Source organism: Agrobacterium sp. 10MFCol1.1, from assembly GCF_000381165.1.
Classification (GTDB): Bacteria; Pseudomonadota; Alphaproteobacteria; order Rhizobiales; family Rhizobiaceae; genus Agrobacterium; species Agrobacterium tumefaciens.
The window spans coordinates 230,686-286,082 of the sequence record NZ_KB906079.1; the positions used below are offsets into that span (position 1 = coordinate 230,686).

The window sequence follows — 55,397 nt, forward strand, 5'->3', positions numbered from 1 at the left end:
TAGGTACACTATTATGAAGGCTAAACATTCTCGTCGCCAGATCCTGAAACTCAGCATTGCCGGGGCTCTCGCAGCACCCTTTGCCACGGGCAGCGCGCTGGCCCAGAGCTCACAGGAGTTTCCTGCTGAGCTGAAGCTGGATTGGGGATTTTACTCCTCACACACGCTGCTGATAAAGAACAAGGGCTGGCTTGAGGAAGCGTTCAAGGATGTCGGCACCAAGATCACCTGGGTACAATCCCGCGGAAGCAACAATTCGCTCGAATTCCTGAAGGTCGGCTCGACGGATTTTGCCGGTTCGGCAGCACTTTCCGCGTTTCTGGCCCGCGCCAATGGTGTGCCGCTGAAGGTGATCTATGTGGCAAGCTGGGGCGGTTCTTCCATCATACAGGTTCGCCCGGATTCGCCGGTCAAGACCGTCGCCGATCTCAAGGGCAAAACCATTGCGGTCACCAAGGGTACCGCGCCCTATTTCACCCTCCTGCGCGCCCTTGCCCAAAACAAGCTTTCGATCGATGACCTCAAGGTCGTGAACCTGCAGCATCCGGAAGGATTCAACGCGCTTCAGCAGGGACAGGTTGATGCATGGGTCGGCATCGATCCACACACATCCCAGGCAGAACTTGCCGGTGACAGGGCGATTTTCGATGAGCGTAGCTGGCGCGACGGCAGCGTCTTCAGCGTTTCCGAGGAGTTTCTGGCGAAACACCCGAAAGCGGTCGAACGCCTCCTCGGTGTCTGGGTCGAGACACAAAGATGGATCCGTGAAAACAACGGCGAATTCATCGATTTCGTCACGAAGGTCACCGGCAACGATCCCCAGATCACCAAGCTGACGATCGAAAAGCGCGACTGGAAGGATCCTGTTCCAGGCGAGGAACTGCTGAACTCGATTCGTATCGTGACCCCGTTGCTTGGCGACGATGTGCTGCGTCCTGGCGTCAATGTCGACAGCGTCCTTTCGTCGCTGATCGATCCGGCACCGGCGAAAAAGGCGCTGGGAGCATGAATTCTCATCCGCGCGAATTTCAGCGCGTGAAGCAGACTACGAAACAACTCCCCTCCCGACTGCCGTTCGTGCAAAGAGTGGGAAATTTCTTTGGGCGGTTCGACCTGCGCGGCGCGATCGTGCCGGTCGGCTCATTGTTGCTGCTGGAATTCTTTGTGCGCGTGGGCTGGGTAAGCCCCTACGTGCTGCCGCCGCCCTCCGAGCTTTATGACACGTTTCTAAGGCTCGCCGAGGGTCCTTTGTGGACGAATGTCGCAGCCAGTACCGCCCGTGTCTTTGTCGGCTTCGTCATTGGCTCCCTTCTTGCAATCCTCGTCGGTTCGCTGGTCGGGCTGGTCGTTGCCGCCGAGCGTTACCTTGAACCGACGTTTCAGGCGCTACGCGCGGTTCCGAGCCTCGCCTGGGTGCCGCTGCTGATGATCTGGTTCGGCATTGGCGAAACCTCGAAAATCGTACTGATCGCCAAAAGCGCGTTTTTCCCTGTTTATCTCAACCTCTTCTCCGGCATCAGGAATGTCGACCGCAAGTTGGTGGAAGTGGGCGAGATGTATCGCCAGCCGCTGCCAGTGCTGGTTTGGCGGATTTTCATTCCCGCTTCTTTGCCACATCTGTTCACGGGCTTGCGTTACGGCCTGTCGCTGGCCTGGCTGAGCGTTGTCGCCGCGGAACTTCTGGCGGCTTCCGAGGGCATCGGCTACATGCTATCCGATGGGCGGGAACTCTCCCGACCCGATCTGGTGATGATAGCGATTATCTGCCTTGCCGTCCTCGGCAAGATTTCCGACAGCCTCTTCAAGATAGTCGAGGAACGTTGCCTCAGATGGCGCGACACTTACCCCCTTCAGCAAGGAGGGCGCCTGCGATGAGTTTGCTCAATGTCGATGTTCGCGAAAAAGCCTTCGGAGACACGGTTGTCCTTCAGGATATTCACCTGACGCTCGGCGATGGTGAAGCGGCGGTTCTTCTCGGACCAAGTGGGTGCGGGAAAAGCACCTTGCTGCGCATCGCCGCCGGCCTCGACCGGCATTTCTCAGGCGCTGTGAAGGTTCAGCAGGCAAAGGAAGTTCAGGCATCGGACTCACCGCCCATCGCCTTTGTCTTTCAGGAACCCCGCCTGATGCCGTGGCTGACAGTTGCCGAAAACATCGGTTATGCGGCCGGCAAGAAATATGATGTCGAGCGGGTAGAAGGACTGATCAACGATGTGGGCTTGAGCGGCCATGGCGACGCGCTACCGAAAGCCCTTTCAGGCGGCATGGCGCAGCGTGTCGCCATAGCAAGAGCGCTCTATACCCGGCCGCGCATCTTGCTGCTCGACGAACCCTTCAGCGCGGTCGATGCTTTCACGCGGATGAAATTGCAGGACCTTGTCCTGAAACTCGTCGAACAGCGCGGCATTTCCTTCCTGCTCGTCACCCACGATATTGACGAGGCGCTTTATCTCGGTGACCGCATTTACATGATGGGTGCCCATGACGGCCGTATCCAGCAGCGGATAGAAGTGGACGAGCCGCGCCCGCGCGACAGAAGGTCGCCGCAACTCGCCACCCTCAAGAACGAGGTGCTGACTGCCCTGCACAACGCCCACGTCATCTGACTGGCACCGGCATCTTTCTCCGCCCTCACCCTTTCACGCCGGACGAAATCATGATGGCTTCCGTCACGCGCCGCTGGAAGATGACGTAGGCGACGATGACCGGCAGAGCCGCCAGCATGGCAATCGCCATCAGGCGTGCATAAACGATGCCGAAGGTGTCGTTGACCTGCGTGATGCCGACGGGGATCGTCATCATGTTTTCGGACGTGATGACGAGGAAAGGCCAGAAGAAGGCGTTCCACACCGTAATGAAGGTCACGATCGCCATGGCGGTCGTAATGCCCCAGTTCAGCGGCAGAAACACCTTGAACAGGATCGTGTATTCGCCGCCACCATCCAGAACCACCGCCTCCCGCATCTCCTTGGGCACGCTGTCGAAGAACTGCTTGTAGACGATGATGACGATTGGCGTGATCAGCTGCGGCAGGATGATGCCCGCCCAGGTATTGATGAGGTTGAGGTTCTTCATCAGGATGAACTGTGTCACGACAAGCGTCTGCGCGGGCACCATGAAACTCGCGAGCACGATGCCATAGAGCAGTCGCCGTCCCGGAAAGCGGATCTGCGACAGCGCATAGGCGCATAACATCGAAATGATGAGCACAGAGACCGTGACGATCGCGGCGGTGCCAATGGAATTCACGTACCAGGTCAACAGCCGCGTATTGAAGATGGCATTCACATAGGCACCAAGCTGGAACTCATCAGGCAGTAGCGACGTGTTGCCCGCAACATTCTCGTCCGAGCGCAACGACGTCACGAACCCCCAGTAAAGCGGGAAAATCCATACCAGTGCTGCCGAAAATGTCAGCAGGGTCAGGATGACGTTCTCAAGTCTTTTGGTCAGGCTCATGAATTCCTCCGGATGCGTAGCAACTGGAACTGGAGAACGGATACGATGACGATCAACAGGAAAAGCACGGTCGCCACGGCCGATGCATAACCGCCATTGTTCATCTGGAAGGCTTCCCGGTAGACCTTAAGGAGAAGCACGAAACTGGAATTGAAGGGTCCGCCGCCGCTCAAGAGGTAGATCTGGTCGAATATCTTCAGTTGCAGGATCAATTGCAGCGTCAGGATCAGCGCGGTCACCGGCCACAGAAGCGGCCATGTGACGCGCCGGAACTTTTGCCATGTCGTTGCGCCATCAAGAGCTGCGGCCTCATAAAGCTCGGTCGGAATGTTTCGCAAGCCGGCAATGAAGAGCAGAACGTTAAAACCGTTCGTCCACCAGATGGTGACGACAGCGACCATCGGCATGACCCAATTGGGGTTCTTGAAAACCGCGACCGGTTTGCCCGCCAGCAACGAAATGACCGGTTGGAGAATGCCGAACTGCAGGTCGAGCATCCAGGCCCAGATTTCGGTGACGACCGAAACCGGCAGGACATAAGGCAGGAAAAACAGGCTCATGGCGATTGTCTGCTTGATGCCGGACAATCGGCTGACCGCAAGCGCAATCAACAGGGCGATGACCGTTGTTGGCACCACCGTCAGCAGCACGAAATAGCCGTTATTCTTGAGCGAGGTGACGAACAGGCGGTCGCTCAGCAATTTTATGTAGTTCTGCAGGCCGACCCAGTTGCCATCGCCGATCAGCGGCGCATCCGTGAAGCTGATGCGTATCATCTCGATCAGGGGGTAAAGAAAGAACGTGGCGAAGACCACGATGAATGGCGTCACCATCGACAGTGCGATCAGCGACTTCTTGCGCCGGTTTTCAATCATAGCCATGGAATGCCTCCGGGACCTCCCGCATTGCACGCTGCCCTCCGGCTGACAGCCAGAGGGCAGTCTCGGATTACTTGAGCTTGCCCTGAAGCTCGGACTTGATCTGCTCGACCGCATCCGCGCCGCTCATGTAGCCCTGGATGGCCGGAGCGATGATATTAAGCGCCGCATCGTAAGCGGGTGAGGCAACTCCGGTAATCGTGGTCTTCGGATCGAACACTGCCGCCTCCGCCAGCGAGGCATATGTGGCATTCGGCTGCATCGCCTTGTATTCACTGCTTTCGGTGATCGATTTATAGGCCGGAATATGCCCCGCATCGGCCCAGCTGATGGCGTGTTTTTCCATCCAGCCAATAACCGTCATGACAGCGGCGCGTTTCTCGCCGGAAACGGTCTTGTCACCCTGGTTGGGGATCGCAAAGGCGTGCGAATCCGCCCAGGTGGCGCGCTTGCCCATGAAAGGCGGAACTTCCACAGCGCTCCATTTGAAGCCGAGCTTGCCGTTCTTTTCCAGATCCTTGTAGGTCGGAACTTCCCAGACGCCATTAAGCTGGAAGGCGGATTTGCCAGCGGAGAAGAGTGCAACGGACGCAGGATATTCCGCCTGCTCGGGCGCCCATCCGTTTTCCCGCCATTTCGACATGGTATCGATCGCTTTGGCAGCCTTTTCGGCATTGTCGCCGGCAAGCACCTCGTTATTGGTGACCAGCTCGCCGCCCTGTTGTGAGAACAGTGTATAAAAGACACGCCAGACACCGGCTTCGCCACCCGACTGATAGGTAACCGGCGTCTGAACGCCCTTGTCCTTCGCCCAGGCCAGCGCCTTTTCGAAATCCTCCATCGTCTTGATACCGGTCAACTTCCCCTCGGCATCGAGATAGGGAGACCCTTTCAGAAGATCGGCGTTGTAATAGAGAATAAGGGCATGGATATCGAACGGCACCGCATAAAGCTTGCCGTCGTGGGTTGCCGCTTCGACGGGTGCGCTGAAAAAGTCGCTGGTCTTCAACCCGCCATCATCAAGGTCTTTTGTGGTAATTTCGCTCAATACTTTTTCATCAAGGCCGAGCGGCGCGCGCGACAGGTGATAGGTCATGACATCAGGCCCCTCACCCACGGCGGACGCCGTGCGTACCTTGGTATAGAACGGAACGCCCCACTCTAGCGTCGTTCCCTTGATCTGAATGTCAGGGTGCTCCTTGTTGAAGGCAGCAATCAGGGCTTTCATGCGCACGCCGTCGCCGCCCGACAGAAAGTCCCACCAGACGATATCCTGCTTCGCCAGTGCCGGCAGGGCGCTCAGGCCCAGAACCGTACCAACAAGCAATGTCTTGATCAGTCGCATCGTTCACTCCTCCCGTTTGTTGGAAACACCCCGTTCAAGGGGCGGTCTGCTACTGCATCGAAAGGCGCCTCCTCGCGCCTATCGCAACCTTTTGCCGTCGCTGCCGAAAACCATGATGTGATCGGGCGAAGCACTCAGTGAGACGGACCGGCCATCCAGCCGCTCGCGCGAGCCCTGCCGCTGCACGACAAGTTCTTTCCCGGCACGCGTTCGGGTATAGAGATAGGAAAGGTCTCCAAGCTCCTCCGCCACCTCGACATTGACAGGCAAAGCACCCTCTTGCGTGATCGCCAGATGCTCGGGCCTTATGCCGATTTCGACCCGCTGACCGGGGGAAACCGGATGCGAAAGCCGGGCTTCGAGGTGCTTTTCACCACCTTCAGGCGCAAGCATAACGATGCCGTCCCGCTGCCCGACGATGTCGGCAGCAAGGAAATTCATCGCGGGCGATCCGATGAAGCCAGCGACGAAACGATTGTCCGGATCGTCGTAAAGGGTGAGCGGCGCACCGGCCTGTTGCACGATGCCGCCCTTCAGCACGAAAATCTTGTCCGCAAGCGTCATGGCCTCTACCTGGTCATGCGTGACGTAGATCATCGTGGCGCCGAGCTTGCGGTGAAGCCGGGTCAGTTCCAGCCGCATCTGCACGCGCAGTTCCGCATCCAGGTTCGACAGGGGTTCATCGAAGAGAAACACCTTCGGCTGTCGCACGATCGCGCGGCCTATGGCCACGCGCTGCCTCTGGCCGCCGGAAAGCTGTGATGGCTTCTTGTGCAGATTGTCCTCGAGCTGGAGGATGCGGGCAGCTTCCCCCACTCTCTCATTCACCTCCGCTTTCGGCCGGCGGGCGAGACGCAGGCTGAAAGCCATGTTCTCGAACACCGTCAGATGCGGGTAAAGCGCATAATTCTGGAAGACCATGGCAACGCCGCGATCCGCCGGCTCGACAGCGGTGACGTCGCGCTCGTCGATGGCGATGTGACCGCCGCTGGTTTCCTCAAGACCGGCGATCATGCGCAACAGGGTGGATTTTCCGCAACCGGATGGCCCCACGAAAACCGCGAAGCTGCCCGTCGGAATCTCCATCGAAACGTCCCGGATGGCTGCAAAGGAGCCGAAGGACTTGGCGATATTGCTGAGACGGACACCCATCACCGCCTCACTGAACCTTCACGCGCAGAACATGATAGGACAGCGCCGGCACGGAGCCTTTGAGCGCCCCATCCTCGACACCAATGCCGCTGCCCGGCACCGGCACGACGCGGTCAGGTTGATCCGGACCGTTGCCGATCCTCAGATCATATCCCGCCATGGAAAGATGCAGGCTGAGTGACACAGGCGAAAAGCCGGTGAGACCGACATTGAGCTCTGCTGCTTCGGTCAGATGACGATTGAGGACAAACAGCGTCACCACGCCCTCGTCCTCATCAAACACGCCGGCGACATCGAGATATTTGACGTCATCGGCCGCGTTGCAGTCGTAGGTCGGGCAATCGACGGCAATGTTCAGTGCAACGCCGCGACCATAAAGCGAGGCGAACTGATAGGGATAATAGATGGTCTGGCGCCATGCCGGTCCGTTCTTTTCAGCGCGGATGGGGGCGATGACATTGACGAGCTGGGCAATGCAGGCGATGCGCACCCTGTCCGAGCGACGGATGAACTCGTTGAGCAACCCGGCCACGAAGAGAGCATCCTCGAAATTGTAGGTCTCCTCCAGAAGTGCAGGCGCTTCCGGCCAGTCCCAGCTCTTGATGCGTTTACCGTCGTCTTCGCGGATATGGTACCAAACATTCCACTCGTCGAAGCAGATGGAGACATCGTTCTTGGCGCGCTTCTTGGCTTTCACGTAATCGATGACACCGGCGATAGTCTGAATGTAGCGCCCTGTTTCTTCGATCTTGCCGAAGTAATTCAGCGTGTCGCGGCTGTTATTGCCGAAATATTTATGCAGTGAGATGTGGTCCACATTCTCGTAGCATTCTTCCAGCACCTCGCGCTCCCATTCGGGATAGGTCGGCATGCCGTCGTTGGAACTTCCGCAAACGATTGCCTCGATGGTGGGGTCGAAACCCTTGAAGGCTTTCGCGGTTTCGTTTGCCAGCCGGCCATACTCCACCGCCGTCTTGTGGCCAATCTGCCAGGGGCCGTCCATCTCGTTGCCGAGGCACCACATCTTCACGCCATGCGGCTTTTCGGCGCCGTGGCTGCGGCGAAGGTCGCTAAGCTCGGTGCCGCCGGGAAAATTCACGTATTCGAGAAAGTTGCGGGCATCATCCAGACCACGGGAACCGAGGTTGACGGCGAGCATCATCTCGATGCCTGCCATCGACGCCCAGTCTGCGAACTCATTGACGCCGATCTGGTTGGTTTCCTTGGAGCGCCATGCAAGATCAAGCCGCACGGGCCGTTTGTCACGGGGGCCGATGCCGTCTTCCCAGCGATAGGCCGAAACGAAGTTGCCGCCGGGATAACGGATCGCCGGAATCTTTAGATCCTGCACGAATTTCAGCACATCCTTGCGAAAACCGTTTTCATCCGCCTGCGGATGGCCGGGCTCGTAAATCCCGCCATAGATCGCCCGCCCCATATGTTCGATGAAGGCGGAATATAGGCGATCGTCGATACGCCCAATCCGGAAGTCCCGGTGGACTGAAACCCGCGCTTTCATAGGCTCTCCTCCCATGCGCATTTATATCTTAAAATATGATATAAACCATATTTCATAATATAGTTGCCAATGGAAGCCGCGCCTGTCAACCGCGAAAATCATACTTTATGAAATTGGCCCGATCAGTCTGCGGTGCGCAGACGCAATACGATGTCCTGATCGTAATTCCCAAAGCCCCGGCCGAAGATGTTGAGCCCGCCCGGATGCTTTGCATCCGCCTTTACCTCGATCCGCAGACGGATTGAGCGGTGGCTGGACAGATCTATATCCGCAAGCGTCACATCGGAAATGCGCGTACCATCGACATAGGTTCCCTGGGCAGTAATGCGCCAGGTTTTAAGCATTCCATACTGCGAGCCGGACAGTTTCCACCAGTCGGGCGTAAACGTACCGCGCTTGTCGCCGAAATCCCCGGGCGAGGTCCAGACCCCGATCTCCTTGCCGTTGACGGAGAGGGTAATGTCTGACGGCCAGTTGCTGTGCGTTCCTGGCACCTCGGAACTGACCTCCATCGAAAACTCGACTTCCTCGACGTTTCGCCCCTGTATCTTGGCATTATTGGGGAATTGGTACTCAACATGACCCGATGTGAACCACAAAAGTGCAGTCTTCATGCGGTCGGGATCCATGAAGGTATCAGGGACATCCAGAAGTCCGATAATGCCCTCCGGCGAACAGATGCCGCAAGGCGCGGTCACCGAACTCTGCGTATAGAGGCCGAGCGGCATGGCGACGGCAATGTAGTTGGATACAGCCGGCGTCTCGGGGCTTCGAAACGAAACGATAAGCTCGTCGCAGGTCGCAAAACAGATTTTCTGGCTGCCCTTGCGCGCCTTGCGCGTTTCGGTTCGCAGCAGCCCCGCCTCTTCAAGAACGGTCACACCGGCCGACACGGTGGACTGGGGAAGGTCCAGCCTCTGCGCGATCTCGTTGACATTGAGACCGTTGGCCTCGTGCAGCAGCTTCAATATCTGCACACGGATCAGCGACGCCGCCGCCTTCAAAACATCGAATTCTTTTTCAGCGTCAATAAGTAGGAAATTGGGAGCCATTGTCTAATCTTCAGATTTATCGATCTAGATCAGAATTTCTGGCTTAAATATTTTATGCTGTCCAGCATTGTTTGTCGTGTCGATATATTCAAAGTCAGACACGCAAGGAAGGATTGCGAATGGAGGCAGCGCAGGCGGTTTCGATACCGCATGCGCTGCCTCTTTTTCCTTACCCGCGCTTGCGCAACGTGCGGGTGCCGGTATCGACAAGATTCTGCGCTGCCTCATCCACAGTGGCGCGGCCAAAGGCGAGTGAGTCGGCAATCGGACGCATTACCCCACGGTCGAACTCATTGGCGCCGATGGGGGCAGGCTCCGGATAGGTGTCGAGCTTGCCGGACAGGCTCTCGATGTAATCCACCGTCTTGCGTTCGGTCTCGTTGAGGCTTGGCAACACAGCTTCGCGCACCTTCTTCGCCGGCGGCACGCCGCGTTCGACGCCAAGAACCTTGCCCGCTTCCAGATCGTTGACAAAGAAGTTGATGAACTTCGCCGCAGCTTCCGGAGTGGTGGAGGTGGACGAAATGCACCAGATAAGCCCCGGCCGGTAATAATGCCCGGTCGGTTTTCCCGGTCCCTCACCCGGCAGCATGCCAATGGACAGCGTCTTCTTGTTGAGCGCCTGGTAACCGACAAGCTGGTTGGAATAGGCAAAGCCGATTGCGGAATTGCCAAGGGTCAGCGCGTTGGATTCGATGGTATTGTCATCGCGCGTCTGGATATCGGCAGAGACGCAAAGCTTGTTCTCGCGCAGATCCTCCCAATAGGCGAACCATTCCTTGGCATCTTCCTTGTTGAAACCGATGGTGCCGTCCTGGAACAGGAGCTTGCCGCGCTGGCGCAGCCAGACATCGAAGACGTAGTGATAACGGGCACCATAGGGCACCGCCCAATAATTGCGCCGCGCCGGAGCGTTCTTCTTGAAATCGCGCGCCAGTTCCGCCAGCCCCTTCCAGGTGATCTGCTCCTTCGGCACGGAGACGCCGGCCTCCTTCAGCGTCTCTGCATCATACATCATGCAGAACGAATTCAGCCCGAGACCGACGCCGTAAAGCTTGCCGTCGATGCGGCAAAGATCCACTTCGCTTTTGCCGAAATTGGAAAGATCAAGCGACGAGCCGACAAACTGGTCAAGTTCCATGCAGGCCCCACGGCCGGAATAATCGGCAATGGTGGAAGGCTCGAGCTGAAAGATATCGGCGACGTTACGTCCCGCCATGGACGTCGCAAGCTTGGTCCAATAGTCGGAACCGGCGATCATCTCGCCGCTGATGACCGTTTGTGGATCTGCCTTCTGGTAGAGGGCAATCACATCATTGGTGCGCTTGTTGCGGTCAGCCGAACCCCACCATACGCAACGAAGCCGGGTTTCGGCCGCCATCGCGCGGAAACCGCCCGCCGCCGCGCCAAGACCTGCCAGTGCCGCCGTCACCAAAAATCCACGTCTATCGATAGTTTGCATCTGCTCCTCCCGCGTTTTGCAAATTTCTCACTTATCACTTAAATTCTTGCAAATTTTCATTATTTGCAATATTTGCATCATAATAGAATTTTTTGCAAGCGCAGGAGACGACATGAACGATACGCCCGACATAAGCCGCCCGCGCCAGTCGGATATCGCCCAGCGTGCAGGGGTTTCCATCAGCACGGTCTCACGGGTTCTCGCCGGGGAAAAAGGCATCAGCGCATCGATCCAGACCAAGGTTCTGGGTGTGGCGGCGGAACTTGGTTATCCGCTGCGGCCAGTCACCAGCCAGACCGGTGGCATCTCGCTGGAGGGCAAGAAAATCCTCGCCCTCATGTCCGCCGAACGAGCGACCGGCGATATCGGCGCCTTTTATCACGATATTTTCGACATGCTGCGCAGCCTTGCGCAGACAGAGGGTTTCGAACTAGATATCCGGCTGCTGCACCAGAGGCAGATCGACGACGCCCTTACACAGCGGGTCTGCGAGGTCGATGGCCTTCTCGCCATTGGTCTTGACCCCGAAGAGGAGATCATCCACCGCATCACGCAGGGTGTGCTGCAACCGGTTCTCGTCAATAGCGCCGATCCCTCGATGATGCTGGATTGCGTCTCGCCCTCCAATTTTTACGGCGGGGCGATGGCCGCGCGGCGGCTGCTGGAACTGGGGCACCGCAAGGTCGCCTATATCGGTCCGCAACACCGTCACACTATAAGAGAGCGCATGCGGGGCTTTCGGCAGGTTATCATCGAGGAAGAGGGTGCCACCTATGAGGAGTTTCTGCTTTCCACGGCGGATAGCGGCTTCGGGCAGGCCGGTGATGCGGTTCGTCAGCTGCTGGCCAAAAACCCCGATCTGACTGGCATTTTCTGCATGAACGATGCGATCGCGCTCGGCGCGCTGGGAGCAGCACAAGAGCTTGGCCTCGGGGTACCGGACGATCTTTCCATCATCGGCTTCGACGACCTGCCCTTCGCCGAACTTTCCACTCCCCGGCTCAGCACAATCCGGGTAGACCGCCGCGAGATTGCCCGCGAGGCGGTGGAGCTGATGCGCCGCCGGCTGGCGGAGCCATCGGCCAATGCCCGGCAGGTTCAGCTGGGTGTACAGCTTGTGGAAGGACAGACCGCGGGTCGAGCAAAAAAGACGGGAAAGGCGGCGCGCGATGCATAAGCCAGCAAACCATGATCCAATGACCCGCTTCAATCCGCTTTACGGCAATCCACTCAAGACCCGCGCCGACGTCAGACGGGCATTAGACGACAGTTTCGCACCGCTGCTTCCCTATTTCTCAGAGAGCGGAGCAAGAGTGACGCTAAGCGGCACGGCCGCGCATTTCGACCGGGCAGCGGCCGATCTGGAAGGATTTGCGCGACCACTCTGGGGCATCGCGCCGCTTGCGCTCAGCGGCGATGCCTTCGCCCATTGGCCGCTTCTGGCCAGAGGCATCGCCAATGGCACCGATCCCGCCCATGCCGATTACTGGGGCGATGTGCGGCAGAAGGATCAGCGGCTGGTGGAACTGGCCGCCCTCGGCTTTGCGCTTCGGCTTGCGCCGCAACATCTGTGGGAACCCTTGTCCGAAGCGCAAAAGGCGAATGTGCGCCATTATCTCCTGGCGGCGCGGGAGCGCATCTATGCCGACAATAACTGGAAGTTTTTCCGGGTGATGGTCGATGCGGCGCTCGATCATCTCGGTATCGAATTCGACCGGAGCCTCACCGAAACATATCTGAAAGAGCTGGACGGATTTTACATCGCCGACGGCTGGTATCGCGACGGCAACTATCGCCGCATCGACCACTACATCGCCTTCGCCATGCATTTTTACGGGCTGATCTACGCGAAAATCAGCAAACCGGATGATGCATACGCCGAACGTTACCGGGAACGTGCCCGCCTGTTTGCCGGGGATTTCGCAAGCTGGTTCGATGAGGATGGTGGCGCGCTGGCCTTTGGCCGCTCCATGACCTACCGTTTCGCCTGCGGCGGCTTCTGGGGTGCCCTCGCCTTCGCGGATGAGGAAGCGATGCCCTGGGGGGAGATCAAGGGGCTTTATCTGAAACATCTGCGCTGGTGGGCGGGAAAGCCGATTGCCGACCGCGACGGCGTGCTTTCCATCGGTTACGCCTATCCGCAACTGACCATGTCGGAAAGCTATAATTCGGCGGGTTCGCCCTATTGGGCCTTCAAGGCTTTCCTGCCGCTCGCCCTGCCGGAAAGCCACCCCTTCTGGCAGGCGGAGGAAAAGCTGCCAGACACATCCACAAAACCACGGCCGCTCGTTCATCCCGGCATGGTGATGATGCGCAGTAAGAGCAACGTCACGGCGCTGACGAGTGGGCAGGAAAACCTGTCCATGCGCGGCGGGCCGGAGAAATACGCCAAATTCGCCTATTCCTCGCGTTACGCTTTCGGCGTGGAAGTGGACGAGCGCGGTTTCAAGACCAATGGTTTCGACAATATGCTGGCCTTTTCCGAAGATGGCCACCACTACCGGGTGCGCGAAACCAACCGCACTGTGCTCTTGGCTGGCACCAATCTTCGAGCGACTTGGAACCCATTCCCCGATGTCGAGGTCGAAACGACGCTGGTTGCCGCGGGAGAGTGGCATATCCGGTTGCACCGGATTACTTCCGCGCGGCCACTTTTGGTCACCGAAGGCGGCTTTGCGATAAACCGCAACGATGGCGACCGCGATGCGGTGACCGAAGACAGCGGCCGGGCAACGGCCGATTGCGGCACCGACATATCCGCCATCATCGATCTCGGCTCCAGCGCATCCCGCCAGGGCGTGGCGTTGAAGGCGCTGCCCAATACCAATCTCATCAATGCCAAAACCACGGTGCCGCAATTGCGGGGCGACATTCCAGCGGGCAAAACCCTGCTCGCCTGCGCCGTCTTTGTGGGACTGGCGGGACCTGAAAGCGAAACAGCTTTGGCGACAGTTCCCGCACTTCCGGACAGGGAAGCGCTTGACCGCCTGTTTGTTGAGCGCGGTGTTCCGGTAAGCAGCATGGCGGCGGCGGGAGAACCGCAATGATGAGCCCGCGTCCGCGTCTCAGCCTTGCCATGGACCCGGAGCGGACGCAGCATGTGCTGACGCCACAGGCGCTTGAAAAGCTGTCGCAGAGCGTCGACATCCTCGATACCCGGCCGGTCTGCGATTTTCACGACCCAGCTGTGGCTGCCCAGTTGGAGAGAACAGATATTCTTCTGACTGGCTGGGGTTGTCCCGAGATCGACATGCGGGAACTGGCAATGATGCCGAACCTTCGGTTGATTTCACATGCCGCCGGGACGGTGAAATACTTCCTGTCCCAGGCAGTTTTCGAACGAAACGTTACGGTGTGCAGCGCGGCCGAGGCGAATGCGCAGCCGGTCGCGGAGTTTACGCTGGCAATGATCCTGCTGTCCGGCAAGCGTACCTTCGGTTTCCGGCGCATCTACGGAGAGGATCGCGCACGGCGAAACGTCGACCGCCTGCAGTCGCAGGTCATCGGCAATCTCGGCCTGACCGTCGGCATTGTCGGGGCGTCACGCATCGGACGTCGGGTCATCAATCTGCTGCAGCCCTTCGATCTCGATCTCATCCTTTTCGACCCGTTTTTAAGCGCGGTGGAGGCACAAAAGCTCGGTGTGCGTCTCGTATCGCTCCGCGAGCTTATGGCGGTAAGCGACGTCATTTCCCTGCACGCGCCATCCCTGCCGCAAACCCGGCATATGATCGGCGCCGATGCGCTTGCCCTGATGAAGGACGGAGCGACCTTGATCAACACGGCCCGCGGCGCGCTAGTGGACGAAGACGCCCTGCTGGCGGAACTGAAAACCGGACGCATAGAGGCCGTCATCGACGTGACCGATCCGGAAGTGCCGTCACCAGAGTCACCTTTCTACAGCCTTCCGAACGTGTTCCTGACGCCGCATATCGCCGGCGCCGTCGGCCTTGAACGCGCCCGGCTCGGCGACATGGCGATTGCCGAGATCGAACGCTTCTGCCGCGCAGAACCATTGCAACAGCAGGTACGTCCGGAACATCTGGAACTGATCGCATGAGAATTTTCGAGCCGGGCCTCTGCTCTGTCACCTTCAGGTCCATGACGCCGCAGGCCGTGATTAACCTTGCCGTTGCAAATGGCATTAAGGCGATAGAATGGGGTGCCGATATCCATGTGCCACCTGGCGACTTAGAAAATGCAAGGGATGTGGCGGCGCGTACGGTGAAAGCCGGTCTTACCGTCTCTTCCTACGGATCCTACATTTTCGCACCGGATTTTGCGCCGGAGGATGTGACCGCAGTTCTGGAAACCGCGAAAGCGCTCGGCACCGGCCATATCCGCATCTGGCCCGGCAGCCGCAAACGCCCATCCGCGGATTATTCACCAGAGGAACGCCGTGCGGCAACCGACGCGTTGGCGGCACTTGCCCGGCGGGCAGACGACTACGGAATGACAATCGGCCTCGAATATCACCCCAATTCGCTGACCGACACGCTGCCCTCGGCCTTGCAGCTCATGCAGGATTTGCCGATGCCTAACCTGTTCTTTTACTGGCAGCCAGCCCCAGGTCTACCGCTGGATGACGCCCTTGCGGAAATATCCGCGCTCGGCTCGCGCATCTGCCACCTGCACGTCTTCGCTTGGCTCGCCGATGCCAGCCGCCTGCCGCTCGGCGAGCGCGCGGACTGTTGGCGGGCTTGCGTTGATGCCTTGCCAGCAAGCGACTGGATAGAACCGGCTTATGCGATGCTGGAGTTCGTCAAAGGTGACAACGTCGCCCAGTTCTCGGAAGATGCGGCGGTGCTGAGCGAGATTCTCGCCCGCTCTTAGAACCGCTTGTTTTTTATCGAAAACCGACGCGGCGGACTAAAATTCGCTATCCATCACAACCGCCCACTGCCCTCATCCCTGTACCCCCTATAGGGAACCAGCCAGCCCAAGTCTTTGGGCTGATTGATTTCATCGCCGCGCAGACGCGTCAGCTGGACTCCTGTGACAAGCACAGGAATAAGGGAAGGTCTGTTCCTCCCCCCGGTTTTTCCTCTTATATTCGCCGCCCATCCGCCCCGAACAGATGCGTCTTCGCCAGATCAAACGCAAAGGGAATGGTCTCGCCGATGCGGATATGGCGCTGGCCGTCCAGCAGCAGGGTAGCGGGCTGGCCATCTGGGGTGCTGGTATAAACCACCGTCGAGCCGCCGAGATGTTCAACGAGCTGGATGGACGCATCGCCAAGCGAGGCCGATTGCGCCTGTGGGTTTACGTGTTCGGGACGAATGCCGAAAGTGAGTGGCTCGCCTTCCTCAGCCGCGACCGGCTTTTCGAGCAGAATGCGCTGGCCGGCGACCTCGATGGTACGGTTGGAGCTGTCGCCTGAAGCCACTTTCGCGGAAAGGAAGTTCATCTTTGGCGAACCGATGAAACCCGCCACAAACTGGTTGGCCGGATTGTTGTAGAGATCAAGCGGGCGGCCGACCTGCATGATGCGGCCGTCACGCAGGACCACGATCTTGTCGGCCATCGTCATGGCCTCCACCTGGTCATGCGTCACATAGATCATGGTGCTGCCGAGCGTCTGGTGCAGCTTGGCAATTTCGACACGCATCTGCACGCGCAGTTCCGCATCAAGGTTGGACAGGGGTTCATCGAACAAAAAGATTTTCGGCTCGCGGACGATAGCCCGACCGATGGCGACACGCTGGCGCTGGCCGCCAGAAAGCGCCTTCGGCTTGCGCTGTAACAACGGACCGATCTGCAGGATATCGGCAGCTTTCTGCACCCGCGCCTCGACTTCCGGTTTCTTGTAACCCGCCGTCTCCAGCCCAAAAGCGAGGTTCTTGTAAACGCTCATATGCGGATAAAGCGCATAGGACTGGAACACCATGGCGATACCGCGCTTGGAAGCGGCTGTTTCGTTGACCCTTTCGCCATCGATGCGAAGATCACCCTCGGAGATTTCCTCCAGACCGGCGATCATGCGCAGAAGCGTAGATTTGCCGCAGCCCGAGGGGCCGACGAAAACGGTGAACTCGCCCGGCTCGATCTTGAGATCGATGCCGTGGACGACCGGAAAGGCGCCGAACCGCTTGACGATTTTTTCCAGAGTAATGCTGCTTGCCATGCTGTTTCTCCCGACCGTCGCGCTGCAGACAAGGCAGCCGCGACGGTGTTGATGTTCTGCAATTCGTTTTCGGTCCCGTTTCGTCCGTTCAGCGTTTCATTCCGGTGGTAGCGATGCCTTCAATCAGCAGCCGCTGGAAGAACAGGAAGAACAGGAAGACCGGTACCAGCGACAGGTTGGACATGGCGAAAAGCGACGTCCAATCCGAGCTGCCGGTGGAATCCACGAAGGATCTGAGGCCGAGCTGCACGGTGTAGGTGTTGATGTCGTTCAGATAGATCAACGGACCGAAGAAATCGTCCCAGGTCCAGATAAAGGAAAAGATCGCGGCCGTTGCCAGAACCGGCAGAGAGAGGGGCAGCATGATCTTCCAGTAGATGCGGAAGGGCGAGCAACCGTCCATCACCGCTGCCTCATCCAGCTCACGCGGAATACCCCGGAAGAACTGCACCATCAGGAAGATGAAGAAGGCGTCGGTTGCCAGATATTTCGGCACAATCAGCGGCAGCGACGTATTCACCCAACCCATTTCCAGAAACAGGATATATTGCGGGATGAGCACAACGTGATAGGGCAGCATCAAAGTGCCGAGCATCAGCGCGAACCAGAAATTACGCCCACCGAACCGCAGGCGGGCGAAAGCGAAGGCGGCAAGCGAGCAGCCAACGACGTTGCCGATGGTGGCGAGCACCGAGATGAAGAACGAGTTCCAGAAGAATTGCCCGAAACTGACCTGAAGCCCGGTCCAGCCGCGAATATAGCCGCCGAAATCAACCGACGAAGGAATGAGCGAGGAGGAACCGAACAGCTCGTCCTGCGGGCGGAACGAACCCGAAATCATCCACAGGATCGGATAAAGCATCGCAAAGGAGGCAAGGATCAGCGCCGCATGCAGCAAAACCGACATTAGCGGCGAGCGTTGCGGGCCTTGTCCCGGCCGGGGAGCGGTAACAGCGTCAGTCATCGTAATGCACCCAGTATTTCGCGCTGAGGAACGAGAAGGCCGTGAACAGCGCGATGATGATCACAAGAATCCAAGCAAGCGCCGAGGCATATCCCATGCGGAAGAAACCGAAGGCTTCCTGATAGAGATAGAGCGTATAGAACAGCGTCGAGTTGATCGGCCCGCCCGTGCCTTCGGAAATGATGAAGGCGGGCGTGAAGGCCTTGAAGGCATCGATCGTCTGGATCACGGCGTTGAAGAAGATCACCGGCGTCAACAGCGGCAGCGTAATACGGAAGAACTGCCGCATCTTGCTCGCGCCGTCGATATCGGCGGCCTCGTACATATCCTGCGGGATTTGCCGGAGCCCTGCGAGGAAGATGATCATTGGCGAGCCAAACTGCCAGACGGACAGGATCACCAGCGTGTAGAGCGAGTAGTCCGGATTGGAAATCCAGCTCGGCCCCTCATAACCGAAAACCTGCCACAGGACCATGTTGACGAGGCCATCTGACGCGAAAAGCTGCCGCCAGAGAACAGCGATCGCCACGCTGGAACCGAGCAGCGACGGCAGATAGAAGATCGCCCGGTAAAGCGTGAGCCCCTTTATGCCGCGATTGAAGGCGAGCGCCACCAGCAGTGCAAAAATCAGCTTCAACGGCACCGAAAGCAGCACATAGGTAAAGGTGACCTGCATGGCGGCTGCGAATTTAGGGTCGGCAGTGGCGATGCGCACATAATTGGCCGCCCCCACCCAGTCCGGGGATTGAAGCAGGTCATAATTGGTGAAGGACAGATAAAGCGACACCAGCGCAGGCCCGAGGGTAAGACCGAAGAAACCGATCAGCCACGGCAGGAGAAACAGGTATGCGTGAACGTTGCGGTCCAAAAGCCGCTTCACGCCTGCCCGCTTCGGGAGAGCCGCGCCACGGCTCTCCTCCACGAGAGTTTCAGATCGAAAGGCCATCTGCCATCACTTCCGTTTAATGACGGTTTCGGATTCCTTGACGAGCCGGTCACCACCCTCAGCCGCCGAAATCTTGCCGAAGCCGATCTCTTCCGCTGTACGTTTCAGGACGAAGGCGAATTCGCCTGCACCCGGAGGGGGTGCCGGCGGCAGATCGCCAACGCCGGGGGTAATCTCGGCAATATATTCCACCATGCTCTTGCTGACGGCATCGAGCTTGGCGGTCAGCGCGTTACGCATCGCTTCCGATGCCGGAACGCCGCGCTCAACACCCAGAACATCGACGCCCTGTGGTTCGGCAACGAGAAAGTTGATGAAACCGACCGCCTGCTCGATGCCGGCACTGCCATTGGCGACGCTGATGAGCATGGATGGTTTCAGGTAGTGACCGGAAGGACCATCCTTCTTGCTTTTCGGATAGGAGGTCATAGCCAGCTTGGCTTTGTTGAGCGCCTGATAACCGACAAACTGGTTGGAATGGGCAAATGCCGTTGCCGCCTTGCCCGTCGTCAGCGCGTTGGTTTCAATATTCAACTGGTCGAGCGCCTGAATATCGGCCGGCACGCATGCACCGCTCTTGCGCAAATCCGCCCACATGGTGAACCATTTGGTCGCGTCGGTCGGATCAAAACCGATACCGCCATCCTGTGTGTAGAGTGATTTGCCGTTCTGACGCAGCCAGTTCTCGAAGCTCGGCTCGACGCCGCTGGCATCGGCCGTGGCGTAATAGCCGGGCTTGGGCTTGTTCTTGCTGAACTTGGCGGCGTTTTCGGCAAACTCTTCCCAGGTCTGCCCGATCGCTGGCGGGGTCGCGCCGGATTTTTCCCAAGCCGCCTTGTCGAAGAAGACAGCGCTGGAATTCACGCCAAGATTAACCCCGTAAAGCTTGCCGTCGACCCGACCGGAGTCGATGTTCATCTTGCCGAAATCTTCTATCTTCAGGCCCTTGCCAATATAGTCATCAAGGGGAGCAAGGGCGCCGCGCCGGCCATATTCGAAGATGTAGCGATAATCCATCTGGATCAGATCAGGCGCGTTGCGGCCTGCCACCTGCGTGGCAAGGCGCGGCCAGTAGTCGCTCCAGCCGGCAAATTCCCCGGCAATATCGAGATCCGGCTTGATTTGCTTATATGCGGCGATCGCCTTATTGGTGCGATCCGCACGCTCCTGCGATCCCCACCACAACATACGCAGCCGCGCGGCCTGAGCCTGCGCCGAACCACCTCCCAATGTTGCGAGTGAAAGGGCCGCAAGCCCTGCTGAAAGCACACTTCTCCTGTGAAGCATCACGGGCATTGGCAACTCCTCCCTAATTGACTGCCAAATTGATGATGGGGGTAAACGACTATTGCCGTTTTATAACTAATTGGTTACATGGGAACACCGATCGCCAACATTGTCAAGCGGGTGCTAAGATGGACGAAACGACGAAAAACCAGCTGCCCGATCCGGCCGTCGAGGAAACGCCTGCCCCCAAGCGCAAACGCGGGGCGGCACAGGTGCGAAACCCGGAGAGAACACGCGCCGCCATTCTTGAAGCCGCCCGCCGCGAGGTGGCCGCGAAGGGCTTGGCGGGCGCGAGAATCGATGTCGTGGCGCGGCGCGCCGGCACCAACAAGCGGATGATCTACCATTATTTTGGCGACAAGGACGCGCTTTATCTCGCCGTTCTGGAGGACGCCTATCGCCATATCCGCCACACCGAACGGCGGCTGGACCTGACCCGCAAGGCGCCTTCGGAAGGCTTGCGGGAACTCGCGCTTTTCACCTGGCATTATTTTCTGGATCACCCGGAATTTCTGAGCATTCTCGCAACAGAAAACCTCAACAAAGCCCGTTATCTCAGGCAATCCGCTACGATTGCGGCGATGCATTCGAACTTCATCTCCGAGCTTGAGGACGTGCTGCGGCGCGGCCGCGATACTGGCGAATTCCGTGACGGTCTCGATCCGATCGACGTCTATCTGACGATCGCCTCGCTCGGCGCCTTTTATCTTTCGAACCGATTCACGCTGTCGACGATCTTCCAGCGCGACCTGACCGACCCCGCCGAACTTGAACGCTGGGGCCAGCATATCGTCGATACCCTGCTTGCTGCGGTGCGGCCGGTCTGAGCCGTAAAAACCGAATTTCCCTTTAACAACAGCGACGACGCGCCATTCGCATCCGCGAAGCGCGTCGTTTCCTTTTGCGGCGCGGCACAAACCCGTGATTTCTGCCGCCGCAAGTGCATGTGAATTTCCTGCCAAAAACACCTTGACAGATCGCATCCTTCACGACCACAAATAACCAAATGGTTACAAATTGCCATGTTTGACGGAAGCGGCTTTCGGGAAAAGGCCGCCTTGGGAGGAAATTCATGAAACGTATCGGCGTCATCATGCACGGCATCACCGGCCGCATGGGTTACAACCAGCACCTCGTGCGCTCCGTTCTCGCCATTCGCGATCAGGGCGGCGTGGTTTTGAAGAGCGGCGAAAAGGTCATGCTCGACCCCATTCTGGTCGGCCGAAACGGTGCGAAAATCGAGGAAATCGCTAAAAAGCACAATGTCGCGCGCTGGACGACCGACATCGACGCCGCCCTTGCGAACCCGGATGACACGCTTTTCTTCGACGCCGGCACGACGCAGATGCGTGGCAGCCTGCTCGAAAAAGCCATCAAGGCGGGCAAGAACGTCTATTGCGAAAAGCCGATTTCCGACAGCGTGGCAGAGGCGCTGGCAATTGCCAGACTGGCCGAAAGCGCCGGTATCAAACACGGCGTGGTGCAGGACAAGCTGTTCCTGCCCGGCCTTCGCAAGCTGGCGATGCTGCGTGACAGCGGCTTTTTCGGCAAGATCCTCTCGGTGCGCGGCGAGTTCGGCTATTGGGTTTTCGAAGGCGATTGGCAGCCGGCGCAGCGTCCTTCGTGGAATTACCGCCTGAAGGATGGCGGCGGTATCATCCTCGATATGCTGTGCCACTGGCGTTATGTGCTCGATAATCTATTCGGACCGGTGAAATCCGTAAGTTGCCTCGGCGCCACCCATATCCCCGAGCGTTTCGATGAACAGGGCCACGCCTATGCGGCGGATGCCGACGATGCCGCCTACGCCACCTTCGAGCTGGAAGGCGGCGCCATCGCCCATATCAACTCTTCCTGGGCGGTGCGTGTGCGCCGCGATGATCTCGTCACGTTTCAGGTTGATGGCACGCATGGTTCGGCCGTGGCGGGTCTCACTAAATGCTGGACCCAGCACCGCACCAATACGCCGAAACCGGTGTGGAACCCTGACCAGCCCCAGACCATCGATTTCTACAAGACCTGGCAGGAAGTGCCTGACAACGTCACTTATGACAACGGTTTCAAGGCGCAGTGGGAAATGTTCGTGCGTCACCTCGTCGACAACGACCCATGGCCCTATGGGCTGATGGAGGGCGTGAAGGGCGTGCAATTGGCCGAACTGGGGCTGAGATCATGGAAGGAACGCCGCTGGCTCGACGTTCCCGCACTTTCCTGAGGAGGCGACAGTGAGCGAACTCAAGCTTCCAAAGGACGACCGCAGCATCGAGGTCTACAGGCTATCAGGCGCGCCGGTCGCCATTGAGAAACGAAGTGCGGCGGATTTCAATCGTGTCGCCTTCGCCGCCGCCCATGTGGTGGCCGATCCCCTCGCCGACAACGATCCATGGTTGACGCCCGCCATCGACTGGGACGCTACCCTGCGCTTCCGCCACCGCCTTTGGGACCTCGGCCTGGGTGTTGCGGAGGCCATGGATACGGCCCAGCGCGGCATGGGACTGGCGTGGCCGCAGGCGCAGGAACTGATCTCCCGTTCGCTGAAGGAAGCGGCCACCCGCAAGGATGCGCTGATCGCCTGCGGCGTCGGCACGGATCATCTTGAGGGCGGCGGATATGACCTGAACCAGATTATCGACTCCTACCTGGAACAGCTTGATTTTGTTCAGGGAGAAGGCGGGCGCGTGATCCTGATGGCAAGCCGGGCGCTCACCGCTGCCGCCCGCTCCCCGGACGATTATCTCAAGGCCTATGCCAGGGTCCTTTCCCGTGCCGAGAACAAGGTGGTTATCCACTGGCTGGGAGAAATGTTCGATCCTGCGCTTGAGGGCTACTGGGGTGCCCGCGACCATATGGCGGCGATGGACACCTGCCTTGCCATGATCGAGGAGAATGCAGACAAGATCGACGGCATCAAGATTTCGCTTCTATCCAAGGAAAAGGAAATCGTCATGCGCCGTCGCCTGCCCGCTGGTGTTCGCATGTATACCGGCGACGACTTCAATTATGCCGAGCTGATCGCCGGTGACGAAAAAGGTCATTCGGACGCGTTGCTCGGCATTTTCGATGCCATTGCTCCGGCGGCATCCAAGGCGCTCGCCAGCCTGAAGCGCGGTGCGGATAATGAATTCTTCGACATTCTGGAGCCAACGGTGGCGCTTTCACGCCATATCTTCAAGGCGCCGACCCGCTTTTACAAAACCGGCGTGGTGTTTCTCGCCTATCTCAACGGCTTGCAGGACCATTTCACCATGGTTGGCGGGCAGGAAAGCGCCCGCTCCACGCGGCATTTCGCCGAGCTTTTCCGGCTGGCGGACAAGGCCAATGTGCTTGCCGAACCGGATGTGGCGACGCATCGCATGAAGCAGTTTCTGGCTGTCAGAGGCATTGGTTAAGCGCGAGAGCGAAGGTGGCTGGAGGCCTTCGCAAAAGGGAGGAGTACCGTTATGGGCGTTGAGGGCCTTTCAATAAATTTTGCCACCGTGCGGCAGGGACGTTCCTTCGGGGCAATCGTGGATGCATGCCTTGCGCATGGCATCACCACCATCTCGCCCTGGCGCGAGCAGGTTCACGCTGCAGGCCTTGCTGAAGCAGCACGCATTGTCGAGCAGAACGGCCTTCGTCTCAGCGGCCATTGCCGGGGCGGCTTTTTCCCCGCCCCCGATGCAGAAGGCCGCAGCCGCGCCATTGAGGACAATAAACGCGCCGTGGACGAAGCCGCCGCCATGAAGGCAGATTGCCTGGTGCTTGTCGTGGGCGGCCTGCCCGCGGGTTCTCGAGACTTGAAAGGTGCACGGCAGATGGTGGAGGACGGCATGGCCGAACTTCTTCCCTATGCGAGGGCAGCCGGCGTGCCGCTCGCCATTGAACCGTTGCATCCCTTTTATGCCGCCGACCGCGCCTGCTTCAACACTTTGAAACAGTCGCTCGACCTCTGCGACCGGCTGGGTGCCGGAACCGGTGTGGCCATCGACGTCTATCACGTCTGGTGGGACCCGGAGCTGGAGGAACAGGTGGCGCGCGCCGGGCGAAACGGGCAGATACTGGCACACCATATCTGCGACTGGCTGGTGCCGACCACCGATCCGCTCAACGATCGCGGCATGATGGGCGATGGCGTGATTGACCTGAAGGCATTTCGCGCCATGATCGAGGCCGCCGGCTTTTCCGGTCCGCAGGAAGTCGAGATTTTTTCGCATCGTTGGCAGGCACGCCCGGTGGACGAGGTTCTGTCCACCGTCGTCGAGCGTTTTAAAACCGTTTGTTGATTGGGTTCGGGAGTAAGGAAATGCCTGAAAGGGTGAAACGCAAACGTTATGCACTGGTCGGCACCGGCAATCGTGGCACCACCATGTGGGGGCGCGAACTTCTGGCCGGGTGGAGCGACTATGTCGAACTGGTCGGCATTTGCGACCTGAACCTGATGCGCGCAGAACGGGCCCGCGCCATGATGGGGTCGGCCGCTCCGCTTTACGACGACTTCGACCGGATGATGGCCGAGCAACGCCCGGAACTGGTAATCGTCTGCACACCCGACGATACTCATGACGACATCATTATCCGCGCGCTCGAGGGCGGTGCCGATGTCATCAGCGAAAAACCCATGACCACCACCCCGGAAAAGATTGACCGCATCCGCGCGGCGGAGGCCGAAAGCGGCCGCCGCGTCGACGTTTCCTTCAATTATCGCTTTTCACCGACGGCGGCGCGCATCAAGGAGCTGATCGACGACGGCGCGATCGGCACCGTTACCTCGGTAGATTTCCACTGGTATCTCGATAACCAGCACGGTGCGGATTATTTCCGCCGCTGGCACGCTTTCACCGAACATTCAGGCAGCCTGTTCGTCCACAAGGCCACACACCACTTCGATCTTCTGAATTGGTATCTCGATTCCGACCCGGTGGAAGTGAAGGGCTTTGGGCAATTGCTGCATTATGGCAAGAACGGACCGTTCCGGGGAACGCGCTGTCGTACCTGTCCGCACAAGGACGAGTGCGACTATTTCATGGATCTCGGGGCCGACCCGTTCCTGGACGCGCTTTACGAGGACCCGTCGACTGTGGATGGCTATATGCGTGACGCCTGCGTCTTTCGCGAGGAGATCGACATCCCCGACACGATGAGTGCCTCGATTCGCTATGCGAACGGCGTGCAGGTCTCCTATTCGCTCAATACCTATATGCCGATCGAGGGACACCACATCGCGTTTAACGGCCATAAAGGACGCATCGAGATGCGCCAATATGAAAAGCAGCCGTGGACTGAGCCCCCAGCCGACGAAATACTGCTGGTAAAAAGTTTCGGTGGCGGTGTCGAGCGTATCTGGGTGCCGCATGAGCCGGGCGGCCATTATGGCGGCGACAATCGCATGCGCGACATGATCTTCAAGCCCGGTTCGAACGACCGGCTGCGGCAGCGGGCGGGTTCGCGCGCCGGCGCCATGTCCGTGCTCTGCGGCGTAGCCGCATTGAAAAGCGCCCGCGAGGGTGGTGCAGCGGCGGTGAAATCCCTGCCCATCTAGATATTTTCGGCCTGCGGTGCTTTCAACGTCGGTCCGCAGGCCGCAATTGCCAAAAAAGAACGGATAACATTCTGCAGATTACGCGCTTCCTCCATACCGGTAAAACGACGATCGGGGGAAGAAAGAGTTAATCATGTCCAGTTTCGAATCCTTCATTCCGCTCATCATCATCGGCACCAGCCTGATCCTTTTTTTCAAATGGGTGGGGCGTGATATGAACAGGGAAGAGAAAAAACCAAAATCGCGCCGCTGACGCAGGAAGAGACATCGGAACCGGCAAGTGCAATCGCCAGATGGCGCATTTTTCCGCATCGGCCCATTGCAAAATCAAAAATTGAGGCTATATTCGGCAAATCGACAATTGCTTGTGACGTCGCTCCTGGGACTCTACGTTCCCGTCGGATTTCCTCTCAAATAATCGATCTAATTCCGCAAGGTATCGCGGAAACCAACAACGATTACTACGAAAGGAAATCGTTATGAACACTGGTACTGTAAAGTGGTTCAACGCCACCAAGGGCTTCGGCTTCATTCAGCCTGACAACGGCGGCACGGACGTTTTCGTTCACATTTCGGCTGTTGAGCGCGCAGGTCTGCGTTCGCTGAACGACGGCCAGAAGATCACCTACGACATCGTGCAGGACCGCAAGTCCGGCAAGAGCTCCGCTGACAACCTTCGCGCAGCTTGATTTGTCATCGGCCCCGCTGGCTACGCATGTACCAGCAGTGGCGCTGAGTGATTGTGAGAGGTCGGGTTAAATCCCGGCCTTTTGTTTTTTTTGGCCATGGGGAGGCTCTCATGCGCAAAAATCCTTATCGTTCCGGCGATGCTATCTTTCTGAAGGCGGGCGTACTTGGGGCCAACCAGCCCAAAGGTCCAGGCCGGGTCGTAACGGCTCTGCCAGAGACACAACAAGGTGCGGTTCGCTACAGGGTGCGTTTCCAGCACGAGAACTTCGAACGTAATATAGCGCTCGATGAAATCGATGTGGTTGCGTCTTCATCGCGGCCCGTGGAAATCGAAGGCTCGTCTTCGCGCGTTGCGGGATCGAGCTGGATCAATTCGAATACGATCAGAATCAAAAAATAGCAGCGATGGCTGCGTTAAGGAGATAAGTTGCAGGTACTCGTCAGGGATAACAATGTAGAGCAAGCCCTCCGCGTCTTGAAAAAGAGGATGCAGCGCGAGGGTATCTTCCGTGAGATGCGCGCACGGGAATCTTACGAAAAGCCGTCGGAAAAGCGTATCCGCGAAGAAGCCGAAGCTGTGCGCCGCCACCGCAAGATGGCGAAGAAAAAATTGCAGCGCGAGGGATTGCTTCCTGCTCCCAAAAAGGTTGCCCGCGCTCGATAACTTTCAATTCGCTCCGCAAAGGAGAATGCCATGACCGCGACTAAAGAGGCTGTTTTCAAACCCGGAAAGCTGTCCTCGCAGGACAAGGCATCCATAACGGACAAGGCGGCGAAACAGATCATAACCGCCGAATCCGACCAGCGCGCCAAGAAGACGGAACGGCTTCGCCAACTTCGCGAAGCTCAGGAGGCGGCAATCGCCGCCCCTCCACCCACCCGCACCAAAAAGTCATCCGGCAAGAAATAACCCGGTTGCACTTTTTGACGTCGTCTTTCCGAAAAACTTCTTGAACCTGATACGCAACAGGCGCACGCTTCGCCTGTCAGCAATCCGCTGAAGAGTGCTGGTGTTTGAGGGCAGAGTGTCCTCGCCCCCAAACGAAAGGAGGACGAGATGTCTTCCGACTTTTATTCATCAAGCCTTTCACGGAACCTCGTCCGCACCGGCGGTTTGGGTTACCGGGAAAACGCATCGCTTCGCCTGCTTCTCAGTGCCGCCGAAGAAACAGCAATGCGCCTAGATCAGGATCGCGGCGCATCCTCCGGCTTTGCGGCGTTTCCTGATTTTGGCCTCCAGCCCGACATGGTGCGGAGAACCTTCTACGCAGGGCGTATCCGCCTCTCCAAACCGACCCTTCCCTTCGGGAAACTTCCGCTTAACGGACTGCCTTTCCCCTGACGATGAAACCGCCCCGCAGCCTGCCTGCGGCGCGCGATCATGCCCCGGACCACACAATATCCAATATCTGTTCAATACCAGGAGGACACCATGGCCAAGGGTCAAGTACGCAGCAACAAAGAAGTCCGCAAACCGAAGAAGGACAAGACGAAAGCTCCGGCTGCGGCACCAGCTGCCGGCACGCAGGTCAAGTTCGCAAACTCCACAACTGCGGATGGCAAGAAGAAGTAGGATTGTTCCGGACAGCCCGCTCATAACAGCGCGACGCCCCGGCACGAATTGCCAAACCGCGACCCGATACACAAAGGGTCGCGACAAATAAAACATATAATGGAAATGCGGACTTGTTTTGGCCACATTGCTCTTCTAGAAAGTTCATACAGCAACTGCTGGTGAGCGCAAAATATGTCGTTCGCAGTTGTTTCCGTCGCTTTAGACTTTTGACCACGGATGTACTGGCACTGGTGTTAATGGCGATATGAGGAAGGTCGGTGCAATATTGCCCCGGCCTTTTTTGTTGTCTGCCTTGGTGAGATAAAGAATGTCGCCGCACCGGTCACATACTCGTCAGGGGCTATGGAATTAACTTGCCTATTGCGCGCAAAAAGCGCACCCTTCCCCATCGGTACTTAAAGGGCGTTACCGCCGTCAGGCATCCTTGCCGTCTCAAGCCCCATTTGCACATGCCTCCCGTCTACAGCGCCCCGTGCGGAATTTCCCAGGGCGCGTTGAGGCACATGCCCCCCGAAAACCGGCAACGGTCATCGACCGCACCGGCGTATCGTTTCGAAGCGTTGGAGCGTCCCGTGCAGCCTTTTAAGGGCGCGCGCGAGGCTTCGGCTTTCTGAACCAGTAAGAAAAGAGGCCATCATGTCTTCTGCGCCCCGTAACTGCCTGATCTCCTCTCAAGATCTCGAAATGCTCCAATTGGTCCTCGAGAGCATCGGTTTTAATCACCTTTCCGACGATGATGACAAAAAGCTCCATAACAGAGCCGCCCGCAAGGTTATTGAATTATATCAGGATGGTTTGACCGATCCGGCAGACCTCACCGACGAAATGCGTTTCCTGTTCGGCGTGCAGAAACACGACCGCATCAAGCCGTGGAAGCCGCTCCCCCGATATGCAATCCAGGGCCTGCCACTGCTTTACCACCGCCATTGAGGGGAGAGAGCAGATGCGCGAATATATCATGGTCAGCACCGGCCTGTGGCTGGGGCTATTTCTGACCTGGTACCTCGTCACCATGTACGATACGGCGGATAGCGTCTTTACGGCGAACACCGTTCCGTCGCTACCGCTGCTTCTGACATCGGCCGAATGCGAGACCCAGTTCGGCATTCTTTTTTCGATGACCGAAAAGCTTTTGAAGGCAGGCGGGCCGATAGTTCCCGACGACTTGCGAAAGAACATAGAGCATTGCATTTCTTCCGATGAGGCAAGCCGCCTGAAACTCAAAGACAATCAACTTATCCGGCTTTTCCCCTGAAGCGCCTCCCGAAGCGGACGGTGTTCGCCAAAATCACTGGTAACAATAATGACTTGGCAAATGAGATATATCAGGAGAAACTGATTTAGTCGGACATCAGTCCGAGAGTTTGCGTCTGCGTGGAGGGTGAGTATGACGTATGACTGGAGCGGCCGCAGAATGCGCCGCATGCGTGCCGCGAAACTGACGATCATCAGTCTCGTCGCGGCCTTTGTTATCACGGCTCCAATCTTCGCGCATTACTGAAGCCTGCAGCGACAAGACGCTATCACACGGGTTGCCCGACCCCTGCCCGCTTTCTCAGGCGACCTTTGAGCCATGTCTGCACTGGCTGATCAAAATGGACCGTCAGGTACCATGACAGACACGTCGTCCCTATCAGGAAAGCGACACCGACCGGCAAAGCGATGTTTTCCCTATCAACGGCAGGCATCAGAAAATCCGTCCAGGCCAGCAGCGGAATATGCAGCACATAGACGGCGTAGGAAGCTGTGCCGAGAAACGTCGACAAGATTCCCACCCTGCGACCCGGCACTATCCTGCTGGCTACGAACAATACCGTCGGCCAGACGAGCAGAACCACCGCGAGATCAAAGAAGGGCCGAAGCTCACGCGAAATTGGCACGGCGAGGATGACGCAGACCAGCATAAGACAGAGGGCCGCCTGGATGGGCTTCAGCTCGGTTATGCGATTGCGGAAGCGGTAAACCAGCACGCCTGCGAAAAACGAGAAAAACACCCTTCCCATGCCGGCATACATTTCGTGCCATCGAAACCCCGCATGCAACTTCCCAAACTCAGCAGCCGCCACGACAAGGACGCAGGCGCTGACAGCCAGCACCACGATTGTCTGTTTCGTAGTCGCCCGCACACCCCACCGGCCATAAACCGCATTCACCACCAGCTCGTTGAAAAGCGACCATGCCGGACTCACCAGAAACAATGCGCCGTTCAATGTAAGCGTGAAGGGTGCCGGAACGAAAAGAAGCCCGGTCAACAACGCTATCGCCAGCTCACCGGGATTGATGTGGCGATGAAGATCATCGATCGGCGTCGGCAGGCCCAACAGGTAGAGGCAAATGAAATAGGACGCCATCAACGCCAGCCCCAGCCCATACAGTGGATAAAGTCGCGCAAGGCGCGCCTTCATGAAGAAGCCTGGCGTAATCGCCCCTTCGCGCAGTTTCATGCTGTAGGCATGCGCCAGCACAAAACCGCTCAAGGCGAAGAACAAATCGACGGCGAGATAGCTCGAAGCGTCGTCTCTCCCGAAAAACTGTTCGGCATGGCGATGTACGATGAAGAGCGCAGCTACGCCCCTTATGCCATCGAGCAATATGAAGCGTTCCGGGGAAGACTGGACCATGGGCGTTGATGCTCGACAGGACTGGATTATAATTACTTCACGAAAACGAGGTTTACAGCGCAGCGGTTCATCGCATCCAGTCAAAAACTGTTCAACGTCAAACATACCCCGAATTCTTATGGGCAATTCCCCATGAGCCACGCTCTTTCGCAGCCGTCAAAGGCATGCTACGTCCGAATGTCATCGATGCTTTGACCTTCTGACTCTGTGTACCACGCCTCGCAAAAACCGGTTTCGATTTTAGCAAGTGTCCTGGGCGCAAATTCAAACGGGTTGTTCGGCGGCAAACAACTTTCGCGGAGTCCCACCATGTCCACCATCGCCGACCGTATTAAAAAAATCATCGTTGACCAGCTTGGCGCAGATCCCGGCACGGTTGTCGATGACGCCAATTTTGTCGACGATCTCGGTGCCGATTCCCTCGAAGTGGTTCAGGTTGTCATGGAAATCGAGGAAGAATTCGGAGTGGAAATCCCCGATTCGGCCGCAAGCACAATCCTGACCGTTGGCGACGCCATCCGCTTCATCGAAAAAAACAAGGCTTGACCGGCAGCGGCGGATATCAACCCGCCGACAGGGCCGCAACAGGATCGAGGTTCGATGCGTTGCGGGCCGGCAGATAGCCGAAAACGACGCCTATCAGTGTCGAGCAGACGAAGGCAGCAATGATCGACACCGTGGAATAGACCATGGCGAAATTGCTGCTGAAGGCGGAGAAAAGCGCCCCGAAGCCGAAGCTGCCCAAAATTCCCAGCGTTCCGCCGATGATGCAGACGAGCACTGCCTCGATCAGGAACTGGCGCAGTATATCACTGCGCCGTGCGCCGACTGCCATGCGCACGCCGATTTCCGATACACGTTCGGAAACGGAAACGAGCATGATGTTCATCACCCCGATGCCGCCGACCAGAAGCGAAATCACCGCGATCGCCGCAACCAGCAGCGTCATGGTCTGTGTTGTACTGGTGATGGTCTGGCGAATATCGTCAGTGTTGAGAATGTAGAAATCCCGCGTTCCATGCCGCTGGGTGAGAAGAACCGTCACCGCCTGTTCGGCAATTGCGGCGTCAATATCGTCACTCACCTGCACCGTGATGCTGCGCAGCGACAGGCTGCCGAGAAAGCGTGACTGGACGGCAGTATAAGGCAGATAAAGTGAAAGGTTCTGGCTTGAACCGAAACCGCCCTGCTGCGCCTGCGTGATGCCGACGATGCGGGCCGGCACCTTGCCGATGAGAATGACCTGACCGATGGGGCTGCCGTCGAAATCCGCAAACAACGATTTGCGGGTGTTCTCATCAATCACCACCTCCTGGGCTTTCTGCGCGACGCTTGCGGCATCGAAAAAGCGCCCTTGTGACAGCTTCGTGCCCTTGGCGACGAAATACCGCTCGCTGACACCATTCACAAGCGCATTCGCCTCCTTCGCGCCGAAACGCACCGTACTGGAGGTCGAGACCGTGGGCGTCACAGCCGCGACATAGGATTGTTTGGCAAGTGCCTCGGCGTCGGAGACGACCAGCGTGGTGATCTTGCCCGACCTTATGTCGCCAAAATCCTTGCCCGCGAAGATTTCCAGCGTGTTGGTGCCGAGGCTTGAGATATTCTGCAGCACGCGCTGCTGTGACCCCTGCCCCAGCGCCACGACGCTGATGACCGAGGCGATGCCGATGATGATACCGAGCATGGTGAGAAAGCTGCGCAGCTTGTGCGCCTGCATCGACAGGAGCGCCATGCGCAATGCCTCCCGCAGCGAGGATGCGAGACCAGCGAGACTGGAGGCCCCGCCGGAAACCATAGAGGGTTTGGCGTCACCCTTCCGAACCGGCGCGGCATCCGCCCCGCGGTCGGAAATGATGGCGCCGTCGCTGATTTCGATGATCCGTTCGGCACGTCGTGCAATTGACATATCGTGCGTGACGATAATGACAGTGCGCCCTTCGGCATGCAGCTCGTCGAGGATGCGCAACACCTCGTCGCCGCTCGCGCTGTCGAGCGCACCGGTCGGCTCGTCGGCAAGAATGATTTCGGCATCGTTCATAAGGGCGCGCGCGATGGAAACGCGTTGCTGCTGGCCGCCGGAAAGCTGGCCCGGACGATGATCGAGGCGGTCCGCCATGCCAAGGCGACCGAGCAACCTGGCGGCATCGCTCCTGCGATCGCTTTGTGACTTTCCGGCGTAGATCGCCGGAATTTCGACATTGCCGAGCGCTGTCAGTTCGACAAGCAGATGGTAACGCTGGAAAATAAAACCGAGGTTTTCTCGCCGCAATTCCGAAAGCTGGTCTGCATCGAGATCGCCCGTCTCCCGGCCCCTGATGATGTAGCTCCCTGAGGTCGGCCGGTCGAGGCAACCGAGAATATTCATCAGCGTCGACTTGCCCGATCCGGAAGCGCCAACGATCGCCACCATCTCGCCGGCCTCGATGATGAGGTCGATATTCTTGAGTACGGTAATCGTACCTTCACCGGACGGATAATCCCGCCGCACGGATTTAAGGCAAATCAGAGGATCAGCCATTGTTCAAAAACCCATCGGCGGGCCACCAGGCCCCGGCACGGCGTTTTTGGTGGTGTCGATGGAAAGTTCGCCGGTCACCACGCGCTCGTTCTCGGCAAGGCCGGAACGTACTTCCGCCGTTACCTTGTCGTTCAGACCGATCTGGACCCTGCGTTCGGAAATTCTGCCATCGGTGTCTAGCACACGCACGGCATAGTCATCGTTGGCGCCCTTGCTACCAAGGGCCGCCGCCGGAACGGTTAGCACGTCCTTCGCTTCACCAAGGACGATATGGACCTCCGCCGTCATATAGGTGCGCAACTTGCCGTCCGGGTTCGGCACTTCGAACACGCCATTATAATAGATCGCCTCCGACGACGAGGTGCTGGAAGAGGACGATGTGGTCGAGGAAGACGTCGAGGAGCTGAAGCTGGAGTCGCTGCGCACTGATTCAGGCGCCGGTTCAATCGACGTAAGCGTCGCGTCGTAACGCTGCTGCGGCTCACCCAGCACCGTGAAGTAAACTGGCAAACTGGCTTTTACGCGCGTCACATCTGCTTCGGAGATTTCCGTGCGCACCGTCATCCGGTCGAGCTGGCCTAGGATCACGATTGTCGGCGCGGACTGCGTGGCGTTGACGGTCTGCCCTTCCTGACTGACGATAGACAGAACAGTGCCTTCGATGGGCGCGGTGATCCTCGTATAGCCGAGATTGGCCTTTGCCGTTTCGACAGCGACCTGTGCCTCCTCGATCTGGGCGTCGATCGCTTCGATCTGCGCCTGGGTGACTGCGAGCGCTGCAGTGGCGCTTTCGAAATCCGCACGGGAGGCGGCATTTTTCGACACCATTTCCTGTTGGCGGACAAGGCTCTGGCGGTTGAGAACAAGTGTCGCCTGCTTTTCCACCCGCTGCGCCTTCACGTTTGCAAGCGCTGCCAGCGCCGTGCGCAGGCTGTTATTCTGGGTAACGGAATCGATCTCGGCAATGAGATCGCCCGCCTTGACCGTATCTCCAAGTGCGACCTTGACGGCGGTGATGCGACCGGAGGCCTGCGCGCCGACGGCCACCAGACGAACGGGTTTGAGCGTTCCAGTCGCCAGAACAGTCTGCTCGATATCACCGCGCTTCACAGACGAGGTGATATAACCGGGCGTTGCGGCCCGCGTATATTGTGACGAAAACCAGTAGCCACCCAGGACGAGCGCGACAACCGTCAGCGCCACACCTGCTTTGCGAACCATTTTCATCGTCCTGTCCTGTCCGGCCGGTCTACTCAAAAGAAGAAACCGACCTCATGTCGTATTTCACTAGGATGAAGCCGTTGTCTGCTTCGATCCATTCATAGGCGGCAACAGACTTTCTGGCGGATGCCTTGCGGCAGGTGTCGTGACGACGCTTGCCGTGTGCATTTTCGCGCCGTTCCTTGGCACAGACGGGTTGGTGCCACTGTTCTTCCTGCCGGGATTTCGCCGCCGGATCTCGCATCGGCCTGTCACCGGCCGCAGCGACCGACCAGACGAAGCTCAAACCAAAAACCGTCGCCAGCATCAGGTAGAAATATCTCATCATCATCTTCTCGCTTGAAAATCACGCGGGGGATCGCAGGCGAGCGATCCCCCGGCTTCAGCCGTTTCCGGCTGATTTCCTCCTTTGCTGGGGGGCTATTAAAGGAGGAAACTTTGAAGAGTGGCGTCAGCCCCGCTCTGCCTGAGGCAGCGGCGGCATCATGTCGCCATGCGGAGGCTCGATGCGACGGTCTCGTGCACGGCCATCATGCGGGACGGGAGGCGGAGGCGGCATCAATGCGCGTTCGAGTTCAGCAAGCTTCTGCACCTGCTGCGGCGAAAGTTTCGGTTTCAGCGTAGCCGCTGCGTCCTGAAGTGCTTTAGCCTGTTCTGCCTTTTTCATTGTGATGCCGGCCAGTTCCTCACCGGCAAGACGAGGCTCTAGCCCCGTCGCACCCGGTCCCTTCGGCGGCAATGGCTTGAGTTCCGAAGTGGGCAAAACAAGATCGATCAGCGCAGTGGTATAGGCGCGCCACGGACCAAGCTGTTCAGGTGTGACGCCGAGATAGATTTCCGCTGCCGAAAGTTTCGTCGCCAACCCCAATATATCCGGGCCCAATATATCCGGCCCCATCATATCCGGGCGTAGCATCTCAGGCCCGGCCATCTTGCGGCCATGCGGCAGCCTTTGCTCCGGACCACTATTCGAACCGAAGTCAGGACTGGCCAGCGGCGGCATGGCCTGTTCCGATGCCTGCGGCACTGGTTCACCCTGCTCCGCAGCCCGGGAGGTGGCCGAAGCGCCAAGAACAGTTGTCACGACGACGGCGGTGGCGATTAGAGCGTTTCTCATCTTACCTTCCTTTTCGTTTTCCAACCTGAGAAGACGATAGGAGCTAAGCGTTTCCGGCTTTGGTCCCAATGTTGCGGGTCTTGTTCCACGCGCGGCCTATTTGTAACCGAATGTTGCCAGAGCGGCCGCAGCAAGCTTTCGTTGCAAAAATCCGCCGTTTCTTTGCTCCGCTTATGTATAGTGGCATCAAAAGGTTGGATGATATGGCGACAGTTTCGGTGACACATATTTTGATCGTGGATGATGATCCGGAGATACGTACATTGCTCGCGAAATATCTCGGCTCGCAGGGGTTTCGCGTTTCTATGGCAGCCGACAGGCGTGAGTTCGAAGAACAGTTCGCCTGCTCCGATCCCGATCTCATCGTGCTCGACGTGATGCTGCCGGATGGTTCCGGCCTCGATATCTGCCGCGATCTCCAAGGCCGCCGGCCGCGCACGCCCGTCATTCTCCTGACAGCGCTCAAGGAGGATGTCGACCGGATCGTTGGGCTGGAAATTGGCGCCGACGACTATCTTGGCAAACCCTTCAATCCGCGAGAACTGACGGCGCGGATCAAGGCCGTGCTGCGCCGCGCAGTACCTCAGGAAGTACCTCGCGGCTCATCCACCGCTTATGGTTTTTCGGACTTCACCGCCGATCCGGAACAGCGCTCCGTCATCCACGCCAGCGGTGAGAGGATCGAGCTGACGGGGGCGGAGTTCGATCTGCTGAAAGTCTTCCTCGACAGGCCCGGCCGGCTTCTTTCCCGCGATCAGCTGCTCGATCTTACGCAGGGCAAGGACCGCGGACCGTTCGACCGCTCCGTCGACGTGTTGATGAGCCGGTTGCGCAAGAAGCTCGAAACCGATGCCCGGGCTCCGATCTTCAAAACCGTTCGCAATGGCGGTTACCAGATGACGGTTCAGGTCAGAACCCTGCCGGTGCATCGATGAGCTCGCTCAGAAACCGTATCGCCGCACTGTTGATCGTCTCCATCATCGCGGTCATCGCGCTTGCAACTGTGGTGGCAGATCAGACATTGCAGCCGCCGCCGCCAGATGCCACCATCGAGCCCGTTGCCCGCAGCCTTGCCTTTGCCGTGACCATGGCCGAACGCGACCCCTCGCTGCAACAACCCGGCTATTTCCGCATTGAACAGAAGCCGCCTGAAGGTGATCTTGACGGAATGCTTTCGGAGTTTCTAGAAAAGGCCCTTGCACAGGTTGGCGAGCCGCGCACCGCAATTGTGATCCGCGCGCCTGGAAGTAATGCCCCGGTGGCGGCTATAGCGCTGGAAAAAAGCGGATGGCTGGTCGCGGAAATTCCGCATATGGGTCCTCCCCCGGGCGGCTGGAAGATTTTCGGCATGTGGATCGGGCTGATCATTCTTGGCAGTGCTGCTGTTTCCATCTTCGCCGCCAGAAAGATCACCCGCCCCCTCGACATGCTGGAAAACGCCGCTGCAAGCATCGGACCCGATGGTTCGCTACCCCATTTGTCGGAAACAGGTCCGGGTGAAATCCGCGCCACGGCGCGGGCCTTGAACGAACTCGCCCGCCGCCTGAAGGCGGCAATGGAAAGCCGAATGCGCCTCGTCGCAGCCGCTGGCCATGACTTGAGAACCCCAATGACCCGCATGCGTCTGCGGGCAGAATTCATCGAAAACGACGAAGAGCGGGGCAAATGGCTGGCGGACCTCGAGGAACTGAACGCCATCGCGGATAGCGCCATTCTGCTTGTGCGCGAGGAAGTGAGCCAGGATACCGTCAAGATGATCGATATCGGCAGGCTTCTCGGCGAAATCGTTAGCGAACTTTCTGATCTCGGTTACGCTGATGCGCTCGACTTTATGAAACCGGAAGCCGCCATGATCATCAAGGCCGCTCCACTTGCGCTTAAAAGAGCCTTGCGCAACCTCATCCTCAATGCCGTCACCCATGGCAAAACGGCACGGATCGATCTAACCGAGGACGAGAGCGAGGTCGTCGTTACAATCCGCGATGAAGGCCCTGGCATTCCGCAGGAACTGATCGGCCGGGTTTTCGAGCCCTTCTTTCGGGTCGATCTCGGGCGGCGAAAGTCGATCCCTGGTGTGGGGTTGGGTCTAGCCATCGCCAGAGAAATCATCGAGCGCTTCGGTGGCACGATCACAATCGCGAACCACAAAAAACAGGGCCTGATCCAGACGGTGATCTTGGCAAAAGTGGCATGATCTCATGCCACAAAACACCCTGTGCCCGTTAAGATGACCGCGCCGTCATGCCAAAAGCAGGCTTTCGGCATAGGCCATCATCAGCGGCCCGACGCCTTTGGCGTCATCGGATACAACCGGCTCGGTCAGGTAATAATCCGGAGACCCATCGCGATAATTGCCCTCGAAACCGCCGAGGCCCGCGACATGCACGATGCCGGTGAGACGGACGATACCCTTTTCGTCCACCTTGAGCTGTCTCTCAAGCAGGGCCTCAAGCGCGGACCGGCCCGCCGAAAGAGCCGCATTTGCTTCCTCTCCCTGCAAAAGCCCCAACCGCGCAGCCCGCAGTAAGGCATAGGCGAACATCGCCGAAGCGGAGGTTTCCTCGTAGTTTCCGGCAAGATCCGGTTTGTCCAGAACCTGCATCCAGAGACCGGTTTTAGTCTGCCGGGCAACAATACCGGCCAGAAGCAGGCCCGCGCGTTCCCGAAGTCCGATCGTGGCGCCATCAGCCGGCAACATCACCAACGCATCGACCAGCGCCATGGCGAGCCAGCCGACGGCGCGGGCCCATACCGCCGGGGATTGGCCGCTCACGGGATCGGCCCAGCGCTGGTTGCGGCTTTCGTCATAACCATGGACATAGAGCCCACCGGCATCCGCCGTCAGCGTGAGTGCGGTTGAGAATTGCTGTAGCGCATCGTCGATAAGTTCGGCGTCACTAGTCGCCTGCGCATATTCGATCTGGAAAGGAAGTCCCATATAAAGGCCATCCAGCCAGACCTGATGCGGATAACGCTTCTTGTGCCAATAATTACCGGCGCCCGTACGCGGATGGCTGCGGAGTTGGCCCGCAAGATGTTCCGCCGCAGCGAGATAACGTGGATCGCCCGTTTCCGCTGCCAGAGGAAACAGAATGCGACCGGCGAGGATGTGATCGATATTGTATTCCTGCGGATCGTAACCGGCGAGCACTCCGTCTGCCGCTATCTGGGTGTCAGCCAGACGATGCAGATGTTCGTTCCAGCGCCGGTCGCCGGTCGCTTCGAACAGGTGCTGCAAACCCCGATAAACACAGCCATCCTCATAACACCAGCTCCCGCCCTTGTAGTGCCTATAGCGGCTGGAGAATTGATCAAAATAATCAGTGGCTTTCATGGGTTTTCTCGATTGAAATCTGTGAGTGGGAAACGGCAGAGGCGCTCAGCAGCGCAGGATCGTCGCAAATGATTTCAGCCTGTTCGAAAACGATCCCCTCATGCAGCATGGGGCGCACCCCATCGGCCATGATCGGCGGTGTGGCCACGGCTACAGGATCACGCGAGACGATTGTGAGATTGCGAATGGCGATATTGCGGATTGGGGCCTCCGCTAAACCGAGAAAGACGCCGGCGGCATGTGCCAGATGGCGGATTTCCACATCTTCGATAGTAATTCCGTCGATAAACGGGGTCCCGTCGTCGACAGGTGCAGGGTCTCGCGACTGCACCCAGCCGTCATGCCCATCGGCATCGCAATGGTAATGGGCATTGGCGGAAAGCGCGGTATGCACGCCATCCAGCAACACGCGGCGCATGGTGATATCGCTGACTGAACCGCCACGGCCCCGCCGCGTCTTGAGACGCAAGCCGCGATCCGTGCCAACCATGTCGCAGTCCTCTACGGTTACGTCATGCACGCCACCCGACATTTCCGAGCCGATCACCAGCCCGCCATGGCCGCGCTCCATCAGGCAATGGCGCACGCTGACGCCGCGTGTTTCCGCCAGATGGTCGTCCTCGCCGTTCGGCCCGCGTTTGCCTGCCTTCACAGCAATGCAATCGTCGCCCACTGAAAAGCGCACGCCTGATATCGTCACGTTGCGGCAGCTTTCCGGGTTGAAACCATCGGTATTGGGGCTGTTATGCGGAGCGCTGATTGTGAGACCCGCCGCTGTCAGGGTCTCGCACCGTTGTGGATGGACCGTCCAGGACGGTGCATTGCGAATGGTGAAACCGAAAAGCCCGACATTGCGGCAGGAGACGAGATGCAGGCCGCGCGGTCGGCGCGCGCCGTCACGGGTTTCTTTCGGCCAGCTCCACCAGTCGCCTCTGTCGCCGGAACCATCGAGGACGCCTGTGCCTTCGATCACGAGATTATCTGCGCCGATGGCATGGACCGGCGCAGCGAAACAGGCATCCGGTAGCCCTTCCCAACTGCCGAGCATGCGGCCCGTCTCATCGCGGGCAGGCAGGATCGGCCAGCCATTGCGGGTGGAGGGTGCGCGCAGCACGGCCCCTTCCGCAAGATGAAACGTCATGTCGCTTTTCAACCGCACGGGAAACGCTGTCCAGAGGCCGGCAGCAAATCGCAACGTGCCGCCCGCAGGCACGGCGGCAACTGCCTCTTCCAGAGCGCGGGCGTTGGCGCGTGCGCCGGCTTCGTCGTCAAGCGCAATATCCGGCGTCAGCGAAAATGCCGTCGCCTCGACAAGCCCCGCGCAGGGCGCTGTCCTGAACTCCAGGCTTGCGAACCCATCCGCTTCGAACAGATACCGTGTATCCGGACGCAGATCATGCAGCAGCGTCACCACGGTGGCGGTTTTTCCGGCTCGTAAATCACCATCTTGCGAAGTCAGCCGCCATGCCGTCTGCGGCAGGCGATATCGCGCACCGGGTACAGCGAGGCAAAGCGCCGCCGTTCGCGCCGAAAGCGCGATGATAGAGGGTTCGTTCATGCTCGTTTCTCGTTGTTCGTGCATGTCCCGCGAAAACAATCGGCGGGAATGCCCATGTCACCCGGCAACCGGATAAAGAGCCCGCCGCCGCAAGCGCGGCGGGCCATTGTCGTCAATCGAATTTGGCCAGAACGTCATTGGTGGTATCGATGATCTGCTCAGCCGCCTCTTCCGCCGTCAGCTGGCCATAGGCATATTCCTCCAGCGTATCGATGAAGCCGGAGCGGATTTCCGGATGTTCGTTGAAGGGCGAAACTACCGGTCCAGATGCCGCCATGACGATGGCGTTGGCGGCGCGCACTTCCGGCTCACCCTTGTCGCCCAGACGCTGCGCCGCAGCCTTGGAAGCAGGCAGGCCGCGAGACGTGCCAAGCGCATCGATGCCCTCAGGCTCGTTCAGCAGGCAGTTCAGGATTTGCGCTGCCGCTTCAGGGTTCTTCGAGTTTTTCGAGATAGAAAAGACCATGGAAGGCTTGCGATAAACGCCTTCCGTTACGGCATCGGCAAGCTTCAGCATCGGCACGGGTTTCAGCACCTGCCCATCCTTCAGGGGATCGGCATATTTCGAATAGGTGGAATCCCATTCATAGGAACCAGCGATACGGCCTTCGGACCACGACGGCTTTTCATAAAGATTGACGTTGCCATCGGCCGCTTCCTCTTTCTGGGAGCGAATGGAGCCGGTTTCCACCAGCTTGCCGACGAACGAGATACCTTCCGCCAGTTCCTCCGGCGTCCAGGCGACACGGTTGGTCTTGGGGTCGACCAGATCCTTTCCGGTTTTCTGCACCACGGCGAGTGTCACGAGAAGCTGGGCAGTCTCCTTTACGGCATTGAAGGTGTAATGATCCTTGCCGAGCTTTTCCTTGATGGTTTTTGTTGCCGCGAAGAATTCATCCCATGTCTTGGGGATTTCAACGCCAGCCTTCTCGAAGGTGGTGGCGTTGAAAAAAAACACGCGGCCGGTGGTGGAGACTGAAAGGCCCTGAAGCACCCCGTTCATAGAACCCGCTTCCAGATCCGTCTCGGCCCATTGCGAAAGATCGAGAGGTTTCAGCTGACGCAGATCAGCAAAACCTTCACCATTCTTGGAAAACAGCGGCAGCCATGGCCAGTTCACCTGAACGATATCAGCCTCCGTCTTGCCTGCCATTTGCGTGGTCAGTTTTTCCAGATATCCATCGAAGCCGGTAAATTCACCTTTGACCGTGTGGCTGTATTTTTCACCGCAGGCGGCAATCGCCTTCTGAGTGGCGACATGACGGCTTTCGCCGCCCCACCACGACATACGCAGTTCCGCGGAACCCGCCGCAGGCGCAGCCACCGTGGCCAGATAGGCAGCGCCGGCCAGCATCGCCATTGTTCTCGTCATCGTCGTCATCTTCATTGTTCTTCTCCTCCTCGAAAAATCAGGCACGCTCGTCCCCTCCTCACAGCGAGACATTGCGGCCATCGGCCTTGTCGAAAATATGCAGCTTCTCGGGGTCCGCCTTCAGTCGCAGAATGCCGTCGCGCCCAAGCGCCTCGAATTCGGCTGCTCCCACCACGCTCACGAGCTTCTGTCCGCCCAGATCGGCATGCAGATAGACCTCGTGCCCCATGAATTCGGCGTTGGTCAGTTTAGCCTGCAGCGCAGACCCATCGGCCTCACCGGCTAATGAAAGATGCTGCGGACGGATGCCGATGACGGCGTCCGCCGGTCTGGCTGAAAGCCGCTTTTCCAGATGGTCGCCTATCGGAAGACGTTGCCCACCGATGACGAACTCCGCCCCGTCGATCGCCACATCCACAAGGTTCATTTCCGGCATGCCAATGAAACCGGCGACGAACAGATTGGCGGGCCGGTTGTAGAGTTCCTTCGGCGTGGCGACCTGCATGATGCGCCCGGCCTGCATGACGCAGATACGGTCGCCCATGGTCATGGCTTCCGTCTGATCGTGCGTCACGTAGACGACGGTCGAAGACAGGCCCTCCGCCTTCAGCTGGCGATGCAGATCGGTAATGCGCACACGCATGGAAGCGCGCAGCTTCGCATCGAGATTCGAAAGGGGCTCATCGAACAGGAACACGCCCGGTTTCTTGATGAGGGCACGGCCCAAAGCAACACGTTGCGCCTGCCCGCCGGAAAGCTGTTTCGGCAGGCGATCCAGCAAGGGCTCGATTTCGAGAATGCGCGCGACATTGTCGATTGCCTTCTCGATCTCGGGCTTGGCAACACCGGCAATCTTGAGACCGAAAGCAAGATTGCCGCGCACCTTCATATGCGGATAGAGCGCATAGTTCTGGAACACCATGGCAATGGAGCGCTTGCCGGGCGGCAGGTCGTTGACGCGCTGATCTCCGATGAGGATTTCACCGCCGGTGATTTCCTCCAGCCCCGCCACCATGCGCAGCGTGGTGGATTTGGCGCAGCCGGACGGGCCGACGAAGACCATGAACTCGCCGTCCTCGATTTCGAGATTGATGCCGTGCACGGCCTTGAAGCTGCCGCCATAGACTTTTTCGAGATTTTTAAGTTGAACGCTTGCCATTTTCAGCCCTTGACCCCGCCAGACGAGATCCCTTCAATGAAATACCGTTGCGCCGCGAAAAACACGACGAGCGCAGGCGCGATCGTCAGCACCGACATCGCCAGGATGCGGTTCCATTCGAAGGCTTCGGTGGTGTCGATGGAGAGTTTGAGCGCCAGGCTCACCGGATATTTATCGACCGAGGACAGGTAGATCAGCGGTCCCAGAAAGTCGTTCATCGTCCACATGAACTGGAAAAGGCAGACCGAGATCAGCGCCGGCGCCAGCATCGGCACGACGATGTAGACCAGCGTCTGCAGACTGTTGGCGCCATCCACACGGGCGGCTTCCTCCATATCCGAGGGCAGCGAGCGCAGGAACTGCACAAGCATAAAGACGAAAAAGGCGTCACCGGCTAGTGCCGAGGGAACCCATAGCGGCAGGAAACTATCCAGCCAGCCGAGGTCACGGAACAGGATATATTGCGGAATGCGGGTTACGACATTGGGCAAAAGCAGGATGGCGATGACCGAGCCAAACAGGATTTTCTTCAGCGGAAAATCGAAGCGCGCGAAGGCATAGGCCGCCATGGTGCAGGAAATCGCCGTTCCGATGACCTTCGGCAGGATGATCAGGAACGAATTCCAGAAAAACCGGCCGAACGTGTAGGGCGTGGAGGTCTCCCAGCCGCGGATGTAACCGTCCAGCGTTGGCGTCTCAGGAATGAAACCTGCACCGGAAAAGATCTCGGAGTTGGTCTTGAAGCTTGCGCCGACCAGCCAGATCAGCGGATAGAGCATGATGAAGCCGACCGCGAACAGCAGCGTGTACCGGACAGAGGTTGATAACAGCCGGAGCCTTGCCCGGCGGGCGGCCTGCATGTCGTTTAAGGTTGCGATATCGGTCATGGCATCAATTCCGCTTGTCGCCGGCGTAATAGACCCATTTTTTCGAGGACCAGAAGGCCACGAGGGTCAGCACGGTGATGATGGTGAAAAGAACCCAGGCGATGGCGGAGGCATAGCCCATGTTGAACTTCTTGAAAGCCTCATCGTAAATATAGAGAGGCAGCAGATAGGTAGACTTCAACGGCCCGCCCTGGGTGATGATGTAAGGCCCGTTAAACTCCTGGAATGCCTGCACCATCTGCATGATCAGGTTGAAAAAGATGACCGGCGTCAGAAGCGGCAGGGTGATGAAGAAGAACGTCTTTACCTTGCCTGCGCCGTCGATTGCCGCTGCCTCATAAAGCGACTTGTCGATGGATTGCAGCGCGGCGAGAAAGATCACCATGGCCGAACCGAACTGCCAGCAGCGCAGCAGCGTAATTGTAAAAAGCGCATTGGCGGGATCGCCAAACCAGTCCACCGGCGACAGGCCGATTGCCGCCAGCGCCATGTTGGCCAGCCCTTCGCTTGCGAAGATGTAGCGCCACAGCACCGCAATCGCGATCGAACCGCCGAGGATGGACGGAACGTAAAAGGCGGTGCGGAAAAAATTGATGAATTGCAGCTTGTAATTGAGTATTGCCGCGATGAACAGCGCGAAGGCAAGCTTCAACGGCACCGTCAGAAACACATAAAACAGGGTGACGTTCAGGGATTTCATGAACGTGCGATCACGGGTGAAGAGCCGCTCGTAATTGGCCAGTCCCGCCCATGTGGGGTCACTCATCAGGTCGTAGCGGGTGAAGCTGAGATACAGGGAACCTAGAAACGGGATCGCCGTGAAAACCAGAAGTCCGATGATGTAGGGCGTCAGATATCCCAGCCCGAGGAAGCGATTAGATTTCATGACGCTCCTCCCCCACCCCGGAAAGGCGCGGATAACAGAATACAATTTCGTGCAAGTGATTCTCCCGGAACGGCTGACGGCGGGCGCATGATGGCGCAATTTCTCGCCGAAGCCGATCTCCTCCCTCATTGATACGGCGCGCATTAGCAGTTTGTGAGGTGACAAAACCAAATTTCCGAGCCAAGGTGAATTAACAAAGACGAGGAAAAAGATGGACGAAATCGAAGGTGGCATTCTCTCGTCCGTTCCGCCTGCGGCGCTCACGCTTAATCTCACGCGCGCCACGATCAAGATGGAGCACTCCCGCACCTGGCAGATCGACAAATCCAATCAGGTGGACGATCTCATTATCTGCCTGGAGGGTCGCGGGCATTATCTCGTGGACGGTGAAGCACGGGTGCTGGAGCCTGGCGACGCCATGCTGATTTTCAGGGGGCAGCATTTTATCGGCTGGAATGAACAGGCCGTCACCTATCGGGGAGTGGCACAGCATTTCACGCTGGATATTTACGGTCGCCACAACCTTGTCGCGCAGATGGACCTCAAGCCGAAACTTTCGCTGAGCCGCTGGCCGCTGCTGGAGCCGCTGGTGCGCCACTATCGGCAGAGCGCTCCGCCCTCCTCTGTCACGCTTGGCCAGCATCACCTGTTCATGGTGTTGCTGATCGCATTTATCGATGATGCATTTCTCGGATGGGTCGACCGTCCAAGTTTCCAGCCGGAAGGTGCCGAAGCCCTGGATCTGGCTGTCATGAAAGCGATCACGATGATTTCCGCCAATCCGCTCGACCCTGAAATCGCCGCAAGGGCGACCGACGCAGCCCCCTATAATCGCGACTATTTCCTGCGTGAGTTCCAGAAACGGGTGGGGCGCACGCCGAGGAAATATCAGGAATTCAAACGCATGGAACGTGCCATGCATTTTCTTGAAGCCGGGCTTTCAGTTGCGGCTGCGGCGGCAGAAGTAGGTTATGGAGATCCCTATTATTTTTCACGGATGTTCAAGCGCACATTGGGGTTGAGCCCGCGCGACCACATGAACAGGATACGCCGCAGCCGGCACGGCAATCTGATGGCGTTTGACGAGCACGAACAGCAGAGGCTGCTTGCCACCGAAATGCAAAAGGCCCCGGCATAGCGGGGCCTTCTTGCGATAAAGCTTTGGAACTACCGGAAAAGTGACGGCAACCAAAGTGAAAGCGACGGAATGTAGGTGACGGCGAGCAGCACGGCTATGCTGGCGCCGAAGAACGGCCAGATCGTTCGCATCGCTTCCCGTATCGTTATGCCGCCAACCGCACATCCCACGAAGAGCACCGTTCCGACCGGCGGCGTATTGAGACCGATACCGGCGTTCAGGATCATCACGACGCCGAAATGCACGGGATCGATGCCGAAGGCCTTCACGACAGGCAGAAGCACCGGCGTGGAAATGATGACCATCGGTGCCATATCCATGAAAGTGCCGAGCAAGAGCAGAATGACGTTGATGACCAGAAGCACGATAATCGGATTGTCCGAAATCGCGCTGATTGTCGCGATCATCAGTGTCTGTACCTGCAGAAACGCCATCAACCAGCCGAACGACGCAGCCGTGCCGATGACGAGCAGAACCATCGCTGTCGTGCGAACCGCCCCCATCACCGCCTCCACGAAACCGCTCCAGTCCAGCTCACGATAGACAAGCATGGCGACAAGGAAGGCATAGAGAACGGCAATGCAGGAACTCTCCGTCGCGGTGAAGATACCCGAACGAACGCCGCCGAAGATGATGCCGATCAACAGAATGCCGGGAAAGGACGCCAGAAGATAATACATCAGCTTCGAAAAGCCGGGAAACGGCTCGGACGGGTAACCCTTGCGCCGCGCGACGATATAGGCGGTGACCATCAGGGCCGCAGCAAGCAGCAGGCCTGGAATGATGCCGGCGGTGAAGAGATCGGCCACCGAAACATTGCCACCCGCCGCGATCGAATAAAGGATCATATTGTGCGAAGGCGGGATCATCAGCGCGATGATGGCGGCGTTGACAGTGACGTTGACGGCGTAATCCCGGTCATAACCGCGCTTGGCCATTTGCGGGATCATCAGGCCACCAACGGCCGAGGCGTCGGCGACAGCCGAGCCGGAAATGCCGCCGAACAATGTCGAAGCGACGATGTTGACCTGCCCCAGACCGCCGCGCAGATGACCGACAAGACCGGCCGCAAAACGGATCAGACGATGGGCTATACCGCCGCGGACCATGAGGTCACCCGCGAAGATGAAGAACGGGATCGCCATCATCGCAAACACGTTCATGCCGGAGTTCATCTGCTGGAAGACCACTATGGGCGGCAGGCCGAGATAAAGAACGGTGGCGAAGGAGGCAATGCCGAGGCAGAACGCAATCGGCGTACCGATCAGCATCAGAAGGGTGAAGACACCGAAGAGGATTGTGTAAGCCATTTACGCGGCCTCCTGCACAAACACATCCGCCGCGATTTCCTCGCCGATGGCAAGATCGATAAAGCGTTCGGCTGCAAACAGCGCGATCAGAAAACCGCCACCGATCAGCGGGAAGAAATCCATGCCGCCCGGCCATCCAAGAACAGGGATCGTCGCCGTCCATGTTCCGGCAGAGAGGACGGTTCCGTACCAGCACATGCCAACCCCGAAAAAGAAGATCAGTGCCAGACTGGTCAGGTCCATCGCCGCCTGTATGCGCGGCGGCATCATATAGCGCAGAATATCCAGCCCCAGATGCACGCTTTCACGCACGCCCACCGCCGCCCCCAGCATGATGAACCATGACATAAGGTGAAGCGACAGCGGCTCGGACCAACTTGGTGAATCATTCAGGATATAACGGGCAAACACCTGCCAGCCGACGATAAGGGTCATGGCGACCATGCCGACGCCGGCGATGTAAAGTGACGCACGGCTGAGCGCGCCGAGAAATGGGCGGATCGCCCGCATGAAGTTTCGCATTTGCCTTCCTCCTCCAACCTCAGACCAATGACGACAAAAGAAAACCGGCCCTGTTGCCAGAGCCGGTTTTCCCTATGTCACTTGACGGCTTTTACCCGCTCAAGAAGGTCTTTCATTTTCGGATCGGTGACGAACTTGTCGTAGACCGGCCCCATCGCGGCGGCGAACTCTTCCTTGTTGACCTTGATGACGTTGGCGCCACCGGCGCGTACTTTTTCTTCCGAGGCCTTTTCGCGCGCACTCCACAATTCACGCATCTTGCCAACGGAATCCTTGGCTGCCTGACGCAGCAGCTTCTGATCTTCCGGCGACAGCTTGTCATAGGAAATCTTGGAGATGACGAGGATTTCCGGATTGAGGGAATGTTCCGTCAGCGAATAGTTCTTCGCCACTTCATAGTGACGGGCGGATTCGTAGGACGGCCAGTTGTTTTCCGCACCATCGACAACGCCTGTTTCAAGCGAGGAGTAAACCTCGCCCATCGGCATCGGCGTAGGGTTGGCGCCAAACGCCTGCATCATCGAAATCCACAGATCCGATTGCTGCACGCGGATTTTGAGGCCCTTCAGGTCCGCCAGTTTTTCGATGGGCTTCTTGGTTGTGTAGAAGGAACGCGCACCGGAATCGTAAAAGGCAAGACCGATCAGGCCGTGCGGTTCGAAAGCTGCCAGAACCTCATCGCCGATCGGGCCGTCTACGGTATTGTGCATGTGTTCCGTCGAACGGAACAGGAAAGGCAGGCCGAGAACGGTGGTTTCCTTGACGAGATTGTTGAAAGGCGCAGCGTTGACGCGGTTCATGTCGATGACGCCGAAGCGGGTCTGCTCGATGGTATCCTTCTCACCGCCGAGAACCGAATTGTTCATGACCTGCACCTTGATGCGGCCATTGGAGCGTTCCGACAGAAGTTCGCCCATATATTTCACGGCTTCAACCGTCGGATAACCGTCGGGATGAATATCGGCCGAGCGCAGGGTGATTTCCTGCGCCTTGGCGGAAACGCCTGACAGCGCGATCCCCATCGCGATGCACATCATGCTTGCAATCTTTTTCATTTCTTCCTCCTCCGTTGTAACAACGGCCCCACCCCTCCAAGGCTAACGGACCGAATTTTTCACGCCCATCCGGGCCGGCATGCAAAGACCTTTCATCTGCAAAGGATGATGGGGACCTCCCTTTCCCCAACTATCCCGAATTGAAACTACACCGCCTTGAGTGGCGGCAGCTTGAACAGGGCTTCTGGATTTTCCACCAGCGCTCGGTGACGGGCCGCATCGTCCGGCAGCCAGCCGAGTGTGAGCTCCGCAAGGCGGGCATCATCCGGATAGGCAGCCGTCTCACGGACCGAATTGTGCGGCCAGTTCGTCCCCCAGACGATCCGCTCCGGAGCATGGGCAGCGATACGGCGCGAAAAGGCTGCAACATCTTCATAGGGCCAGGCGTCGCGCGAACTTTCATAAACACCGGCAAACTTGAACCAGAGATTGCCGCGATCGATGAGCTTCAAAAGTGCCGCCATTTCCGGGCCATCCGTGTCGATACCCCTGAAGAATTTTCCATGGTGGTCGAAGACCCAGCGCGAACGGATTTTTTCAAGGCGCGGCAAATGATCGAGAAGCCCATTGCCGTCGAACTGAACCGCCACCATCCAGTCGGCCGCATGGGCACGCTGATCCACCGCTTCCAGTTCCGATAGGTTCACCGCGCCGCCAGGCAAATCCATGATACGGGCGCCCACGGCACCGGCAGCGGCAAGTCGTTCCATGTCCTTTTCAGTCGTCTTCTCATCGATAATCACCACCGCGCGGGCTGCCTCGCCCATTTCTGCCACGCAGGCCAGCGTGTTGCCGTTATCTCGCTGTTGGGCGTTGCCCTGGGTGATGATGACGCGGTCGATGCCGAGCCATTGCATGAGCTGGCGATAATCCTCAGGCCCCGGCAGCGCACCCGGAGGCAGGCCCGGCCCACCCGGCAAGGCTGGATATCCGGGCAGATACATATGCATCTGAGTATCGACCGCCCCTTTCGGAAACGCTGGCTGCGGCGGTGTCCCGCTTAGTTTTCTGACAAGTTCGCTCATGGCTGTGGCATCCTGAATTCAACGAGTGCGTCGCGGTTGATCTCGATGCCGAGACCGGGACCATCGGGAATGGCGACGACACCGTTCACCGCCTCTACCGGCTGTTGCAGCACGGCCTGACGGAACGGATTATGCGTCCGATCGAATTCCATGATCGGCTCGACGGGGTTTACCCGCACCGGATCGGGCACCATCGCGGCCATGAACTGCAGGGCAGCGGCGATCTGCACGCCCGTGCCCCACACATGCGGCACAATGCGCACGCCGTGCAGCGTGGCAAGCGTGGCAATCTTCTGCGTTTCGGAAAAGCCGCCGCAACCGCAGAGGTCTGGTTGGAGAATATCCACGGCACCGGCGGAAAGCGCCTGCCACATGCCGTAACGCCCGTGCCAGGTCTCGCCTCCCGCAACCGGGATTGGTTGGCCTGCCCGCACGCGCGCATAGGCATCGAGCTGCTCGGGAACCACCGGCTCCTCGAACCAGTCGATGCCGTATTCAGCCGCACGATTGCCGAGCGCGATGGCTTCGGTAACGGTATAGCCGTGATTGGCGTCGATCATCAGCCGCATATCCGGCCCGATCGCTTCGCGCACGGCGGCAATGACCGCAAGATCCTCCTCGATGCCGAAACCGATCTTGATCTTGCAGGCGTGAAAACCCTCTGCACGGCGCTCAGCCATCTCATTGGCATTGTCGGAGATGCGGTCGACCCCATCACGCTTGAAGCTGCCGGTGGCGTAGGCGCGCACGCTTTCGCGCCAGCGCCCGCCGAGCAGCATGGAGATGGAGGTGCCGTAATGCTTTCCCTTGATATCCCACAGCGCTATATCGATGCCGGACAGGGCTGTAATGCTGAGGCCGCGCTGGCCCTGGTCGCGCAGGGCATTGTAAAGTACCGCCCAGATCTTTTCGGTCTGGCGGGGATCCTGGCCAATAAGCCAACCGGAATAGGCCTGAACCACGGCGGCGTTCGGTCGCGCCGGACCGAGGCATTCGCCCCAGCCGACGGTCCCGTCATCGCATTCGATTTCGACCAGAACGTGGGCACGCCGGTCAAAGCGCATGGATGCGCTTTCAAACGACGTGGCCAGCCGATGTTCGAGCAGATGCGTGCGCACCGCTGTGATCTTCATCGTTCCCCTCCCGTTATACCTTGATCACACCTTGCGCTTGTGCGTGCCGATCAGGGCATCGAGCATGCCGATTTCCTCATTCGTCAGATCCTTCAGCGGCGCGCGCACCGGACCCGCATCAAAGCCCTGCAGGCGAACGCCAGCCTTGATGGCGGAGACAGCGTAACCCTTGGCGCGATTGCGGATCGCCATGAACGGATAGAAGAATTCCGTCAGGATGCGTTCGCAGGTGGCGCGCTCGCCGGCCCGCAGCGCCGCATAGAACTCGTTGGCAAGGCCCGGCACGAAGTTGAAGACGGCCGAGGAATAGGTGGTGAAACCGGCGCCGAGATAGGCTTCGGCAAACAGTTCCGCCGTCGGCATGCCGCCGAGATACATCAGGCGGTCACCCATCTTGGCGGTGATCTGGCGAACGAGACCGATATCACCGGTGCCGTCCTTGAAGCCGACGAGGTTCGGGCACTCATCGCAGAGACGCGCCAGCGTATCCGCCTGAAGCACCGAATTGTCGCGGTTATAAACCATGACGCCGATGCCGACCGACTGGCATATTTTCTTGATGTGCGCGTAAAGGCCTTCCTGCGGCGCATCGATGAGATAATGCGGCAGAAGCAGGATGCCATCAGCACCGACTTTTTCCACCGAGCGTGCGATATCAACCGCAACTTCGGTGCCGTAGCCGCAGCCGGAAACGATTGCCGTTTCACCGGCCACTTCCTTGGCAGCCGAAACGATAGCAGGGATTTCATCCGGCTTCAGCGAGAAGAACTCGCCCGTACCGCCGGCGGCAAACAGCACCGGCGCCTTGTAACCGGCAAGCCATTCGACATGCGCCCTGTAGCTATCGGCCGCAAAACGACCCTCGGAATCAAAATGCGTTACCGGGAAGGAGAGCAGGCCGGAGCCAAGCGCCGCCTTGATTTGTTCAGGGTTCATAATCCGTATTCCTCTGCAAGTTCACTGACTGGAAGCCACCTAAACCGCTTGCCGCATATTTGTCAACAAGTCATCATACAAGTTATATGATGAATTTTGAAAACCGGCGCGCATTAGCGCGCCAGCCAGCCACCATCGACATTGAGGATGGCGCCATGCACGTAGTCGGCCGCCGGCGAGGCGAGGAAAACCGCCGCCCCGGCGATGTCTTCAGAATGCCCCCAGCGGCCTGCCGGGATGCGCTCCAGAATGGCCTTGTTGCGGGCAGCATCCGCCCGCAACGCCTCGGTATTGTTGGTTTCGATGTAACCGGGCGCAATGGCATTGACGTTGATGCCCTTCGCGGCCCACTCATTTGCCAGAAGCTTGGTCAGACCCGCAACGCCATGCTTCGCCGCCGTATAGGACGGTACGCGGATGCCGCCCTGAAACGACAGTAGCGAGGCGATATTGACTACCTTGCCCGGACGACCTTTCGCCAGCAATTCCTTGGCGAAGGCCTGCGTGGTGAAAAACAGCGCCTTGAGATTGACGTCCATCACCTCATCCCAGTCGAGTTCTGAAAACTCCACGGAATCGGCGCGGCGAATGATGCCGGCATTGTTGACGAGAATATCGAAACCGGCGTCGGCAAAGCTGTCCCTGGCGGCGAGTGGATCGGCAAAATCAATCGACAATGCGGCGGCCTTGCCGCCGTTCTTCGCGATCATGTCCAGCGTCTCGTCCGGCGCGCGGCGGGCGGCGCAGACAACTTCCGCGCCGGCCGCGGCGAGGCCGACGGCGATTGCTTGACCAAGCCCCGTATTGGCACCCGTCACCAGCGCCTTACGCCCTTGAAGCGAAAAGGGATTTTTCATTTCAGATCCCCCGGCTGAATGAAGTCCATGTCGGTATAATCGACATTGTCCCCAGCCATGGCCCAGATGAACGTGTAAGAGCCGATGCCAGCGCCGGAATGGATCGACCAGGGTGGAGAAATGGCACCCTCTTCGTTGGAAATGAAGAGATGCCGCGTTTCCTGCGGCTCACCCATCAGGTGCAGAACGCGCGACTTTTCATCCATGCCGAAATAGAGATAGGCCTCCATGCGGCGATCATGAATATGCGACGGAATGGTGTTCCAGACGGAGCCGTCCTCTAGCGTCGTATAGCCGAGCACCAGCTGGCAGCTTTCCATGACGAGTGGGTGGATGAACTGGTTGATTGTGCGCTTGTTGGAGGTCTCGGTCGCACCAAGCTTGACCTCCTTGCTGTCGGCAAGGCTGACGAGCTTTGCCGGCAGGCTGCGATGCGCCGGGCATGAAGTGATGTAGAACCGGCCCGCGCCATCGAAAGTTACCGCACCGCTTCCCGCACCGAGATACAGAACGTCGCCACGATTGAGCGTATACGTCTCGCCACCAGCGTTGACGGTGCCGGTGTCGCCGATATTGACGATGCCCATCTCGCGCCTGTCAAGGAACGACGGCGTCTTGGTTTCCTCGACCTTGTCCAGCATCAGCGGGGCACCATCAGGCACCGCGCCGCCCATGACGAAACGGTCGTAATGGGTATAGATCAGCCTGATTTCGCCGGAACGGAACATGTCGTTGGCGAGGAAATGCTTGCGAAGCCCATCGGTATCGAGCGTTTTTGCATATTCCGGGTTGACGGCCTGCCTTGTTTCGACGGTCAGCATCAAACTCATCCTTCATGATTGTTGCGTATAGGACATAATATATGTTATCCGCTTTTTGTACGATCTGTATGACAAGGTCAAGAGGAACCTGGATATCTCGACCACGCCGGAGACGTTGAATGGGGTTTCCCGCAGCCTCGATGATCCGCAGTCCATTCGTTTAGGGAGAATTGCAATGAAACGGCTTCTTGTTACCGGTGCGGCTGGCCAGCTCGGCCGCGTCATGCGCAAGCGCCTCGCACCCATGGCCGAGATATTGCGTCTTGCCGATCTTTCGCCGCTCGATCCTGCCGGGCCGAAAGAGGAATGCGTGCAATGCGATCTTGCCGACGCCAGCGCCGTCGATGCGATGGTCGCCGATTGTGACGGCATTGTCCATCTTGGCGGCATATCGGTGGAGCGGCCTTTCGAGCAGATCCTTCACGGTAATATCATCGGGCTTTATAATCTCTATGAGGCGGCCCGCGCCCATGGGCAGCCGCGAATCGTCTTCGCCAGCTCCAATCACACGATCGGTTATTATTCCCAGACAGAGCGGCTTGGCCCCAACGTTCCCTTCCGGCCGGACGGTCTTTACGGCGTGTCCAAATGTTTCGGCGAAAGCCTCGCCCGCATGTATTTCGAAAAATTCGGCCAGGAAACGGCGCTGGTCCGTATCGGCTCCTGCACGCCGGAACCGCAAAATCACCGCATGTTGTCGACCTGGTTTTCGCAGGATGATTTCGTATCGCTGATCGAGGCGGTTTTCCGCGCGCCGGTGCTCGGCTGCCCGGTCGTCTGGGGCGCATCGGCCAATGACGCGGGCTGGTGGGACAATTCCCACCTCGGCTGGCTTGGCTGGAAACCGAAGGACAACGCCGAGACTTTCCGGCAGTACATTGCCGAGACAACACCGCAACCAGACCCTAAAGATGCGGTGGCGCGTTTTCAGGGCGGCGTTTTCATCGACAATCCGATCTTCAAGGCGACTTGAAATGCCATTCGGGACCGACAGGCATGATAACCGGTCTTTCCTGCGCGTGCAGCGGGATTGCAAGCCGGACCGCGAATGACGTATCGAGGAATACCGGACGCTAACCTGCACCCTTTTTTAGAACGGCGATGACAATGACAAAAGCGATAACCTCCGAACCGGCAGCTCCGCAAGCCAAGACGCTTGTGGTGAAGGTTTCCGAGGAGCTCCGCAGCCAGATCGCCAAGGGCCGTTATAAGACAGGCGAGCGCCTGCCTTCCGAAGCGCAGATGACGCAGGAATTCGGCGTAAGCCGCACCGTGGTGCGCGAGGCCATCGCCTCACTGAGGTCCGATGGGCTGGTCGAGCCGCGTCAGGGTGCGGGCGTCTTCGTGCTGGAGCCAGCGCCTGTCGAGCGACGGCCGTTCCATAATGTCGATCTTGCCCGCGTCTCGTCCCTTATCGAAATGCTCGAACTGCGCACCGCCGTGGAAGGTGATGCCGCCGGTCTTGCGGCCGTTCGCCGCTCCCCGGCGCAGGAGGAGAAAATCATCGAAGCCTTCGATGCCTTCCGCGCCAGCGCCGCCAAGGGCATTCCGACAGCAGAGGCCGACTTCGCTTTTCACCTGGCCGTTGCCGACGCAACCAACAATCCGCGCTTCAGCGAGTTTCTACAGGTGCTTGGCCCAACGCTCATTCCGCGCCGCGCCGTTGCCGAAAACGGCAAGGAAACCGTGCTTTCGCCCGCTGACCTCAACCGGCTTGTCGGTGAGCACGAAGCGATCCTGATTGCGATACAGGACGGCGACGAAGAGGCGGCAAGAAGCGCCATGCGCCACCACCTGAAAAGCAGCCAGACGCGTTACCGCGCCATGCTGCGCGCGCCGCGCTGAATTTCAAGCTTGAACGACATCGCATGACCGAGGAGAACGACATGCAGCAGCTTCCGACATTCCCCACCGTTTCACCCGACGATGGTGTTGAACGCACCGTGCTTTCC

57 protein-coding genes (1 of these 57 running past the window's edge) are annotated in these 55,397 nt (G+C 58.4%); 27 read left to right on the plus strand and 30 right to left on the minus strand.

All coding sequences use genetic code 11. The annotated features are described in order from the left end of the window. Nucleotides 1–13 precede the first annotated feature (13 nt). The 3 genes from F617_RS0119645 to F617_RS0119655 are packed head-to-tail and all read left to right on the plus strand — an operon-like array spanning nt 14 to nt 2,606. The gene (locus tag F617_RS0119645) at nt 14–1,009 is read left to right on the plus strand and encodes an aliphatic sulfonate ABC transporter substrate-binding protein (RefSeq protein ID WP_019566444.1); all 996 of its coding nucleotides are present in this window, start codon (nt 14–16) and stop codon (nt 1,007–1,009) included. Then, nucleotides 1,006–1,875, plus strand: a complete 870-nt coding sequence (locus F617_RS0119650) for an ABC transporter permease (protein WP_019566445.1) — start codon at nt 1,006–1,008, stop codon at nt 1,873–1,875. The genes F617_RS0119645 and F617_RS0119650 overlap by 4 nt, the downstream gene beginning before the upstream one ends. Continuing rightward, on the plus strand, nt 1,872–2,606 hold the full coding sequence (locus F617_RS0119655; RefSeq protein WP_019566446.1) for an ABC transporter ATP-binding protein: 735 nt from the start codon (nt 1,872–1,874) through the stop codon (nt 2,604–2,606). Before F617_RS0119650 ends, F617_RS0119655 begins: the two co-directional genes overlap by 4 nt. 25 nt (nt 2,607–2,631) lie before the next feature. Here F617_RS0119655 and F617_RS0119660 read toward each other — a convergent pair whose 3' ends face one another. The 7 genes from F617_RS0119660 to F617_RS0119690 form a co-directional block, all read right to left on the minus strand. After that, the gene (locus F617_RS0119660) at nt 2,632–3,459 is read right to left on the minus strand and encodes a carbohydrate ABC transporter permease (RefSeq protein ID WP_019566447.1); all 828 of its coding nucleotides are present in this window, start codon (nt 3,457–3,459) and stop codon (nt 2,632–2,634) included. Continuing rightward, nucleotides 3,456–4,340 carry a carbohydrate ABC transporter permease gene (locus tag F617_RS0119665; protein WP_003517835.1) on the minus strand — a complete coding sequence of 295 codons (885 nt, stop codon included), beginning with the start codon at nt 4,338–4,340 and terminating at the stop codon, nt 3,456–3,458. Before F617_RS0119665 ends, F617_RS0119660 begins: the two co-directional genes overlap by 4 nt. 67 nt (nt 4,341–4,407) lie before the next feature. After that, entirely contained in the window at nt 4,408–5,682 is a 1,275-nt protein-coding gene (locus F617_RS0119670) for an extracellular solute-binding protein (RefSeq protein ID WP_019566448.1), read from the minus strand. 78 nt (nt 5,683–5,760) lie between these two features. Beyond that, nucleotides 5,761–6,834 (minus strand): ABC transporter ATP-binding protein, encoded by a 1,074-nt coding sequence (locus F617_RS0119675; protein ID WP_019566449.1) that lies wholly within the window; start codon nt 6,832–6,834, stop codon nt 5,761–5,763. A 7-nt stretch (nt 6,835–6,841) separates the two neighbouring features. After that, nucleotides 6,842–8,353, minus strand: coding sequence for an alpha-N-arabinofuranosidase (locus tag F617_RS0119680; protein WP_013761387.1), 1,512 nt, complete (start codon nt 8,351–8,353; stop codon nt 6,842–6,844). A gap of 122 nt (nt 8,354–8,475) precedes the next feature. Then, nucleotides 8,476–9,405: a transcriptional regulator gene (locus tag F617_RS0119685; protein ID WP_019566450.1), complete on the minus strand. Its 930-nt coding sequence runs from the start codon at nt 9,403–9,405 to the stop codon at nt 8,476–8,478. A gap of 169 nt (nt 9,406–9,574) precedes the next feature. After that, complete coding sequence (locus F617_RS0119690) at nt 9,575–10,867, minus strand: ABC transporter substrate-binding protein (protein WP_019566451.1); 1,293 nt, start codon at nt 10,865–10,867, stop codon at nt 9,575–9,577. A 112-nt stretch (nt 10,868–10,979) separates the two neighbouring features. Between F617_RS0119690 and F617_RS0119695 the strand changes: the two genes are divergently transcribed. The 4 genes from F617_RS0119695 to F617_RS0119710 are packed head-to-tail and all read left to right on the plus strand — an operon-like array spanning nt 10,980 to nt 15,700. Continuing rightward, nucleotides 10,980–12,044 carry a LacI family DNA-binding transcriptional regulator gene (locus F617_RS0119695; protein ID WP_003517845.1) on the plus strand — a complete coding sequence of 355 codons (1,065 nt, stop codon included), beginning with the start codon at nt 10,980–10,982 and terminating at the stop codon, nt 12,042–12,044. Then, nucleotides 12,037–13,914 carry a DUF2264 domain-containing protein gene (locus F617_RS0119700; protein WP_019566452.1) on the plus strand — a complete coding sequence of 626 codons (1,878 nt, stop codon included), beginning with the start codon at nt 12,037–12,039 and terminating at the stop codon, nt 13,912–13,914. Before F617_RS0119695 ends, F617_RS0119700 begins: the two co-directional genes overlap by 8 nt. Continuing rightward, a complete protein-coding gene (locus tag F617_RS0119705) occupies nt 13,911–14,927 on the plus strand; it encodes a hydroxyacid dehydrogenase (RefSeq protein ID WP_019566453.1) in 1,017 nt (338 codons plus the stop codon). The genes F617_RS0119700 and F617_RS0119705 overlap by 4 nt, the downstream gene beginning before the upstream one ends. Beyond that, nucleotides 14,924–15,700: a sugar phosphate isomerase/epimerase gene (locus F617_RS0119710; protein WP_019566454.1), complete on the plus strand. Its 777-nt coding sequence runs from the start codon at nt 14,924–14,926 to the stop codon at nt 15,698–15,700. The genes F617_RS0119705 and F617_RS0119710 overlap by 4 nt, the downstream gene beginning before the upstream one ends. Nucleotides 15,701–15,914: 214 nt before the next feature. Here F617_RS0119710 and F617_RS0119715 read toward each other — a convergent pair whose 3' ends face one another. The 4 genes from F617_RS0119715 to F617_RS0119730 form a co-directional block, all read right to left on the minus strand. Continuing rightward, nucleotides 15,915–16,991: an ABC transporter ATP-binding protein gene (locus F617_RS0119715; RefSeq protein WP_003517850.1), complete on the minus strand. Its 1,077-nt coding sequence runs from the start codon at nt 16,989–16,991 to the stop codon at nt 15,915–15,917. Between the two features lie 88 nt (nt 16,992–17,079). Next, nucleotides 17,080–17,955 (minus strand): carbohydrate ABC transporter permease, encoded by an 876-nt coding sequence (locus tag F617_RS0119720; protein WP_013761392.1) that lies wholly within the window; start codon nt 17,953–17,955, stop codon nt 17,080–17,082. Beyond that, a complete protein-coding gene (locus F617_RS0119725; protein ID WP_003517854.1) occupies nt 17,948–18,901 on the minus strand; it encodes a carbohydrate ABC transporter permease in 954 nt (317 codons plus the stop codon). Before F617_RS0119725 ends, F617_RS0119720 begins: the two co-directional genes overlap by 8 nt. Before the next feature lie 6 nt (nt 18,902–18,907). Continuing rightward, a complete protein-coding gene (locus tag F617_RS0119730) occupies nt 18,908–20,197 on the minus strand; it encodes an ABC transporter substrate-binding protein (RefSeq protein ID WP_026330972.1) in 1,290 nt (429 codons plus the stop codon). 119 nt (nt 20,198–20,316) lie between these two features. On the opposite strand from F617_RS0119730, the gene F617_RS0119735 reads away from it, so the two are divergent. The 13 genes from F617_RS0119735 (at nt 20,317) to F617_RS0119805 (ending at nt 29,227) form a co-directional block, all read left to right on the plus strand. Next, the gene (locus tag F617_RS0119735; protein ID WP_003517856.1) at nt 20,317–21,015 is read left to right on the plus strand and encodes a TetR/AcrR family transcriptional regulator; all 699 of its coding nucleotides are present in this window, start codon (nt 20,317–20,319) and stop codon (nt 21,013–21,015) included. A gap of 245 nt (nt 21,016–21,260) precedes the next feature. Beyond that, a complete protein-coding gene (locus F617_RS0119740) occupies nt 21,261–22,403 on the plus strand; it encodes a Gfo/Idh/MocA family protein (protein ID WP_003517858.1) in 1,143 nt (380 codons plus the stop codon). Nucleotides 22,404–22,413: 10 nt separating this feature from the next. Then, nucleotides 22,414–23,577 (plus strand): dihydrodipicolinate synthase family protein, encoded by a 1,164-nt coding sequence (locus F617_RS0119745; RefSeq protein ID WP_019566457.1) that lies wholly within the window; start codon nt 22,414–22,416, stop codon nt 23,575–23,577. A gap of 51 nt (nt 23,578–23,628) precedes the next feature. Further along, nucleotides 23,629–24,450 (plus strand): sugar phosphate isomerase/epimerase, encoded by an 822-nt coding sequence (locus F617_RS0119750; protein WP_013761396.1) that lies wholly within the window; start codon nt 23,629–23,631, stop codon nt 24,448–24,450. A gap of 20 nt (nt 24,451–24,470) precedes the next feature. Continuing rightward, nucleotides 24,471–25,706 carry a Gfo/Idh/MocA family protein gene (locus F617_RS0119755; protein WP_019566458.1) on the plus strand — a complete coding sequence of 412 codons (1,236 nt, stop codon included), beginning with the start codon at nt 24,471–24,473 and terminating at the stop codon, nt 25,704–25,706. A gap of 479 nt (nt 25,707–26,185) precedes the next feature. After that, complete coding sequence (locus F617_RS0119770) at nt 26,186–26,395, plus strand: cold-shock protein (RefSeq protein ID WP_003517872.1); 210 nt, start codon at nt 26,186–26,188, stop codon at nt 26,393–26,395. A gap of 110 nt (nt 26,396–26,505) precedes the next feature. After that, complete coding sequence (locus F617_RS0119775) at nt 26,506–26,796, plus strand: hypothetical protein (protein WP_019566459.1); 291 nt, start codon at nt 26,506–26,508, stop codon at nt 26,794–26,796. A gap of 27 nt (nt 26,797–26,823) precedes the next feature. Then, nucleotides 26,824–27,060: a 30S ribosomal protein S21 gene (gene rpsU / locus F617_RS0119780; protein ID WP_003517876.1), complete on the plus strand. Its 237-nt coding sequence runs from the start codon at nt 26,824–26,826 to the stop codon at nt 27,058–27,060. A 30-nt stretch (nt 27,061–27,090) separates the two neighbouring features. Then, nucleotides 27,091–27,306, plus strand: coding sequence for a hypothetical protein (locus F617_RS0119785; protein WP_003517878.1), 216 nt, complete (start codon nt 27,091–27,093; stop codon nt 27,304–27,306). A gap of 147 nt (nt 27,307–27,453) precedes the next feature. Then, complete coding sequence (locus F617_RS0119790) at nt 27,454–27,738, plus strand: hypothetical protein (protein WP_003517879.1); 285 nt, start codon at nt 27,454–27,456, stop codon at nt 27,736–27,738. Between the two features lie 90 nt (nt 27,739–27,828). Beyond that, entirely contained in the window at nt 27,829–27,969 is a 141-nt protein-coding gene (locus F617_RS28745) for a hypothetical protein (RefSeq protein ID WP_003517881.1), read from the plus strand. A gap of 639 nt (nt 27,970–28,608) precedes the next feature. Then, nucleotides 28,609–28,902, plus strand: coding sequence for a hypothetical protein (locus F617_RS0119800; RefSeq protein ID WP_013761399.1), 294 nt, complete (start codon nt 28,609–28,611; stop codon nt 28,900–28,902). A gap of 13 nt (nt 28,903–28,915) precedes the next feature. Next, nucleotides 28,916–29,227, plus strand: coding sequence for a hypothetical protein (locus tag F617_RS0119805; protein ID WP_003517885.1), 312 nt, complete (start codon nt 28,916–28,918; stop codon nt 29,225–29,227). Between the two features lie 268 nt (nt 29,228–29,495). On the opposite strand, the gene F617_RS0119815 is transcribed toward F617_RS0119805, so the two are convergent. After that, on the minus strand, nt 29,496–30,593 hold the full coding sequence (locus tag F617_RS0119815; protein ID WP_019566461.1) for an acyltransferase: 1,098 nt from the start codon (nt 30,591–30,593) through the stop codon (nt 29,496–29,498). Nucleotides 30,594–30,902: 309 nt separating this feature from the next. Here F617_RS0119815 and F617_RS0119820 point away from each other — a divergent pair, with 309 nt between their 5' ends. After that, nucleotides 30,903–31,139, plus strand: coding sequence for an acyl carrier protein (locus F617_RS0119820; protein ID WP_003517889.1), 237 nt, complete (start codon nt 30,903–30,905; stop codon nt 31,137–31,139). 16 nt (nt 31,140–31,155) lie between these two features. Here F617_RS0119820 and F617_RS0119825 read toward each other — a convergent pair whose 3' ends face one another. From F617_RS0119825 to F617_RS0119840, 4 genes are all read right to left on the minus strand, one after another. Next, complete coding sequence (locus tag F617_RS0119825; RefSeq protein WP_019566462.1) at nt 31,156–33,114, minus strand: MacB family efflux pump subunit; 1,959 nt, start codon at nt 33,112–33,114, stop codon at nt 31,156–31,158. A gap of 3 nt (nt 33,115–33,117) precedes the next feature. Continuing rightward, nucleotides 33,118–34,341, minus strand: a complete 1,224-nt coding sequence (locus F617_RS0119830) for an efflux RND transporter periplasmic adaptor subunit (protein ID WP_019566463.1) — start codon at nt 34,339–34,341, stop codon at nt 33,118–33,120. A 22-nt stretch (nt 34,342–34,363) separates the two neighbouring features. After that, nucleotides 34,364–34,660, minus strand: a complete 297-nt coding sequence (locus F617_RS0119835; protein ID WP_026330973.1) for a hypothetical protein — start codon at nt 34,658–34,660, stop codon at nt 34,364–34,366. Between the two features lie 126 nt (nt 34,661–34,786). Continuing rightward, nucleotides 34,787–35,452, minus strand: coding sequence for a hypothetical protein (locus tag F617_RS0119840; RefSeq protein WP_026330974.1), 666 nt, complete (start codon nt 35,450–35,452; stop codon nt 34,787–34,789). Between the two features lie 203 nt (nt 35,453–35,655). Between F617_RS0119840 and F617_RS0119845 the strand changes: the two genes are divergently transcribed. Then, entirely contained in the window at nt 35,656–36,387 is a 732-nt protein-coding gene (locus tag F617_RS0119845; RefSeq protein WP_193559229.1) for a response regulator, read from the plus strand. After that, entirely contained in the window at nt 36,384–37,646 is a 1,263-nt protein-coding gene (locus tag F617_RS0119850) for an ATP-binding protein (RefSeq protein WP_003517899.1), read from the plus strand. Before F617_RS0119845 ends, F617_RS0119850 begins: the two co-directional genes overlap by 4 nt. A 45-nt stretch (nt 37,647–37,691) precedes the next feature. Here the strand turns inward: F617_RS0119850 and F617_RS0119855 are convergent, their stop codons facing one another. The 6 genes from F617_RS0119855 to F617_RS0119880 all read right to left on the minus strand — a co-directional run bounded on the left by F617_RS0119855 (nt 37,692) and on the right by F617_RS0119880 (nt 44,648). Next, nucleotides 37,692–38,786, minus strand: coding sequence for a glycoside hydrolase family 105 protein (locus tag F617_RS0119855; protein WP_019566467.1), 1,095 nt, complete (start codon nt 38,784–38,786; stop codon nt 37,692–37,694). Continuing rightward, nucleotides 38,773–40,344, minus strand: coding sequence for a glycoside hydrolase family 28 protein (locus F617_RS0119860; protein WP_019566468.1), 1,572 nt, complete (start codon nt 40,342–40,344; stop codon nt 38,773–38,775). The genes F617_RS0119855 and F617_RS0119860 overlap by 14 nt, the downstream gene beginning before the upstream one ends. 112 nt (nt 40,345–40,456) lie before the next feature. Continuing rightward, on the minus strand, nt 40,457–41,725 hold the full coding sequence (locus F617_RS0119865) for an ABC transporter substrate-binding protein (protein ID WP_026330976.1): 1,269 nt from the start codon (nt 41,723–41,725) through the stop codon (nt 40,457–40,459). Nucleotides 41,726–41,774: 49 nt separating this feature from the next. Then, a complete protein-coding gene (locus F617_RS0119870) occupies nt 41,775–42,875 on the minus strand; it encodes an ABC transporter ATP-binding protein (protein WP_019566470.1) in 1,101 nt (366 codons plus the stop codon). A 2-nt stretch (nt 42,876–42,877) separates the two neighbouring features. Next, nucleotides 42,878–43,762, minus strand: coding sequence for a carbohydrate ABC transporter permease (locus tag F617_RS0119875; protein ID WP_019566471.1), 885 nt, complete (start codon nt 43,760–43,762; stop codon nt 42,878–42,880). Nucleotides 43,763–43,766: 4 nt separating this feature from the next. Further along, a complete protein-coding gene (locus tag F617_RS0119880) occupies nt 43,767–44,648 on the minus strand; it encodes a carbohydrate ABC transporter permease (RefSeq protein ID WP_003517909.1) in 882 nt (293 codons plus the stop codon). 211 nt (nt 44,649–44,859) lie between these two features. Between F617_RS0119880 and F617_RS0119885 the strand changes: the two genes are divergently transcribed. Beyond that, nucleotides 44,860–45,786: an AraC family transcriptional regulator gene (locus tag F617_RS0119885; protein WP_019566472.1), complete on the plus strand. Its 927-nt coding sequence runs from the start codon at nt 44,860–44,862 to the stop codon at nt 45,784–45,786. A 29-nt stretch (nt 45,787–45,815) separates the two neighbouring features. Here the strand turns inward: F617_RS0119885 and F617_RS0119890 are convergent, their stop codons facing one another. From F617_RS0119890 to kduI, 8 genes are all read right to left on the minus strand, one after another. Continuing rightward, nucleotides 45,816–47,096, minus strand: a complete 1,281-nt coding sequence (locus tag F617_RS0119890; RefSeq protein ID WP_003517912.1) for a TRAP transporter large permease — start codon at nt 47,094–47,096, stop codon at nt 45,816–45,818. Next, nucleotides 47,097–47,618 carry a TRAP transporter small permease gene (locus tag F617_RS0119895; RefSeq protein WP_019566473.1) on the minus strand — a complete coding sequence of 174 codons (522 nt, stop codon included), beginning with the start codon at nt 47,616–47,618 and terminating at the stop codon, nt 47,097–47,099. A 77-nt stretch (nt 47,619–47,695) separates the two neighbouring features. Continuing rightward, on the minus strand, nt 47,696–48,673 hold the full coding sequence (locus tag F617_RS0119900) for a TRAP transporter substrate-binding protein (RefSeq protein WP_003517915.1): 978 nt from the start codon (nt 48,671–48,673) through the stop codon (nt 47,696–47,698). A gap of 146 nt (nt 48,674–48,819) precedes the next feature. Further along, on the minus strand, nt 48,820–49,698 hold the full coding sequence (locus F617_RS0119905) for an amidohydrolase family protein (RefSeq protein WP_013761415.1): 879 nt from the start codon (nt 49,696–49,698) through the stop codon (nt 48,820–48,822). Continuing rightward, a complete protein-coding gene (locus F617_RS0119910; protein ID WP_019566475.1) occupies nt 49,695–50,831 on the minus strand; it encodes a D-galactarolactone cycloisomerase in 1,137 nt (378 codons plus the stop codon). The genes F617_RS0119905 and F617_RS0119910 overlap by 4 nt, the downstream gene beginning before the upstream one ends. Nucleotides 50,832–50,855: 24 nt before the next feature. Beyond that, nucleotides 50,856–51,767, minus strand: a complete 912-nt coding sequence (gene kdgD, locus F617_RS0119915; protein ID WP_003517921.1) for a 5-dehydro-4-deoxyglucarate dehydratase — start codon at nt 51,765–51,767, stop codon at nt 50,856–50,858. Nucleotides 51,768–51,880: 113 nt separating this feature from the next. After that, the gene (kduD, locus tag F617_RS0119920; RefSeq protein ID WP_013761417.1) at nt 51,881–52,624 is read right to left on the minus strand and encodes a 2-dehydro-3-deoxy-D-gluconate 5-dehydrogenase KduD; all 744 of its coding nucleotides are present in this window, start codon (nt 52,622–52,624) and stop codon (nt 51,881–51,883) included. Then, nucleotides 52,621–53,445: a 5-dehydro-4-deoxy-D-glucuronate isomerase gene (kduI, locus tag F617_RS0119925; RefSeq protein WP_003517924.1), complete on the minus strand. Its 825-nt coding sequence runs from the start codon at nt 53,443–53,445 to the stop codon at nt 52,621–52,623. Before kduI ends, kduD begins: the two co-directional genes overlap by 4 nt. A 175-nt stretch (nt 53,446–53,620) precedes the next feature. Here kduI and F617_RS0119930 point away from each other — a divergent pair, with 175 nt between their 5' ends. The 3 genes from F617_RS0119930 to F617_RS0119940 form a co-directional block, all read left to right on the plus strand. Beyond that, complete coding sequence (locus F617_RS0119930) at nt 53,621–54,418, plus strand: NAD(P)-dependent oxidoreductase (RefSeq protein WP_019566476.1); 798 nt, start codon at nt 53,621–53,623, stop codon at nt 54,416–54,418. Nucleotides 54,419–54,552: 134 nt separating this feature from the next. Next, nucleotides 54,553–55,290 carry a FadR/GntR family transcriptional regulator gene (locus tag F617_RS0119935; protein ID WP_003517927.1) on the plus strand — a complete coding sequence of 246 codons (738 nt, stop codon included), beginning with the start codon at nt 54,553–54,555 and terminating at the stop codon, nt 55,288–55,290. A gap of 41 nt (nt 55,291–55,331) precedes the next feature. Continuing rightward, nucleotides 55,332–55,397, plus strand: partial view of a cupin domain-containing protein gene (locus F617_RS0119940; RefSeq protein WP_003517929.1) — the 5' end (the start) only. The gene runs 252 nt beyond the window's last position; 66 of the gene's 318 nt are visible here — the first part of the coding sequence; the start codon lies at nt 55,332–55,334; the stop codon falls past the right edge of the window.

What these genes read in the sequence shown, in the direction of transcription:
- F617_RS0119645 (WP_019566444.1), top strand. Translation starts at nt 14, where the DNA reads ATGAAGGCTAAACATTCTCGTCGCCAGATCCTGAAACTCAGCATTGCC.
- F617_RS0119650 (WP_019566445.1), top strand. Translation starts at nt 1,006, where the DNA reads ATGAATTCTCATCCGCGCGAATTTCAGCGCGTGAAGCAGACTACGAAA.
- F617_RS0119655 (WP_019566446.1), top strand. Translation starts at nt 1,872, where the DNA reads ATGAGTTTGCTCAATGTCGATGTTCGCGAAAAAGCCTTCGGAGACACG.
- F617_RS0119660 (WP_019566447.1), bottom strand. Translation starts at nt 3,459, where the DNA reads ATGAGCCTGACCAAAAGACTTGAGAACGTCATCCTGACCCTGCTGACA.
- F617_RS0119665 (WP_003517835.1), bottom strand. Translation starts at nt 4,340, where the DNA reads ATGGCTATGATTGAAAACCGGCGCAAGAAGTCGCTGATCGCACTGTCG.
- F617_RS0119670 (WP_019566448.1), bottom strand. Translation starts at nt 5,682, where the DNA reads ATGCGACTGATCAAGACATTGCTTGTTGGTACGGTTCTGGGCCTGAGC.
- F617_RS0119675 (WP_019566449.1), bottom strand. Translation starts at nt 6,834, where the DNA reads ATGGGTGTCCGTCTCAGCAATATCGCCAAGTCCTTCGGCTCCTTTGCA.
- F617_RS0119680 (WP_013761387.1), bottom strand. Translation starts at nt 8,353, where the DNA reads ATGAAAGCGCGGGTTTCAGTCCACCGGGACTTCCGGATTGGGCGTATC.
- F617_RS0119685 (WP_019566450.1), bottom strand. Translation starts at nt 9,405, where the DNA reads ATGGCTCCCAATTTCCTACTTATTGACGCTGAAAAAGAATTCGATGTT.
- F617_RS0119690 (WP_019566451.1), bottom strand. Translation starts at nt 10,867, where the DNA reads ATGCAAACTATCGATAGACGTGGATTTTTGGTGACGGCGGCACTGGCA.
- F617_RS0119695 (WP_003517845.1), top strand. Translation starts at nt 10,980, where the DNA reads ATGAACGATACGCCCGACATAAGCCGCCCGCGCCAGTCGGATATCGCC.
- F617_RS0119700 (WP_019566452.1), top strand. Translation starts at nt 12,037, where the DNA reads ATGCATAAGCCAGCAAACCATGATCCAATGACCCGCTTCAATCCGCTT.
- F617_RS0119705 (WP_019566453.1), top strand. Translation starts at nt 13,911, where the DNA reads ATGATGAGCCCGCGTCCGCGTCTCAGCCTTGCCATGGACCCGGAGCGG.
- F617_RS0119710 (WP_019566454.1), top strand. Translation starts at nt 14,924, where the DNA reads ATGAGAATTTTCGAGCCGGGCCTCTGCTCTGTCACCTTCAGGTCCATG.
- F617_RS0119715 (WP_003517850.1), bottom strand. Translation starts at nt 16,991, where the DNA reads ATGGCAAGCAGCATTACTCTGGAAAAAATCGTCAAGCGGTTCGGCGCC.
- F617_RS0119720 (WP_013761392.1), bottom strand. Translation starts at nt 17,955, where the DNA reads ATGACTGACGCTGTTACCGCTCCCCGGCCGGGACAAGGCCCGCAACGC.
- F617_RS0119725 (WP_003517854.1), bottom strand. Translation starts at nt 18,901, where the DNA reads ATGGCCTTTCGATCTGAAACTCTCGTGGAGGAGAGCCGTGGCGCGGCT.
- F617_RS0119730 (WP_026330972.1), bottom strand. Translation starts at nt 20,197, where the DNA reads ATGCCCGTGATGCTTCACAGGAGAAGTGTGCTTTCAGCAGGGCTTGCG.
- F617_RS0119735 (WP_003517856.1), top strand. Translation starts at nt 20,317, where the DNA reads ATGGACGAAACGACGAAAAACCAGCTGCCCGATCCGGCCGTCGAGGAA.
- F617_RS0119740 (WP_003517858.1), top strand. Translation starts at nt 21,261, where the DNA reads ATGAAACGTATCGGCGTCATCATGCACGGCATCACCGGCCGCATGGGT.
- F617_RS0119750 (WP_013761396.1), top strand. Translation starts at nt 23,629, where the DNA reads ATGGGCGTTGAGGGCCTTTCAATAAATTTTGCCACCGTGCGGCAGGGA.
- F617_RS0119755 (WP_019566458.1), top strand. Translation starts at nt 24,471, where the DNA reads ATGCCTGAAAGGGTGAAACGCAAACGTTATGCACTGGTCGGCACCGGC.
- F617_RS0119770 (WP_003517872.1), top strand. Translation starts at nt 26,186, where the DNA reads ATGAACACTGGTACTGTAAAGTGGTTCAACGCCACCAAGGGCTTCGGC.
- F617_RS0119775 (WP_019566459.1), top strand. Translation starts at nt 26,506, where the DNA reads ATGCGCAAAAATCCTTATCGTTCCGGCGATGCTATCTTTCTGAAGGCG.
- F617_RS0119785 (WP_003517878.1), top strand. Translation starts at nt 27,091, where the DNA reads ATGACCGCGACTAAAGAGGCTGTTTTCAAACCCGGAAAGCTGTCCTCG.
- F617_RS0119790 (WP_003517879.1), top strand. Translation starts at nt 27,454, where the DNA reads ATGTCTTCCGACTTTTATTCATCAAGCCTTTCACGGAACCTCGTCCGC.
- F617_RS28745 (WP_003517881.1), top strand. Translation starts at nt 27,829, where the DNA reads ATGGCCAAGGGTCAAGTACGCAGCAACAAAGAAGTCCGCAAACCGAAG.
- F617_RS0119800 (WP_013761399.1), top strand. Translation starts at nt 28,609, where the DNA reads ATGTCTTCTGCGCCCCGTAACTGCCTGATCTCCTCTCAAGATCTCGAA.
- F617_RS0119805 (WP_003517885.1), top strand. Translation starts at nt 28,916, where the DNA reads ATGCGCGAATATATCATGGTCAGCACCGGCCTGTGGCTGGGGCTATTT.
- F617_RS0119815 (WP_019566461.1), bottom strand. Translation starts at nt 30,593, where the DNA reads ATGGTCCAGTCTTCCCCGGAACGCTTCATATTGCTCGATGGCATAAGG.
- F617_RS0119820 (WP_003517889.1), top strand. Translation starts at nt 30,903, where the DNA reads ATGTCCACCATCGCCGACCGTATTAAAAAAATCATCGTTGACCAGCTT.
- F617_RS0119825 (WP_019566462.1), bottom strand. Translation starts at nt 33,114, where the DNA reads ATGGCTGATCCTCTGATTTGCCTTAAATCCGTGCGGCGGGATTATCCG.
- F617_RS0119830 (WP_019566463.1), bottom strand. Translation starts at nt 34,341, where the DNA reads ATGAAAATGGTTCGCAAAGCAGGTGTGGCGCTGACGGTTGTCGCGCTC.
- F617_RS0119835 (WP_026330973.1), bottom strand. Translation starts at nt 34,660, where the DNA reads ATGAGATATTTCTACCTGATGCTGGCGACGGTTTTTGGTTTGAGCTTC.
- F617_RS0119840 (WP_026330974.1), bottom strand. Translation starts at nt 35,452, where the DNA reads ATGAGAAACGCTCTAATCGCCACCGCCGTCGTCGTGACAACTGTTCTT.
- F617_RS0119845 (WP_193559229.1), top strand. Translation starts at nt 35,656, where the DNA reads ATGGCGACAGTTTCGGTGACACATATTTTGATCGTGGATGATGATCCG.
- F617_RS0119850 (WP_003517899.1), top strand. Translation starts at nt 36,384, where the DNA reads ATGAGCTCGCTCAGAAACCGTATCGCCGCACTGTTGATCGTCTCCATC.
- F617_RS0119855 (WP_019566467.1), bottom strand. Translation starts at nt 38,786, where the DNA reads ATGAAAGCCACTGATTATTTTGATCAATTCTCCAGCCGCTATAGGCAC.
- F617_RS0119860 (WP_019566468.1), bottom strand. Translation starts at nt 40,344, where the DNA reads ATGAACGAACCCTCTATCATCGCGCTTTCGGCGCGAACGGCGGCGCTT.
- F617_RS0119865 (WP_026330976.1), bottom strand. Translation starts at nt 41,725, where the DNA reads ATGACGACGATGACGAGAACAATGGCGATGCTGGCCGGCGCTGCCTAT.
- F617_RS0119870 (WP_019566470.1), bottom strand. Translation starts at nt 42,875, where the DNA reads ATGGCAAGCGTTCAACTTAAAAATCTCGAAAAAGTCTATGGCGGCAGC.
- F617_RS0119875 (WP_019566471.1), bottom strand. Translation starts at nt 43,762, where the DNA reads ATGACCGATATCGCAACCTTAAACGACATGCAGGCCGCCCGCCGGGCA.
- F617_RS0119880 (WP_003517909.1), bottom strand. Translation starts at nt 44,648, where the DNA reads ATGAAATCTAATCGCTTCCTCGGGCTGGGATATCTGACGCCCTACATC.
- F617_RS0119885 (WP_019566472.1), top strand. Translation starts at nt 44,860, where the DNA reads ATGGACGAAATCGAAGGTGGCATTCTCTCGTCCGTTCCGCCTGCGGCG.
- F617_RS0119890 (WP_003517912.1), bottom strand. Translation starts at nt 47,096, where the DNA reads ATGGCTTACACAATCCTCTTCGGTGTCTTCACCCTTCTGATGCTGATC.
- F617_RS0119895 (WP_019566473.1), bottom strand. Translation starts at nt 47,618, where the DNA reads ATGCGAAACTTCATGCGGGCGATCCGCCCATTTCTCGGCGCGCTCAGC.
- F617_RS0119900 (WP_003517915.1), bottom strand. Translation starts at nt 48,673, where the DNA reads ATGAAAAAGATTGCAAGCATGATGTGCATCGCGATGGGGATCGCGCTG.
- F617_RS0119905 (WP_013761415.1), bottom strand. Translation starts at nt 49,698, where the DNA reads ATGAGCGAACTTGTCAGAAAACTAAGCGGGACACCGCCGCAGCCAGCG.
- F617_RS0119910 (WP_019566475.1), bottom strand. Translation starts at nt 50,831, where the DNA reads ATGAAGATCACAGCGGTGCGCACGCATCTGCTCGAACATCGGCTGGCC.
- kdgD (WP_003517921.1), bottom strand. Translation starts at nt 51,767, where the DNA reads ATGAACCCTGAACAAATCAAGGCGGCGCTTGGCTCCGGCCTGCTCTCC.
- kduD (WP_013761417.1), bottom strand. Translation starts at nt 52,624, where the DNA reads ATGAAAAATCCCTTTTCGCTTCAAGGGCGTAAGGCGCTGGTGACGGGT.
- kduI (WP_003517924.1), bottom strand. Translation starts at nt 53,445, where the DNA reads ATGCTGACCGTCGAAACAAGGCAGGCCGTCAACCCGGAATATGCAAAA.
- F617_RS0119930 (WP_019566476.1), top strand. Translation starts at nt 53,621, where the DNA reads ATGAAACGGCTTCTTGTTACCGGTGCGGCTGGCCAGCTCGGCCGCGTC.
- F617_RS0119935 (WP_003517927.1), top strand. Translation starts at nt 54,553, where the DNA reads ATGACAAAAGCGATAACCTCCGAACCGGCAGCTCCGCAAGCCAAGACG.